Below are 57,671 nucleotides of genomic sequence, written 5' to 3'. Positions count from 1 at the left end.
AAACTGCTCCGCCTCGTCCGGACAAGCGGCTACCCAGAGGGCTTCCAGCGTTAGGCTGGCGTCCCGAACCCACGAATACCGGTAGTCCCAGTTACGTTCTCCCCCAATCTCTTCCGGCAGGGACGTGGTCGGGGCGGCGACCACGGCCCACGTGGGTTGGTAGGTCAATGCCTGCAGAACTCGGCCGCTGTGATGCACCAGATCGCGCCACGGTCCGTCATAGCTCTGATGGACCTTCGACCACAACCGCCACGCGTCGATTGTCGCCGTGAGGGCTGCCTCGAGCTCGGCCGGTGACATGGATTCAGGACACGCCTCCGAGGTGGTGCGATGTTGCAACCCGAGGGACAGCTGCTCGCCCTCTCGCATCCGGAATCGGCCGCTGGCGTCGGAATCGGTAACCCCCAGCGGAATTGGGCAACACAGGAGCAGGACGTCGGCGCCGCCGCGTACCAAGATGCAGCCGTCGGCAGTGACCACCAACGGTGTGACCACCCCGTACTCCGGGCGTGCCGAGAATTCGACGGTCACCTCCACCTCGCCCGCGGTGCACGTTAGCGACCGCACCAGCAGCCGAGGTGCGGTCGCGCCCAACTGGTGCGGGTCATCTACGTACCCGGTGGCGAGCGCATCGCGTAGCACCAGCGTGCCGGTGCCGGTGGTGAACGTCGTCTCGAGCACCATGGTCTGGTCGACGTAACGGCGTTTGACCTCCGCGCCGGGATCGGCGGGGTGCACCGAGAAAAACCCGGCGTCCGCGTCGAGCAGTCTGGCGAACACCGATGGCGAGTCGAACCGCGGCAAGCAGAGCCAGTCGACTGAACCGCCGCGACTGACCAGCGCTGCAGTATGCCGGTCAGATAGCAGGGCGTAGTCGGCGATTGGTGTGGTGCTCACCGGGTGCCTCCTAGGTGCCGCGTAGTTCCCGCTTGCCTACCACACTGTTGGGCGTGTCGTCGCCATTCTCGCGGCGCGGCTTCCGGATTGCGGGTACAGCTCCGTTGTGTCGTCGTGGGGGCCGTGATTCGCGGCCCTTCCGCCACCGCGGGTTTCAGCGCATCGGCCGGCCGAGAACCGTTGTTCGTCATCGCAAACGGGCCGCACCCTGACCTGGCAGCTGCCAGCCACAACTTTGCCGTGCATATCGCGCATGCATACCGAAGAGGAGGGTATCCCGTTTGAGGCAAGTTTGAAGCAATCAGCATGGCGGGTGCCCGCTGATTGCCGAGCCGATTCACCTCAAGCACTGTGACCGAGGAGATCGATATGACTGCGCACCGAAGCACCAATGCGTGGCCCAGCTTGCGCGTTCACGAGTGGACGCCGACCAGGGAAACGCTGCATATGTGGACTCAGATCGTCGGCAAGATCCGGCTCGCTCATGCCCCGATGGTCAACCATTGGTGGCAAGTGACGTTGTACGTCACCCCCCGCGGGCTGACGACGTCCGCAATCCCTTATGGGAACGAGGTCTTCGATATCGAATTCGACTTCATCGACCATCAGTTGGTGATCCGCAGCAGCACCGGCGCTACCCGTACCGTCCAGCTAGAACCGAAATCGGTCGCCGATTTTTACGCCGAAACCATGCAGACGCTAGCCGAATTGGGCTTCCCCACCCGCATCCAGTCACACCCGAATGAGGTCGACCCGGCTCCTGGGTTCGCCGAGGACGTCGAGCACGCCTCGTACGACCCGGACGCAGCGAACCTGTTCTGGCGCCAACTGATTCAGGCCCATCGTGTGTTGAGCCGGTTCCGGTCCCGGTTCGCCGGAAAGGTGAGTCCGGTACATTTCTTCTGGGGTGCAATGGATATCGCATGTACCAGATTTTCCGGCCGTGGCGCACCCCGCCATCCTGGCGGCGCCCCCAACTTGGGCGATTGGGTTATGGCGGAAGGATATTCGCGGGAACTGAGCAGCTGCGGGTTCTGGCCAGGCGGTGGTGACGAGGGCGCCTTCTATGCCTACGCTTACCCCGAACCCGACGGCTTCGCCGGTCACGCTGTCACTCCCGAGCAGGCCTACTACAGCAAAGACCACGGCGAGTATCTACTGCCCTACGAGGTCGTGCGACAGGCTGCCGACCCGGATCAGGTGCTTCTGGGATTCTTGCAGGACACCTACGAAGCAGTGGCCACCAGAGCTGAGTGGGATCGCGCCCTGCTGGAAGAAGATCCGGATCGTTGGAAGAAGCGTGATACACGCTCCTGAGGAATGTCGTTGAACATCGGCGATTTGACGACGGGATGCGTTCTCGACGTGTTTCGCAACGCGGATCAATAGGCGTCGCGGGTTCGGCCTGCCGCCGGGGGATCCGTACAGGTATGGGTAGTGGACGTCGGGGTCGTTGGGGGGCCGCATGTTTGGTGGTGGTGGGGCGGTGCGCCACGCGGCCGGGAGGTGACAGCCGGTGTCGTAGGAGTAGGCCAGCAAATGCCCGTGGTTTACGAGATTGATCAGTGTGCCGTCGTCGCGGATTTGCGAATCATTGGCCGATCCCAACGGCAAGGGTGGGTCACCGGGGGCGGAGTTGTTGGGCCGAAAACCGGCCGCTTTGAACACCGGTGCCAGCTCGGTGAGAATTTGCAGCCATTGCTCTGGGGTGGGTGCAGGTTCGCCGAAGAAGTGGTCGCTTTCCTCTTGCCGGCCGATGGTCCGGACGAAGGGGTCGTTGCAGCCGTTAGTCGGATGACTCAAAGGGGTGCTGGAGAACTTTGTCTGTGGCGAATATTCGGCGATCACCGCCCGGATGGTGGCGTCGAGGTTGGCGAGCTGCTGCTGGACTGTCTCCAGGTCGGGTCGGTCGTTGACGATTTTTTGTATGCGGTCCAACTCGTGGCGGCCGGGATTGGCATAGGGGTCGAAGGTGTTGGGTTTGACGCAGCCGGTGAGCAGCAGCGTGATGCACACCAGCCCGGCTGTCAAGGGACGGTGTGCTCGATTCATGAGGTCCTCAGCGGGATTGGAGGCGGCATTTCGTGGGGGCCGGCGCCAGCCGGGAGCGCGTCCACCCCGACCGCGCGGGGCGTGATGAGGTCGTCGGTTTTCCGGCAAGCAGCCGCTGCCATGTTGTAGCCGCGCAGTTGCCCCCTGCGGTGCGGCGCGGAACGCACCGAACTCGGGAATCACTTGGGACACATCACTATTGATTCGGTAGGTATGCCCTGGCTGCGATCGCTGGTCAAAAGGCGTCGCGGGTTCGGCCGCCGGGGGATCCGTACAGGTATGGGTAGTGGACGTCGGGGTCGTTCGGGGGACGCATGTTGGGCGGTGGCGGCGCGGTGCGCCACGCGGCCGGGAGGTGGCAGCCGGTGTCGTAGGAGTAGGACAGTGGGCTGTTCGCGTCGCCGTTCACCAAATCGATCAACACGCCGTCATCGCGGATCTGCGAGTCATTCGCCGACCCCAAAGGAAGCGGGGGATCGCCCGGGGCGGCGTTGTTAGGCCGAAAACCCGCCGCCTTGAACACTGGCGCTAGCTCAGTGACGATCTGCAGCCACTGCCCCTGAGTTGGCGCCGGACGGCCGACGAAGAGGTCGCTGTCCAGCTGACGGCCAATGGTCCGAGTGAATGGGTCCTTGCAGCCCATGATCGCATGGGAGTATGGCACTGTCGAGAATTGGGTCTGCGGCGAATATGTGGCCATCACCGCCCGGATGGTGGCGTCGAGGTTGGCGAGCTGCTGCTGGACCGTCTCTAGGTCGGGTCGTTCGTTGACGATTTTTTGTAGGCGGTCCAACTCGTGGCGTCCGGGATTGGCATAAGGGTCGAAGGTGTTGGGTTTGATGCAGCTGGTGAGCAGCAAAGTAACGCTCAGCAGTCCACTTACCAAATAACGGCGTGGCCGGTTCATACGTGCTGCCGCGGGATTGGAGGCGGTACTTCATAGGGGCCGGCGCCGCCGGGCAGCCGGTCCACGCCGACGGCACGGGGTGTGATGAGGTCGTCGGGGAGTCCGGCCAGCACCGCTGCCATGTTGTAGCCGCTCATCCGAAGTTCGCCGTTGCTTCCCATGCGGGCATACTCCGAATGACCGTAGGCCCGCTCATGAAGGTTGCCGTCACCGTAGTGACCGCCCAGTGCCAGCCCAGTACTGGTGGACAGTTCAGTCATGCCCGGTACGTCCTGTGGTGCGGCACCGAATGCGCCGAACTCGGGAATCACTTGAGAGACATCATCATTGACACCGATCATGTAGTAGGCATGTCCCGGCTGAACTCCTAGCTGGGAAGCGTTGGTGAGTTCGGTACCCGGCGAACCGTACAGTACGACGTCGCTTACCGGTGCGCCCTGCTGCAGCGCCAGACTGGTCACCAGGGACCCATAGGAATGCCCGAACGCGGTGATGTGTTGATCCGAGGCATTGGTGGCAGCCGCGAGGCCCGTGTAGAAGCGGTTCAACGGCCCCGCGGCATCGCGAGCCGACCAGTCATGCGTCACGTCCTTGAGGCTGTCGGGTGCGTCATATCCGAGCCACGCGATAGATGCCACCGCACCAGGGTTAGCCACGTTAGCGTTGGAGCGAAGTTCGAGCGCCTTGTTGCGCTGTGCTTTAGCTTCCCCGACCATCGCTTCAACGCTCGAACTCACTCGCGTGTTCAATCCGCCCACTGTGACACCGACCCGTTCTGCATTGTCGACGTCGCCGATCCCTACCGCCGCCAACACCTTGCGGGAATTACTGGTGGTGTCCAACAGAATCAGGCTGCTGCCCGCGTTGGCGGTAAGTGCTCGCTGCAGCGCCTGCAGGTCCGCCAACTTCTCGGTATCCGTATGCCACACGCCATTTCCATCCAGCCAACCGCGCTGCAGCCGGTCGAGTTCGCGTTGCAGCACCGGTACATTGAGTTCGTTGCGAACTCTGGTCGGGACGCCGTCGAGGTTGCGAATGGCGTTGGGGAACCACTGTTTGACCCGATCCTGCTGTCCCGGTGTCAGCGAATGCCACCACTTGCTCACCTCCTTCGGATCGCTGCCCGGTGGCGGCATCTGCGGCATCTTGGGTGGCTCATGGCTGAGTTGGGTGTTGACCTGCTCGGGTGACAAGTCCCCGGCGGCGCCCCGAATCGCCGCGGCCAGATCCTCATCGGCGGTCTCGGCGTCAGCCAGCAGACGCTTGATGTTTTCTGTCAGCCTGATCGCGGCATTGAGAATCGACTGCTGATCAGCAGGGGAGTACGACGACAAGTCAGCGGGCGGCAACGCCGCAGGGGTCGCATTGTCAATCGTCAGGTGGTAATCCCGGGCACTATCGCGAATGGCCTGCAGCCGCAACTTGATTGCGGCCACCTCGTCGGCCGATTTCTCCGCGGCCCGTGCGACCGCCTCGCACGCATCGGCATGGTCGTCGAGAAGCAACGTCGTGCGGTGCGTTGCCGCCAGCGCCGCATCGGCGGCATCACCACCGAAGTCCAGCAACCGCACGGTGTCAGTGAGTGCCGCCGATGTGGTGCGGGTGCCGTGTGCACGGTCAATCGCTGCCTGAAACACCGTCCTGATCGCCGCAGGATCCCAGCGCTCAATATCAGCTAACGTCAACGCCATCGAATCGACCGCTGCTGCCAGCCTGCGCACGGACCGCGGCCAGCGCCGCGGCGTTGCTCTGGTCCATCTCAGCGAAGCCGACCGCCGCGAGATGCATGCCGCAGGAATGCTCACCGAATCGATCGGCGTGGGTGGCGCTGACCGTCTCCCAGCTACCCAGCAATCCCGACAGGGCGCCAGCCGAAGAGCCGACCCATCCCGACCGCGCGCCTTCGGCTGCACCGTGGCATGACTGGTGCAAAACCAGCAGTGACTCACCGTGATTGGCCAACTCATATCCCACCCGAGTCAGGACTTCAGGAACGACACGCAACGTCTCCATCATCGACCCTCCCGATCAGCCAGCAAGCAAACCTCCGGGGAGTATGGCACACAGCCGCCAACCGGGCTATTCACCTTTGGCGGCCGTAACGGGCTACTTGCGGGGCTTGCGCGGTTTACGCTTGATGCCCACGCCGCCCCAGAACGAGAAGCCGCGGATCTTCACCTTGGGTGCACCCCGGCTACCCTCGCCCACGACTTCGCGGTCGAAGTTGCCCATCACTCCGCGGCCGTGGATTTCGACGTGGACTTCGGGGGGCAAAAGGATGGTCTGCACACCCATGATCGAGTATGCGCGGATCTCGACCTCGGTTGAGGTGAAGTCGGCGTAGCGCAAATCCAGCACGCCGGTTCCCCAGAGCGCGAAGGTGGTCAGCTTCTTCGGCACATTCCATCGGCCGCGCCGCTCGAACCCACTGAGCAACGCGAGCAACAGGGTGGACGGGGCCGGGTTGCAGTTGCCGCCGCGACGGGGGCTTACCGAGGCGCCGGGCAGGTCGGCTCGAAGCTGGTCCAGCTCTCGGTATGTGGTTGCCGCGTACGCCCTGGTAAGCCGATCTTCGTACTCGTTGAGCTGCAGGCGACCCTGTTCCGCCGCGTACGCCAGCAACTGCGCGATCTGAATGCGATCGGTGTCAGCCGCGAGCGACGAATCGTCACGCGTGTCTTTCGTGTCGCGCTGGGCCGGGTTGCTCATCACCCACGAGCGTACGACGTCCAGGATTTGCTGCAAGCTGGCTGGCTGAACTGCAACCTGCCCCCGGCCAAGTCCGAGTCGCCCAGCCGGCAAATGTGCTGCTCAGCGACTCGCCGGGTCGGATTTGACCCAACTCGGTGGTCGTTTCTGCAGGAATGCCAGCATGCCCTCGCGCGCTTCCTCCGAAACGAACAGCCGCGCCGACTCCTCGGTGAGCCGTTGGGCGTCGCGGTCAAATCTTTCCAGCACCGCGGCGGTCGTCAGGGCCTTCGACGCCGCCAGGCCCTGCGGTGACCCGCGGCCAACCTCGGCGACCAGCTTGGCCACCGCGGCATCCACATCGTCGGCTGCCATGGTGACCAAGCCGATCTCCGCGGCTTCGCTGGCGCCGAACGTCTCGCCCGTCAGGTAGTACCGGGCCGCCGCGCGCGGCGATAGCTTGGGCAGCAACGTCAGCGAAATGATCGCCGGGGCCACGCCGATCCGGGCTTCGGTCAGCGCAAAGGTGCTGCGCGGGCCGGCGACCACCATGTCGCAGGCCCCGACCAGACCGAACCCGCCGGCTCGGACATGCCCGTTGACCGCGCCGATGACCGGCCGTGGGGACTCGACGATGGCGCGCAGCACCGTCGTCATCTCCTGGGCCCGCGCTACCGCCATGTCGTATGCCGATGGTGGCGACCCGCTTCGCCCGGCTGCGCCGCCCTCGCGATCGCGATCACCACGCGGGTCGCCACTGCCGGCCTCGCTCAAGTCCGCGCCCGCGCAGAAGGTGCCGCCGGTGTGGGTGAGCACCACCACCCGTACCGCCGGATCCGCGGCAGCGTCTCGCAATCCCTGATGCAGCTGGCTGACCAGGACGCTCGACAGTGCGTTGCGGTTGTGCGGCGAGTTGAGCGTCAACCGTGCCAGCGGACCGCCGCACTCGTCCGGCCCCGCGTATTCTACGAGAGCGTCCATCAGTAAGACCGGGGCAGGCCCAGCGATGTCTGCGCGACGAAGTTGAGCACCATTTCGCGGCTGATCGGGGCGATCCGGGCCAGCCGGGCCGACGTCATCATCGCGGCCACGCCGTATTCTTTGGTCAGCCCGTTGCCGCCCATGGACTGCACGGCCTGGTCGACCGCCCGGGTCGAGGCTTCGGCCGCAGCGTATTTGGCCATGTTGGCCGCCTCGGCCGCGCCCACGTCGTCGCCGTGGTCGTAGAGCGTGGCGGCCTTCTGCATCATCAGCTTGGCCAGTTCAACCTCAATGTGGCACTGCGCCAACGGATGCGCCAACCCCTGATGCGCGCCGATCGGGGTGGACCACACCTGACGCGTCTTGACGTAGTCGACGGCCTTGCCCAGCGCGAACCGCCCCATGCCGACGGCGCTGGCCGCTCCCATGATGCGCTCGGGGTTCAGACCGGCGAAAAGCTGTGCGATCGCCGCGTCCTGGGCCCCGACCAGTGCGTCGGCGGGCAGTCGGACGTCGTCGAGGAACACCTGGAACTGGCGTTCCGGGCTGATCAGCTCCATCTCGATCGGCGTATAGGTGAAGCCGGGTGCGTCGGTGGGCACCACGAACAACGCCGGACGCAGCTTGCCGGTCTTGGCCTCTTCCGTGCGACCTACCACCAGTACCGCCTGCGCCTGGTCGATGCCGGAGATATAGACCTTCTGGCCCTTGAGAATCCAGTCGCTGCCGTCGCGGTGGGCGGTGGTGGTGATCTTGTGTGAATTGGACCCGGCGTCCGGCTCGGTGATCGCGAACGCCATCGTCAACGACCCGTCGGCGATGCCCGGCAGCCAGCGCTGCTTTTGTTCATCGGTGCCGAACTTGGCGATGATGGTGCCGTTGATGGCCGGCGACACCACCATCAGCAGCAGTGCGGAGCCCGCTGCCGCCATCTCCTCCATCACCAGCGACAGCTCGTACATGCCGGCGCCGCCGCCGCCGTATTCCTCGGGCAGGTTCACCCCGATAAACCCGAGTTTTCCTGCCTCGGACCATAATTCGGTGGTGTGCTGATGCGCGCGAGCCTTTTTCAGGTAGTACTCGTGGCCGTAGTGGGACACCCATTCGGCCACCGCCTTGCGCAGCGCCTGGCGCTCTTCGCTTTCGATGAAGCTGGTGTCGGTCATTGTGAATCTCCTTGTGCTTCGGGTCCTTCCACGCGTGCCAGCACGGCACCGACGTCGACCTGCTGGCCGGTGTGGACGTTGAGCTGGGTGAGTACACCGTCAGTCGGCGCGCTGATGGTGTGTTCCATTTTCATGGCCTCCAGCCAGATCAACGGCTGACCCGCTGAGACGGTATCGCCGACCTCGGCGCCCAGGCGGATGACGTTGCCAGGCATGGGCGCCACCAACGATCCCTGCTCGACGGCCGAACCCGGCTCGGGAAAGCGGGATAGTGCGACCAGATGCACCGGTCCGATGGCGGAATCGACGTAGACGTCCTGGCCGTAGCGCGCCACCGTGAAGCCGCGGTCCACGCCGTTACCGTCGGCCAGCACCACCTGGTCCGGCGTGGCCGATACCAGTTGGACGGATCCGTCGCCGGGCAGCTCCAATCCATTCCTGCTGAACCGGTATTCGATGCGGTGTTGTTCGCCGCCGTCGTCGAGGTACGTCTTGACCTGATAGCCCGACGCCAGGTTGCGCCAGCCACTGGGGATAGAGCCGAACACCCCGGCGGTAGCCCGATTGTGCGCGGCGTCGGCCAGGGCGGCGGCGATCACCGACAACCGGATCGCCGTCGCGTCGGCCAGCGGTGCCGACAGCTTCGCCAGCCCGTGCGTGTCGAAAAACGCGGTATCCGTGGCGCCGTCGAGAAAAGCCGGGTGGCGCAGCACGTTGACCAACAGCTCGCGGTTAGTGCGCAGGCCGTGCAGACGGGTGCGGGCCAGCGCATCGGCGAGCACCAACGCCGACTGCCGGCGCGTCGGAGCATACGAGATGACATTGGCCAGCATCGGGTCGTAGTGGATCGACACCGTCGAGCCGGCAACGATTCCCGAGTCCTGCCGGATCCCGGTCCGGTGCCCCAGCCTGCCGAACTGCGCTCGCACCGACGGCACGTCGATGCGGTGCACCAGACCGGCCTGCGGCTGCCAGCCGTGCGCCGGGTCCTCTGCATAGAGCCGGGCTTCGATCGAATAACCATGGGCCACAGGTGGTTCGGCATCCAGCCGGCCGCCTTCGGCGACCACGAGCTGCAGTTCAACCAGATCCAGGCCGGTGGTCTCCTCGGTGACCGGGTGCTCGACCTGCAGCCGGGTGTTCATTTCCAGGAAATAGAACTCGCCGTCATCATCGGCGAGGAACTCCACCGTCCCCGCACCGGCATAGCCGATGGCGGAGGCCGCCAGTCGAGCGGCGTCAAACAGCTTGGCACGCATACCAGGTATGCGCTCCACCAACGGAGAAGGCGCTTCTTCGATGATCTTCTGGTGGCGGCGCTGAATGGAGCATTCCCGTTCGCCGACGGCCCAGACGGTGCCGTGCATGTCGGCCAGGACCTGTACCTCGACGTGGTGTCCGGTGGGCAGATAACGCTCACAGAACACCGTCGGGTCGCCGAAGGCGGACTGCGCTTCACGCTGGGCGGCCTCGACTTCGGCCGGCAAATCGGACAATTCGCGAACAATCCGCATCCCGCGGCCACCACCGCCCGCGGATGCCTTCACCAGCACCGGCAGCTGGGCTTGGGTGACCGTGTCCGGGTCGAGCTCGTCGAGCACCGGCACTCCGGCGGCCGCCATCAGCTTCTTGGATTCGATCTTGGAACCCATGGCCCGCACCGCGTCCACCGGTGGGCCGACCCAGGTCAGTCCCGCCTCTTGTACGGCATCGGCGAAATCGGCGTTCTCCGACAGGAACCCGTAGCCAGGGTGTACCGCATCCGCGGCCGCGGCCCGGGCGGCCGTGATGATGGCGTCGGCGTTGAGATAGTCGTTGGTCTTGGGCAGCCGCACCCGGGCGTCGGCCTCGGCGACATGCGGTGCTGCGGCATCCGGCTCGGTGTAGACGGCGACGGTGCCCAAGCCCAGCCGGCGGCAGGTGGCGAACACCCGTCGCGCGATCTCGCCGCGATTGGCAACCAGTACTCGAGTGATCGGCATTTGCATCACATCCGGAAGACGCCGAAGTTCGACGTTCCCTTGATCGGGCCATTGGCGATGGCGGACAAACACATTCCCAGCACGGTGCGGGTGTCGCGCGGGTCGATCACCCCGTCGTCGTAGAGCATCCCGGACAACACCAGCGGCAACGACTCGGCTTCGATCTGGCCTTCGACGGCGGCACGCATCGCTGTGTCGGCCGCTTCGTCGACCTGCTGGCCGCGAGCCTCGGCGGCGGCGCGGGCCACGATGGACAGCACCCCCGCCAGCTGCGCGCCGCCCATCACCGCGGACTTGGCGCTGGGCCAGGCGAACAGGAACCTCGGGTCGTAGGCGCGCCCGCACATCCCGTAGTGGCCCGCGCCATATGACGCGCCGATCAACAGCGAGATGTGCGGCACGGTCGAGTTGGACACGGCGTTGATCATCATCGAGCCGTGCTTGATCATGCCGCCCTCTTCGTAGACCTTGCCAACCATGTAGCCGGTGGTGTTGTGCAAGAACAACAGTGGCGTGTCGTAGCGGTTGGCGAGCTCGATGAACTGGGTAGCCTTTTGCGACTCTTCGCTGAAAAGTATGCCGCGCGCGTTGGCCAGGATGCCCAGCGGGTAGCCATGCAGCCGGGCCCACCCGGTCACCAGCGACGAGCCGTACAGCGGCTTGAACTCGTCGAATTCGGAGCCGTCGACAATGCGGGCGATAACCTCCCGCGGGTCGAACGGAATGCGCAGGTCCGCCGGGACGATGCCGATCAGCTCCTCGGCGTCGAACAACGGCTCGGTGACCGGCCCGGGCGCGGGCCCCCGCTTGACCCAGTTCAGCCGGGCCACGATGCGACGTCCAACGCGGATCGCGTCGAGTTCGTCTTGCGCGAAGTAGTCGGCCAAACCCGAGATGCGGGCATGCATTTCGGCGCCACCCAGCGACTCGTCGTCGGACTCCTCGCCGGTGGCCATCTTTACCAGTGGCGGGCCCGCCAGGAACACCTTGGAGCGTTCCTTGATCATCACCACGTGATCGCACATGCCGGGAATGTAGGCGCCGCCCGCGGTGGAGTTGCCGAATACCAGTGCGATAGTCGGGATCCCGGCTGCGGACAGCCGGGTGAGGTCGCGGAACATTGCTCCGCCGGGAATGAAGATCTCCTTCTGAGTCGGCAGGTCCGCCCCGCCGGATTCCACCAGCGAGATCACCGGAAGCCGGTTCTGGAACGCGATCTGGTTGGCCCGCAGGATTTTTCGCAACGTCCACGGGTTGCTGGTGCCGCCTTTGACCGTCGGGTCGTTGGCGACGATCAAGCATTCCACGCCGGACACGGCGCCGATGCCGACGACCGTACTGGCACCGACCGTGAAGGCGCTGCCGTATGCCGCCAGGGGGCTCAGCTCGAGGAACGGCGAATCCGGGTCGACGAGCAATTCGATGCGTTCCCGGGCCGTGAGCTTGCCGCGGGCGTGGTGACGGTCGACGTATTTGGGCCCGCCGCCCGCCAGCGCCTTCGCCAGTTCGGCGGCGATTTCGTCGAGCTTTGCCGCCGTCGCCGTTGCCGCTTCGGCGTACGCGCCGGCATGGGCGTCGAGGCTGGACCGCAAAACGGTCACGATTGATACCCCAGCAGTTTGGCGGCAAGTGCGGTCAGGATTTCGGTGGTTCCGCCGCCGATGCCCAGTATCCTCATGTCCCGATACTGGCGTTCGACTTCGGATTCGGCCATGTAGCCCATCCCGCCGAAGAGCTGGACGGCCTGGTTGGCCACCCATTCGCCGGCCTCGACGGCGGTGTTCTTGGCGAAGCACACCTGCGCAATCAGGTTCGTTTCCCCGGCCAGCTGACGCTCCACCACGTGACGGGAGTAGACCCGGGCGACGTCGATGCGCCGGGCCATCTCGGCCAGGGTGTTCTGCACCGCCTGACGCGAGATCAGCGGACGCCCGAACGTCTCCCGGTCGCGACACCACTGCGCGGTGATGTCCAGACATCGCTGCGCGCTCGAATATGCCTGTGCGGCAAGACCGATACGTTCGGCGACGAACGCCTGGGCGATCTGGGCGAATCCGCTGTGCTCGGCGCCGACCAGATTGGCGGCCGGTACCCGCACGTCGGTGTAGGACAGCTCGGCGGTGTCCGAGGAGCGCCAGCCCATCTTGTCCAGCTTGCGGGTGACCTCGAAACCAGGTGTGCCCTTGTCGACCACCACCAGCGACACCCCCGCTGCCCCGGGTCCGCCGGTGCGCACCGCGGTGACGACGTAGTCGGCGCGCACCCCGGAGGTGATGTAGGTCTTGGCGCCGTTGATCACATAGTGGTCGCCGTCGCGGACGGCGCCGGTGCGCAGGTGCCCGACGTCCGAGCCGCCGCCGGGTTCGGTGATGGCCAGCGCGCCGATTTTCTCACCGGCCAGGGTGGGACGAACGTAGGTGTCGATCAACCGTGCGTCGCCGGAGGCGATCATGTGCGGCACCGCGATGCCACAGGTGAACAGCGACGCGAAAACACCGCCGGGCGAACCGGATTGGTGCATCTCCTCGCAGATGATCACCGAGTCGGCGGCGTCGCCCCCGCCACCGCCGACGGCTTCGGGAAAACCCGCTCCCAGCAGGCCGGCGGCCCCGGCGCGCCGGTGCAAGTCACGCGGCAACTCGCCGACTCGCTCCCATTCGTCGATATGCGGCAGGACTTCTCGTTCGGCAAACGAGCGGACGGTCTTTCGCAGCTGCTCGCGCTCCGGTGTGGTCCAGATATTCACAACAGCGTCTCCGGAATGTTGACGTGGCGGCTGCGCAGCCATTCGCCCAGCCCCTTGGCTTGCGGATCGAAACGCGCCTGGTAGGCCACGCCCTGACCCAGGATCCCCTCGATCACGAAATTCATCGCCCGCAGATTGGGCAGCACATACCGCGTGACGTCGAGTTCTGCCGTCTCGGGCAACAGTTCTTTGAGAAACTCGGCGGTCAACGTGTTGGCCAGCCAGCGCCACTGCTCGTCGGTGCGCACCCACAGTCCGATGTTGGCCGAACCGCCCTTGTCGCCGCTGCGGGCGCCGGCGATCAAACCCAGCGGCGCACGCCGGGTCGGTCCCGCTGGCAACGGCTCGGGAAGCGGCGGGGGAGCCGCCGGTGCCAGCTCCAAAGTCTCGGAAGCGCAGGCGATTTCACTGCGGGTGCCGTCGGGATGGACCGCGACGTGCGGCACCTGGGTGGCGTCGACGTAGCCCGGGGTGTAGACGCCGTACACCTGACCGTCGCCGGGCGGGGCGGTCACGGTGAAGCCCGGATAGCTGGCTAACGCCAATTCGACTGCGGCCGAGGAGAATTGCCGTCCGACCTTAGCGGGATCGGGATCGCGGACCACGCAGCGCAGCAAGGCGCTGGCCGCCTCCTCGGTGTCGGCGTCGGGGTGGTCGGTGCGGGCCAGGGTCCATTCGAATTCGGCGGGTTTGACGGTCAGCGCGGCTTCGAGCTGGTGTCGCACCAGATCGGCCTTGGCCTCGATGTCGAGGCCGGTCAGCACGAAGGTCATGGAGTTGCGGAAGCCGCCAATGCTGTTCAGCGACACCTTGAGCGTGGGCGGCGGCGGTTCGCCAACCACACCGCTGATGCGCACCCGGTCCGGGCCGTCCGCCGAGAGCGCGATGGTGTCCATCCGCGCCGTCACGTCCGGGTTGGCGTAGCGGGCGCCGGTGATCTCGTAGAGCAGCTGCGCGGTGACGGTGTCGGTGCTGACCAGACCGCCGGTGCCGGGGTGTTTGGTGATCACCGAGGAGCCGTCGGCGTGGACCTCGGCCAGCGGGAAGCCGGCGTGCACAAGGCCCGGCACCGCGGGAATCTCGGTGAAGAAGGAGTAGTTGCCGCCGGTGGCCTGCACCCCGCATTCGATGACGTGACCGGCGACCACCGCTCCGGCCAGCTGGTCGTAGTCGGTGCGGCTCCAGCCGAAGTGCGCGGCCGCCGACCCGACGAGCACCGAGGCGTCGGTCACCCGGCCGGTGACGACGACGTCGGCTCCGGCCTTGAGGCAGTCGACGATGCCCCACGCACCCAGGTAGGCGTTGGCCGTCAGCGGTGTGCCGAGGCCGAGCTCGGCTGCCCGCGCCAGCAGGTCATCGCCTTCGACGTGGGCGACCCGGGCCGGCACGCCGAGGTGGTGGGCCAGGGCCCGGATCGCGTCGGCCAAGCCGGCCGGGTTGAGGCCGCCGGCGTTGGCCACAATGCGGACCCCGCGGTCGCAGGCCAGCCCCAGGCAGTCCTCGAGTTGGGTTAGGAATGTCTTGGCGTAGCCGCGCTCGGGGTGCTTCATCTTGTCGCGACCGAGGATCAGCATGGTCAGTTCGGCCAGGTAGTCGCCGGTGACGTAGTCCAGCTCACCGCCGGTGAGCATCTCACGCATGGCCGGGAGGCGGTCGCCGTAGAAGCCCGAGCAGTTGCCGATCCGCACCGTGCCGGACGCGCCACCAACAGCGTCCATGCGCGTCCTCCCTTCATTGGGATTACCGATGGGGCCGAACCCGGCCAACCAACCGGTAGGTCAGCATAGCCGTAAGCCTCGAGCGGTGTGATACCCGCCTCTCTCGCCGACGTCGCGCTCCGTTTTGGCGAGCTGGAGCTCACCGACTACCCTCTTAAGGCACCCATCAAATGGGTAGTGTCGCCGTCCGGCCGACCCGGCAGGTCCACGGTCCTGCGATGCGACACGCACCGACCAACCCGATCGAGGAGTAAGGCCCCACCATGGCGGTACCCAAGCGCAGGACGTCGCGCGCGAATACCCGAAGCCGGCGCTCGCAGTGGAAGGCCACCTCGACCGAACTGGTGGGTGTCACCGTGGCCGGCCAGAAGCACAAAGTGCCCCGCAGGCTGCTCAAGGCGGCGCGGCTGGGCCTCGTCGACCTCGACCGGCGCTAGCTCCCGGCAGGGGCTATTGTGGCGCATGTGACGAGCCCGCCGGCCGAGCCCACCGGTCCGGCGCGCCTCTCAGGCCAGTCTCAGGCGGTCGTACGAAACTAGTGTCCGTGCGAATTCTTGTCGTCGACGACGATCGTGCGGTACGCGAGTCACTGCGCCGGTCGCTTTCCTTCAACGGCTACTCGGTCGAACTGGCCCATGACGGGCTCGAGGCTCTCGACATGATCGCCAGCGATCGGCCCGACGCGCTCGTGCTCGATGTCATGATGCCGCGGCTGGACGGTTTGGAGGTGTGCCGTCAGCTCCGCAGCACCGGCGACGACCTGCCGATCCTGGTGCTGACCGCCCGCGACTCGGTTTCGGAGCGGGTGGCCGGCCTCGACGCCGGCGCCGACGATTACCTGCCGAAGCCGTTCGCTCTCGAAGAATTGCTGGCGCGGATGCGGGCATTGCTGCGCCGCACCAAGCCCGACGACACCGCCGAGTCGGTGGCCCTGCACTTCTCCGACCTCAGCCTGGACCCGGTGACCCGTGAGGTCACCCGCGGGCAGCGCCGCATCAGCCTCACCCGCACCGAATTCGCCTTGCTGGAAATGCTGATCGCCAATCCGCGACGCGTGCTCACCCGCAGCCGCATCCTCGAAGAGGTGTGGGGTTTCGACTTTCCCACGTCCGGCAATGCGCTGGAGGTCTACGTGGGGTATCTGCGCCGCAAAACCGAGGCCGATGGCGAGCCGCGGCTGATCCACACCGTCCGGGGAGTGGGTTACGTGCTACGCGAAACGCCGCCCTGATGCTCGGGTTCCGCCGCCGAGCACGGGTACCGCTGCGAACGACCAGTTCGTTGTCCCTGCGGTGGCGGGTCATGCTGCTGGCGATGTCGATGGTGGCGATGGTCGTCGTTCTCATGTCGTTCGCGGTGTACGCGGTGATTTCGGCCGCCCTCTACAACGACATCGACAATCAGCTGCAGAGCCGCGCGCAATTGCTGATCGCCAGCGGGTCGCTCGCCGCCGACCCGGGCAAGGCCATCGAGGGCACAGCGTATTCGGATGTCAATGCAATGCTGGTGAACCCGGGCCACTCGATCTATACCGCCAACCAGCCCGGTCAGCACCTGCCCGTCGGAGCGCCGGAAAAGGCCGTCATCCGCGGCGAGTTGTTCATGTCGCGGCGCACGGCGGCCGATCAGCGGGTGCTTGCCATCCACTTGCCCAGCGGCAGCTCCCTGCTGATCTCCAAGAGTTTGAAGCCGACCGAGGCGGTCATGACCAAACTTCGCGCGGTACTGCTGATCGTGGGTGGTGTCGGCGTGGCGGTCGCCGCAGTGGCAGGGGGCATGGTCACCCGAGCGGGGCTGCGTCCGGTGGGCCGGCTCACCGAGGCGGCCGAGCGGGTGGCGCGAACCGACGACCTGCGACCCATCCCGGTATTCGGCAGTGACGAATTGGCCAGGCTTACCGAGGCGTTCAACCTGATGCTGCGGGCGCTGGCCGAATCCCGGGAGCGACAGGCCAGGTTGGTCACCGATGCCGGGCACGAGTTGCGCACCCCGTTGACGTCGCTTCGCACCAATGTCGAACTACTGATGGCGTCGATGGAGCCCGGAGCGCCGCGACTGCCGGAGCAGGAGATGGTCGGCCTGCGTGCCGATGTGCTGGCCCAGATCGAGGAATTATCCACTCTGGTAGGCGATTTGGTGGACCTGACGCGCGGCGACGCCGGTGAAGTGGTGCACGAAACGGTCGACATGGCCGACGTCGTCGACCGCAGCCTGGAGCGGGTCAGGCGGCGGCGCAACGACATTCACTTCGATGTCCAGGTGATTCCCTGGCAGATCTACGGTGACGCCGCCGGGTTGTCACGGGCGGCGCTCAACCTCATGGACAACGCGGCCAAGTGGAGTCCACCGGGAGGCCACGTGGGCGTCACGCTGAGACAACTCGACCCGTCACACGCCGAGCTGGTGGTCTCGGACCGCGGGCCCGGCATTCCCCCGCAAGAGCGGCGTCTGGTGTTCGAGCGGTTCTACCGGTCAGCGTCGGCTCGGGCGATGCCGGGTTCGGGCCTGGGCCTGGCGATCGTCAAGCAGGTGGTGCTCAATCACGGTGGATCGCTGCGAGTTGAAGACACCGTTCCGGGTGGTCAGCCGCCGGGAACGTCGATTTCCGTGCTGCTGCCGGGCCGCCCGATGCCGGGTGCGACCTACCCGGCGAACCCGGCGAACTCAGCCGGTACCGGCGCCAGGGCCGAGGCCGGCCGATCTGATGAAGGCGCCGGGGACTCCACGAACTCACGGAGTTCGACGAACGTTATCTCAGTGGATTCTCAGTCCGCGCGCGCAAGGTAGTAGTGCAGTTACTGTTGACAACAAGCCCATGCCCGCAGCGCATGGCCAAGCACAGGGCTCACTAAGCCCCAGTAGAGGAAGAGCAATTTAGCGACATGACGAATCACCCGAGGTATTCGCCACCGCCGCAGCAGCCGGAATATCGTGCCGCGCCGAACCAACCGGTGCCGCCGGCTTATGTGCAAGGGTCTGCGCAAACATACAACCAGCAGTTCGACTGGCGCCACCAGCGATCGCAGCCGCAGTATGGTCGGCCCTATGACCCCTTCGCGGGTACCGGGCCGCGCCCGCTGCCCGGCGGTACCGGGGTGGGCCCGATCCTGGGCGGCACCGGTCAGGGCCCTGTCGGTGGCGGCACTGGTCCCGGCCCGATAACCGGCATCCTTCCGCCGATGTCACCGCCTCCCACGGTGATTCAGCAGCGACGTCCCCGCGCAGGCATGCTGGCGATCGGCGCGCTCACCATCGCCGTAGTGTCGGCCGGTATCGGTGGCGCGGCCGCATCGGTCGTCGAATTGACCCGGTCACCGGCGAGCACCAACGGTGGCGGAGTGGTCGCCAGCGGCGCTCCCAGCATTCCGGCAGCAAACATGCCGGCGGGTTCGGTCGAGCAGGTGGCTGCCAAGGTGGTGCCCAGCGTCGTGATGCTGGAGACCGATCTGGGGCGCGCATCTGAGGAGGGCTCGGGTGTCATCCTGTCCAGCGACGGGCTGATCCTGACCAACAATCACGTCGTCGCGGCCGCCGCGAAACCGCCCGCCGGTGCTCCGCCGCCCAAAACCACGGTGACCTTCTCTGACGGCCGGACGGCGCCGTTCACGGTGGTCGGTGCCGATCCGACCAGTGACATCGCCGTGATCAAGGTCCAAGGTGTCAGCGGACTCACCCCCATATCGCTGGGATCGTCATCGGATCTGCGGGTCGGTCAGCCGGTCCTGGCGATCGGTTCACCGCTGGGTCTGGCCGGCACGGTGACCACGGGAATCGTCAGCGCCCTCAACCGGCCGGTGTCGACCACCGGCGAGGCCGGTAACCAGAACACCGTTTTGGACGCCATCCAGACCGACGCCGCCATCAACCCCGGCAACTCCGGTGGTGCGCTGGTCAACATGAACGGCCAGCTGGTCGGCATCAACTCGGCCATCGCCACGTTGGGCGCGGATTCCGGTGATGCCCAGAGTGGCTCGATCGGCCTGGGTTTTGCGATCCCGGTCGACCAGGCCAAGCGCATTGCCGACGAGCTGATCAGCACCGGCAAGGCGACACATGCCTCGCTGGGCGTGCAGGTGACCACTGACAAGGGCATTCCCGGCGCCAAGGTGGTCGAGGTGGTGCAAGGCGGTGCCGCCGCAACTGCCGGTGTGCCCAAGGGGGTCATCGTCACCAAGGTGGACGAGCGCCCCATCAACAGCGCTGACGCGCTGGTCGCCGCGGTGCGGTCCAAGGCGCCGGGCGACAAGGTGGTGCTCACCTTCCAGGACCCCTCGGGTGGCAGCCGCACCGTGCAGGTAACGCTAGGCAAGGCGGAGCAGTGATGAAGTCGGGTCCTCCGTTGTCAGAGCTCGGATATACGGTTGCTCCCATGGAACAGGGTGCGGAGTTGGTGGTGGGCCGGGCACTTGTCGTCGTCGTCGACGATCGCACTGCCCACGGCGACGAAGACCACAGCGGCCCGTTGGTTACCGAGCTGCTCACCGAGGCCGGGTTCGTTGTCGACGGAGTGGTCGCGGTGTCGGCCGACGAGGTTGAGATCCGCAACGCGCTGAACACCGCGGTGATCGGCGGCGTGGACCTGGTGGTGTCGGTCGGTGGGACCGGTGTCACGCCCCGCGACGTCACGCCGGAGGCCACCCGCGACATCCTGGACCGGGAAATCCTCGGTATCGCCGAAGCCATCCGCGCTTCAGGACTGTCGGCAGGGATCATCGACGCGGGCCTGTCGCGCGGCTTGGCGGGAGTATCGGGAAGCACGCTGGTGGTTAATCTCGCCGGTTCCCGCTACGCCGTCCGAGACGGCATGGCGACGCTGAATCCGTTGGCCGCTCAGATCATCGGGCAGTTGTCGAGTCTCGAAATCTGAGTTTCGGAAGTAACCCGCGGATCAGGTGTCCGCGCGAGGCCCGTGGTTGGGCGGCGGCGACAGGGCCGCGGCCGCCGAACCATGCTTGCCCGACGTGCCGCTGCCGTTGGTTTGGGCCAGCAAGTCCCGGATCTCGGTGAGCAGGACCACCTGTGCGTCGTCCGCCTGCTCGACCTCACCTTTTTTGCGCAGCCTGTTGTACGGCAGCACGATCAGGAAGTACACCACGGCGGCGATCAGCACAAAGTTGATGGCCGCCGACACGAGGATGTTCAAGTCGATGGCCTGCCCGCCGCCGATGTCCAACCGCAGGATGCCGAAGCTGGTCTGCTGGTTGACACCGACCCGGGTTATCAACGGCGTGATGATGCTGTCGGTGAATTTGGTGACCAACGCCGTGAACGCGGTGCCGATGACCACCGCGACGGCCAGGTCGACGATATTGCCCCGCGCGAGAAACTCCTTGAACCCTTTGAGCATGGGTAGCGCCTTTCCCCAGTCGATGTCGTCTGATCCTGTGCTTGCATGCCGGGCCGTTGTCTCGGCACGTCGAAGGCAGACGGTATCTCAGATGCGGGTTATTTGTGGCTGCCGGCTCAATGCAAGGTCAGCGTCACCGTCTGCCCCAGCACCGCGCCCGCGACCGTATTCGCCAGGCGTGCCGGCAGGACGACCAACACCACCCGGTCATCGCGTGGCTGAAGTTCCTGTTTGGCCGACACCAGCACGACGACGGCGTCGGTGGCCACGACCTTGCTGACCGGCGACGCAGCCGCCGGTGAGTCGGTAGCCGGCGCCGCAAGCACGTCCACCACGTCGCCGACCCGGACAAGGTCGATCAGCGCGCTATCGGCCAGATGGAGTGGGACGATGCGGGCGCCGGGACCGGCAGTCGACTCGGCCAGTCGGCTGCCCAGGATCCGCACATCGGTGAGCACCTCGCCGCGTCGCGCCGGGCCTGCCAGCGTCGAACCGACCACTGCCTCCAGGTCGGCCCGTGATCCATCGGGAAGCGTTGCCGCCGAACGCGTTTCGAGCCGGATGTCGTCATAGGTCAGAGCACTGCCCGGGCGCAGGTCCCGAGCGGCGACCACCACCAGCGAACCCTCGGCCTCGGTATTCGACCGCAGCGCTGCTACGCCGGCCAGCACGACGAGTCCAGCGGCGGCGATGCGCCGCGCCAGGACGGTCCGGGTCCAGTCCGGGCGCAGCAGCATCGATAGGCGGCTGAACAGGGATGCGTTCAGCGATGGTTCGGCCACCGACACACCGTATGCGCGAAGCAGCGCCGGCGATGCCGGTCAGGAAGCGACCTGTGGATAACCGGTCAGCTCGTAGCGCCCGCGGTAACCGGGGCGGCGGTGCTGGTGGACTTCTCCGCCGGGCTCGACGACTTGGTCTCGCTCGACGTGGTCTCGGTGGATGACGACCCGTTGGTGGAGCTCTTCGACTTCTTGTCGGTTTCGCGGCTGTCGGTGCGGTAAAAACCGCTGCCCTTGAAGACGACGCCAACCGAGTTGAACAGCTTGCGCAGCCGACCGGAGCACTTCCCGCAGGTGGTCAGCGCTTCGTCGGTGAAGGCTTGCACAACGTCGAAGCGGTCGGCGCACTCGGTGCACGCGTAGCTGTAAGTCGGCACAAGAACCTCCGGAAAATTCGGCTTGGGCTAGCACTCTACCTTCTCAAGTGCTAGAACCACCACGTGACATCAGTCATTCCCGCACGGGAGCGCGATTAATCCGCATGTGGGTGTGACGACATGGGTCATTCGCACGTCGTGTGCTTCCTGCGGCAGTTCGTCGACCAATTCCTCGTCGCGGACCAGCGCAATCAGCCATGTGTGCGGGTTCATCCCAGCCAGGGAGCGGTCGTAGAAACCAAGCCCCTTGCCCAGCCGCACGCCCCGGCGGTCCACGGCCAGCGCCGGCACGAGTACCAGGCCGGCCTCGGTCACCGCCGATTCCGGCAGCCAGGGTTCGGGCGGCTCCAGCAGTCCCCACCGGCCCCGCACCAGCTCGCCGGGGCGGTACTCACCCCACAACAGCGCTAATGGGACGTTGTCCGCGGCGACCCGGGCCACCGGCAACAGCACCCGTGCCGCGCGGTGCCGCAATGCCATGAGCATGTCCATCGACCCGGGCTCGCCGCCCACCGGCACATAGGCGCAGACCGTGATGTGGCCGCTCACCAACGGCTCCAGATGCCGGGTGAACAGCCCAGCCTCGGTGGCCCGGACGTCGTCGGCAACCAGGCGACGCGCGGCCAGCACCCGTCGCCGCAACGCTGCCTTGCCTGCGGTTGTCACGCCCACAACGATGACAGGCCGGGAATTCGCCACGCCGAACCCACCCGGCAAATCCGGTGAGAGTTATCGTGTGAACGATGTCATCAGATGTTCCGGTCCCTTTCACGGCGATCGTCCCCGCAGCCGGCCTGGGCACGCGGTTTCTGCCCGCGACCAAGACGGTGCCCAAGGAGCTGCTGCCGGTCGTCGACACGCCCGGAATCGAGCTGGTGGCCGCCGAGGCGGCTGCCGCCGGTGCCGAGCGCCTGGTGATCGTCACCTCCGAGGGCAAGGACAGTGTGGTCGCCCATTTCGTCGAGGATCTGGTGCTCGAGGGCACCCTCGAGGCCCGCGGCAAGACGGCCATGCTGGCCAAGGTGCGTCGCGCTCCGGAGCTGATCAAGGTGGAGTCCGTGGTGCAGTCGGAGCCGCTGGGACTCGGACACGCCATCGGCTGTGTAGAGCCCGCGCTGGCTGCGGACGAGGACGCCGTCGCGGTGCTGCTGCCCGATGACCTGGTGCTGCCGACCGGGGTGCTGAAGACCATGTCGAAGGTACGGGCCCGGCTAGGCGGCACAGTGTTATGCGCCATCGAGGTGACACCCGAGGAGATCAGCGCCTACGGGGTCTTCGATGTCGAACCGGCCCCGGATGCCGAGATGGCCGACGTGCTGAGGGTCAAGGGGATGGTCGAAAAGCCCAAGGCGCAGGACGCCCCGTCGATGTACGCGGCAGCCGGTCGCTACGTGCTCGACCGGGCGATCTTCGATGCGTTGCGCCGCATCGACCGGGGAGCGGGTGGGGAAGTCCAGCTCACCGACGCCATTGCGCTGCTGATTGCCGAGGGCCATCCGGTGCACGTGGTCGTGCACCGGGGATCCCGACACGACTTGGGAAATCCCGGCGGCTACCTCAAGGCTGCGGTTGACTTTGCATTGGATCGCGACGATTACGGCCCGGAGTTGCGGCGATGGTTGGTGGCGCGATTGGGTCTGACCGAGCAGTAGCCGGGCAGCGTGGGGCGACCCGCCCTCGGGGCGAGCCGGGTGATCGGGCCCAGCTCGCCCACCTGGCTCGACGGAAAGGCGTGCTGTGCGTTCTGTGGAGGAGCAGCAGGCCCGAATATCGGCCGCCGCGGTAGCCCCGAGGCCGATCCGGGTTGCCATCGCCGAGGCGCAGGGTCTGATGTGTGCCGAGGAAGTGGTGACCGAGCGCCCGCTGCCCGGTTTCGACCAGGCCGCGATCGACGGCTACGCGGTGCGCAGCGTCGACGTGATGGGTGTCGGCCAAGACCTTGGCCCGGGGGCCACCGAGTTCTTTGCCGACGACGCGAGCCTCGAGGGCCGCGAGGTGGTGACCCTGCCGGTGATGGGCACCATCGAAGCGGGTGCGCGCACCCCGACGAGGCTGCAGCCGCGCCAGGCGGCCCGGGTGCAGACCGGGGCCCCGCTGCCCGCTTTGGCCGATACCGTGCTGCCGTTGCGCTGGACCGACGGTGGGATGTCGCGGGTGCGGGTGCTGCGCGGCGCGCCGTCGGGCGCCTATGTGCGCCATGCCGGGGACGATGTGCAGCCCGGTGACGTCGCGGTGCGCGCCGGCACCATCATCGGCCCGGCGCAGGTGGGCCTGCTGGCTGCGGTCGGCCGGGAACGGGTGCTGGTGCACCCGCGTCCGCGGCTGTCGGTCATGGCCGTCGGCGGCGAGTTGGTCGACATCTGTCGGACCCCGGGCAACGGGCAGGTGTATGACGTCAACTCCTACGCCTTGGCCGCCGCCGGCCGCGATGCCGGGGCCGAGGTGAACCGGGTCGGCATCGTCAGCAACAACCCCAAGGAACTCGGCGAGATCGTCGAGGGTCAGCTCAACCGCGCGGAGCTGGTGGTGATCGCCGGCGGGGTCGGCGGTGCTGCCGCCGAAGCGGTGCGCGCGGTGCTGTCCGAACTCGGCGAGATGGAAGTCGTCCGGGTCGCGATGCATCCCGGATCTGTCCAGGGGTTCGGGCAGTTGGGGCGCGATCGGGTTCCGACGTTTCTGCTGCCGGCCAATCCGGTCAGCGCGCTGGTGGTTTTTGAGGTGATGGTCCGGCCGCTGATCAGGCTGTCGCTGGGCAAGCGGCAGCCGATGCGCCGGATCGTGCAGGCCCGCACCTTGTCGCCGATTACCTCGGTGGCCGGGCGCAAGGGTTACCTGCGCGGTCAGCTGATGCGCGATCAGGATAGCGGCGAGTACCTGGTGCAAGCGCTTGGCGGGGCCGCGGGCGGATCGTCGCACCTGCTCGCCACCTTGGCCGAGGCCAACTGTCTGGTTGTGGTTCCCACCGGAGCGGAGCAGATTCGCACCGGCGAGATCGTCGACGTCGCCTTCCTGGCCCAGCACGGCTAGGCGCAACCGCGGCACTTTCTTGTGAACCTGTTGCGCTCGAGTTACCGCCATCCCGGGTGGCCGATGAACGTCGGGCCGCTGCGGGTCCGGGCGGGAGTGATCCGATTGCGACCGGTCCGGATGCGCGACGGCGCGCAGTGGAGCCGGATCCGGATGGCCGATCGTGCCCACCTGGAGCCGTGGGAGCCGAGCGCGGAAGGTGACTGGACGATCCGGCATTCGGTCGCCGCATGGCCGGCGGTGTGTTCGGGTCTGCGTTCGGAGGCTCGCAAAGGCCGCATGCTGCCCTACGTCATCGAGCTCGACGGGAAGTTCTGCGGTCAATTGACCATTGGCAACGTCACTCACGGGGCGCTTCGATCGGCCTGGATCGGCTACTGGGTGCCGAGCACCCATACCGGTGGTGGGGTGGCCACCGGTGCCTTGGCGCTGGGCCTCGACCACAGCTTCGGCCGGGTGGGACTGCATCGGGTGGAGGCCACCGTGCGTCCGGAGAATGCCGCCAGCCGTGCCGTTTTGGCGAAGGTCGGTTTTCGCGAGGAAGGGCTGCTGCGCCGCTACCTCCAGGTCGACTCGGCATGGCGCGACCACCTGCTGGTGGCGATCACCATGGAAGAGGTCGACGGGTCGGTGGTGTCGAGGCTGATCCGCGCCGGCCTGGCGAGTTTGCCCTGAGCCGGAGCCGCGAAGTGCGGTTCAGCAAGGCTCGGGCGAGCCGCCGTTGATCGGGAAAATTGTGGCTGACGCGACACGTGTGACTCGTGGTGCTTGTGAGAGGCAAATTACAGGTGTGTAATTGCCTCAGGCGCATGGCCCGGCCGCGTTGGCCAACGATAGGGCCGCGCGGAGATCGGAACCGAAGAGAGCAGGTACCATGCCAAGCATCCCGCAGTCGCTCTTGTGGATATCGCTCGTGGTGCTCTGGCTGTTCGTGCTGGTGCCCATGCTCATCAGCAAACGCGACGCGGTGCGGCGCACCAGCGACGTCGCCTTGGCGACCCGGGTGCTCAATGGTGGTGCCAGCGCGCGACTGCTCAAGCGCACGGGTCCCGCCGCCGGTCATCGCAGTGATCCCCACTGGAAACCCGAGGAAGAGTGGGGCGCCGAGCCCATTGGCCAGGCCGAAGACGACGAGGAGCAGGACACCGCTCCGGTCCACGATGTGGCGAAGGACGCCGACGTTGCCGACGACGCCAGCCGGGGGGCGGTCGTCATGAAGGTCGGCGCCGCGCGCGCGGCTCGCGAAACCGAGGACGACCGGCCGGACTACCTGGACGTCGAGGTGGTCGAGGAGAACGCGGGAGCGCTTCCGGTCGGGGCCAGCGCCCGAATGGCCGAGCCCACGCCGCTGGCGGTCGATGGCCGATCCGATGCGGATGAACCCGCCGTCGAGGACGACGCCGCTGACGACTCAGAACTCGACACCGCAGAACTGTTCGCGGTGCGGGCCGGCGGCCGGGAGCATGCCGACCGTGCCGGCCGTGCGGACGACGAATACGAATACGTCGAGGACTCATCCGGTCTGGAACCTGCGGAGGATCCCGAGGACGACCACGACGTGCCGGCCAGTTTCACCCCCGGCGCCTCACGGCGGCGCCGGTTCGACACCAAGACCGCCGCCGCGGTGAGCGCGCGCAAGTACGCGTTTCGCAAGCGCATGCTGATGGCGATGGCGTTGGTCCTGGTGGGCTCGGCGGTTGCGGCCTTCGAGGTGACGCCGCTGGCATGGTGGTTGTGCGGTAGCGCCATCACAGTCACCGTTCTCTACCTGGCCTATTTGCGCCGGCAAACCCGCATCGAGGAGAAGGTCCGTCGTCGCCGGATGCATCGGATGGCGCGGGCGCGGGTCGGCGTGGAGAACGCTCATGACCGCGACTACGACGTGGTGCCGTCCCGGTTGCGGCGTCCCGGCGCGGTGGTCCTGGAAATCGACGACGAGGACCCGATCTTCGAGCACCTGGACAGCGCGGTCCCGATGCGACACTACGGGTGGTCGCGCGATCTACCGCGCGCCGTCGGTCAGTAGCCCCGGCAGGTTCGGTAATCGGCTGCCGCGGCTGGTAGCCTGCTAGCGATCAGGGGCTATGGCGCAGTTGGTAGCGCGACTCGTTCGCATCGAGTAGGTCAGGGGTTCGAATCCCCTTAGCTCCACAGGGTTTGAGCTTCACCCCTCCACCGGCACGAACACGAAGTTGTTGACGTACACGCCGTGGACCGCCCACGAGTCGTCCGGGCCGCCGATGTTTGCCGGGTTTTGATGCTGCGTGGGGTCGAACTCTTCGACCGGCCGCCGAGTGTCGCCGAGTTCGAAGTAGCCCGCATAGCCGAAGCCCGTCAGCAACGCGGTGATGTCAGCGACGGCGTTGGGGCGATGGCGTTCCTCGGCTTCCACCAGAATCACCGGCCGGTTGCGCCGGAGCGTTTCCGCGGCGCCGCGCAACACAGCCAGTTCGTGGCCCTCGACGTCGATCTTGATCAGGCCGACGCCGTCCAACCGCAGATCGTCGAGGCGCTTGACCGGCACGTCGATGCACTGGATGCCGCTGCCATCCACGTCGCCCAGGACATTGTGGGTGTCGATCGTGCTCCGGCCCGGTTCGGAGTCGACGACACGCATGGCCGCCACGCCGGACTTGTCCGAGAGCGCCACCGCCTCCACCCGCACCGCGGCGTCGACCGCAGCGAACATGGCCGCCAGATCGCGGGCCTGGGCCGGCCGGGGTTCGAACGCTATGACCGACCGCGACGCCGGAAGCATCGCGATCGTGACGTCGCCGACGTCGGCTCCGATATCCAGCGAAATGCGGTTCGGATCGCATAACGACGCCGCCAGCCGCGCGTCCGTGCCGGATTCGTCGAGACGCTGGAGCAATCGGTATTTCCGCCGCCAGAACAAGCGTGGCGCGACAGCTTTCACCGCCGGGGCCAGCCGGCGTTTGACCGAGCGCGCTAGGGGCATGTGGCGTATCTCCAGCAGCATTTCCTCGCGATCACCGGCTGTGCGTCCATGGCCATTCGCTACCGGCTACCTCGTTGCTGGGCGTGAAGATAACGCTGCGGCGTGGATCCTACGCTATGCCCGACTCCCTACCTGTCCTGCCAGGCAGGCGAGCCGCGGCGCGGCATACCGGGAGTCAGCAAAATTCGCGATTGTTCGGCCCTACGCAGCGATCTTGACGATGCGTTGCACGGTAATGCTGCATAATGTGCTCGCGGTCGGCGCCGCGGGTGCGCAGTAGACAGTATCGGCCCTATTCGTGTGACGTCGGGTCAAGGTCGGGTCAAGAAAGGGCAGTGGATGGATTTCCGCACCTTCGTTCAGACCCTCCTCATGCGATGGAAACTCGTCGCGGCCGCGCTGCTGGCCTGTCTGGCCGGTGCGGCAGCAGTCACGATCTTCCAGAACAAGGCGTACCAATCGTCGGCCACCGTTTTCATCTCGATTGCTGGCGCGACCGACGTCACCGAGGTCTACTGGGGCGGGCAGGCTGCACAAGACCGGTTGTCGTCGTACGCCGAGATTGCCGGCGGGCGTGCCGTAGCAGAGCGCGCCGTCAGTCGTCTGCAACTCCCGATCAGCGGCGACACCCTGGTGAGCAATACCCAGGTGAAATACACCCCGAAGTCGATGCTGTTCACGATCACCGTCACCGATACCGATCCCAAGCGTGCCGCGCTGCTCGCCGGAGCGATGGCCGATTCGTTTGCCACGCTGGTCCCGACACTCGACCTCAACGCGCGTCCGCAGGGCCGGGACGCACCCCAGCCGCCGAAGCCGATGCCGACGGCCACCGCGATCGTCGTCAAGCAGCCCGAGATACCCAGCCGTCCGATCAGGCCGATGCCGCTGCGCAACTTGGCGATGGGACTCACCGCCGGGGTGCTGCTTGGCATCGCGGTGGCACTGACCCGGGAGGCCAGCGATCGCACCGTCCGCAGCCGCGGGAAGTTGGAACAACTTTCCGGCCTGCCGACATTGGCCGAATTGCCCGGAAAGCACGGCACCACACCGCGGTTCGGCTCCGACGTCACGGTCGACGACGCGGTGCGCGGTTTGCGCACCCGACTGCTCAGGGCCATCGGACCCGAGGCCCGTCGCGTGCTGGTGGCAGCGCCGTTCGGCGGTGAAGGAACCACGACGACGGCGCTGAACTTGTCGCTGGCGCTTGCCGAATTCGGCGAAGACGTGCTGTTGGTCGAGGGCGATACCCGCCGACCCGTGATCGCCGGTTTGCTGCGAGTCGAATCGGGGGAGGGACTGGCCAACGCGCTGGCCAACCCCGCTATTGCCGCCGAAACCGTGAAGCGGACGCCGATTTCGAAGCTGTTCATTCTCGCGTCCCGATTCGTCCGCCGCGAGACTTCGCCCTGCAGTGCCTATCTACCGGAAGTGATCGACACCGTGCTGGCGGACCTGTCGTCGCGTTTCGACCGAATGGTGGTCGACGGGCCGCCGGTGCTGGCGACAGCCGACACCGGTCTGCTGGCCGGCGCCGTTCAAGCCACGGTGTTAGTGGTGCGGGCGGGGCGCACCACCGTCGAGGAACTCAACGACGCGCTGACCGCGCTGCGCGCTGCCGGCGCGCAGCTCGCCGGCACCGTGCTGACCGACGCCCGAGTGCCCCGGCACACCAGAGCCGCGGCTCGGATCTATCGGGCAAAGGTCAGCGGGTCGCCGTGATTTTCTACCTGCGGGATCGCCATCGCTTGGTGACGACCGGAGCAGTGTTCGCCACTTTTCTGTTCGGATGCTTTCTGGTGGGTGTGTTCGCGGTACGCCAGACCGGTCAGGGACTGATGCTGATCGCAGCGATATTCAGCCTGGTCGTGTACTGGGCAAAGCCCGAAGCGATGGTCTGGGTCGCGCTTTTCTGGGCGTTCGCGGCACTGCCGGCCGACTTGCACGTCGGCAAGGTCGTCGGCCCGGCGGTGATTTACGCCTACCAGGCAGCGCTGGTGCTGGCGATCTGTTACCTGATCCCGGTCGTGAAACCGCGATTCTCCGACTTCGTCCTGCCGGGGATGTTCGCGTTGATGGTGGTGTTTTCGACCGTTGCCGGACTGGCCGCCGGACATGCCTCCTGGGTGGTGATCCGTGAATCGACGACGCTGCTCGAAATGGTCGCCGGATTCATCCTTGCGTTGCTGATCGTGAAGGGCAATTACGTCAAAGGGTCGATCCATGCGATGGTCCTGATTCTGTGGTTCTCGGCTGCCATGGCAATCGTGGGTTCGTTTCATGCCATCCGGCTCGCCGGCCGGGCCGAAACCCTGCAGGGCACCGGTGCCGGCGAGGCCCTGCGGATCATCCTGTCGGCCCAGACACCGGCCACCGCCGTGCTGACCGCACTGATCGCCGCCGCGATCGTCGGGGGAGCCAGGCCCGCAATGTATCTGGCGCTGGGCCCACCCGCGTCGATCATCACGCTGCTGTCATTCAGCCGAAACCCATTGATCTCGTTCGCGGTGGCCGCCGTCGTCGCCCTACTTGCCGGGTTCAGCTGGTCAACCCTGCGCCGATCGGTCACCCTTACCGCGATCGGTGCGGTCGTCGTTGCGGCGACGCTGGCATGGTCGCTGTTCTTGCTGCAGGGTTCGTCGACCGGCGCGTGGGTCGCCGAGCAGTTCAGCGCATTCAATCGCCGGGTGCTCGGCGGGGTTTCGACGGGTGCGTTGGCAGTGGACCCATCGACGCTGGACAGGCTGCGCGAAGTCGACAACCTCGACCGCGCGATCGCGCAGGCGCCGCTGTTCGGCCACGGTCTGGGCTATGCCTACCAGCTGCCGTACGGGAACGACCCGGACGAGTTCACCATGAAGTTCTATCCGACCTACTCCCATCTCTTCTACCTGTGGTGGCTTGCCAAGGCCGGGGCGGTGGGCATGGCGGCATTTGCCGTGTTCGCGCTGACGCCGCTGTTTCGGGCGCTGCGCCGGGCATCGGCGCCGGCGAAGATCAGTGCGGCGGTCAGCGCCGGCCTCCTCGCGATGTCCGCCGTATGGCCGTTGCCGGAGATGCCGACCGACGCCGTTTCACTGGGTCTGGCCCTGGGAGCGACGATGGGGTTCGCCGGCGCGCGGTCCACGGGCGCGGAAGCGGACGGGACGGCCGCCAACCGGGCGCCGGTGCTCACCGGTGGGCTCGGGTGAATTGGGCCGGGGAGACTTCGGTGCCGGGGCCGCTGCGGGTGCTGGTGGTGGGTCCGGCGCCGATCGCCGCGGACAGCCGGGGCGGCATGGCCGCGGTGATCGCGCTCATGGCGGCACATCCCGACGAGCGGATCCATGTCACGGTGGTGCCGACGTTCGTCGACGAACCGCGATGGCGGCGGCTGCGGGTCGGGGTCCACGGGATGGTGCGCGCCACCTGGCTGGTGCTGCGCGGGCACACCGATGTTCTGCATGTTCATCTGGCGCACGGTGGCAGCGTGATCCGCAAGGCATTCCCGCTGTGGGCGGCGCGGCTGACCGGCATACCTACGGTGGTGCACGCCCACAGCTACGACTTCGGCGGCTGGTTCGATCAACTGCCGCCGCTGGTCCGGGCAGCGGTGCGGCGGATGCTGGCCGCCGATTGCTGGCTGGTGCTGGGCGAGCGTCACGCCGCGGAGTACGCCAGCCGGCTCCGATTGGCCGGTAGCCGAATCGGCGTGTTACACAACGCAGTCCGGATTCCGGACACACCGGTGACCCAGAGCGGTGCCGAGCCGGTCCATGCGGTGTCGTTGGGTCGGCTGGGGGCACGCAAGGGCAGCTACGACGTGATCGCCGCCGTCGCCTCGCTCGACGCTACTGTTCGCCGTCGGCTGCGGGTGACGCTGGCCGGGGACGGCGACGTCGACGAGGTGCGCGCGGCGGTCAGCAACGCCGGGCTAGATGCGACGATCCGCGTGGCGGGCTGGCTGGACCCCGCGGCACGCGACGAATTACTCGGCAGCGCACACGTTTTCGTATTACCCAGCTACAGCGAAGGTCTGCCGGTGGCGCTGCTGGAAGCAATGGCATACGGGCTGGCGCCGGTGACCACGATAGTCGGCAGCATCGCAGAGGTGGTCAGTGATCGCGTCGACGGCCTGATCGTCCGCCCCGGCCGCCCCGGTGAGATCGCGGAAGCGCTGAGCGCACTGGTGACCGACGAACAGCTGCGGGCGCACCTGGGCAGCGCCGCACGCGAGCGGGCTAGCGACTTCGGACTCGACCGCTGGTATCAGCGGCTGACACAGCTGTGGACCCGCCTGGCGAGCACGTCGGCAGCGCATTCGCGGTAGGTGGATTCGTGTCGACGGTATCGGCGAACCGGCTAGATTCAGTTGCCACACCATCGCACAGACGGGAAGTGCCGCGTTGACGCAAAGCGAAGAGTTCGCCGAGCAGTTCTTCGAATTGCAGACGGAGTCCAACAAAGAGTATTGGCACCGGCTGGGATTCGCGGCCCCGGACTGGACCGGCAAACGCGTGCTCGATGTCGGCTGTGGCCTCGGAGCGCTGTCCATCGAAATGGCTCAAGCGGGGGCCAGTGTGCTGGGCGTCGATCTGGACGAGAACCTCATCGCATTCGCCAACCGCAAGGTGGCGCAGGAATTTCCGCAGTTGCTCGACCGGGTGACTTTTCGAGCGGCCGATGCGATGTCCCTGCCGGTAGCCGAACCATTCGATGTGATCGTCTCCAAGGACGCCTTCGAGCATGCCCCGGACGTCGCGTCGTTGCTCAAGGCGCTCGACAAGCAATTGGCCCGGCCACAGGGAATTCTCTACGCAGGCTTCAGCCCGCTGTATTACAGCCCCTACGGCGACCATGGTCGCACCGGGCTGAAAGTGCCGTGGGCGCATGCAATTTTGCCCGAGCGTGTGGTGTATGCGGCCGCCGCCCGGCACAACGGACATCCGGTGGGCTCGCTCTTGGACATCGGCCTCAACGGCAATACCCCCGACCAGTTCCGGGCCGCGTTCGCCGCCAGTGGGCTGCGGATCATTCACCTCGCCTACAACTGCGGCGACAAACGGTTACTGCCGGTACTCGAGAAGGCCCGCAAGCGGTTCCGGCGGCTGGACCGATTTACCACGGTCAGCATTTATGCCGTCTTCGGTGTCCGATCGTCGTAGGCCGATTCCGGGCCGGAATTGCCCAGTCTCGCTTTATGTCTGAATACATTGCGCTCTTGCGGACGGCCGCCGCGACAGATTACTCTCGCTACGCGGCACTTGCCGGCTGCAGGTGTTCTAATGCCGCGATGCTAGATTCACCGACGGGCGACCTCAAAGAGTCGGGGCGAATGTCAACCTGGTTGCGGGATGCCGCTACGGGCGTCAATTCCAGACGATCGCTGTCCGGGCGCGCTCGGGCGCGACGGTGGCGGCACCTCATCGAGACCTTCCCGTCGCTTCGGGAAATGCGAGTGCTGGACCTCGGCGGAACACCCGAGTCGTGGCTATTGGCGCCGGTGCTGCCGAAATCGGTCACGGTGGTAAACCTGCTGCCCCAGGAACCGCCGGTCGAGGGCCAGGTCAAGGGTATTGTCGCGATCCACGCGGATGCGTGTGACCTGCCCGCGGCGATCGTGAGCGACCACTTCGATCTGGTGTACTCCAATTCGCTGCTCGAACACGTGGGCGGTCACGTGCGGCGCCAACGATTGGCTGACAACGTCCGCTCGCTGGGCGACCGACATTGGGTGCAGACGCCGTATCGGTATTTTCCGATCGAACCGCACTGGCTTTTTCCCGGCATGCAATGGTTGCCCTACGAGGCGCGCGTGCAGATATCGATGCACTGGAACCGCGGCCACATTCGAACGCACACTCGTGCGCAGGCGCAGGAACAGGTCGATGAGATTGATTTGATTGGTATTTCGCAGATGCGTCGATACTTCCCGTCGTCGACCATCTGGTACGAACGGTTTGCCGGATTGATCAAGTCGTTGGTCGCCATCCAAACCGGACCGGCGTAGGTTTTCCGGTCGCCGGGGGACGAAGCTTGGTCATCCGTCGATCTGGCCGGGCTGCGACTTGCGGATGATGTAGGTGAGATTGTTGTGCCGCCACGCTAGAGCACCAAAAGATAAGGCCGACAAGGCTTTCGCGTATGCCCGAATCACCCTGACCCGTGCACCGGTGCCGCGCACATAGTAGGTGTGGCCCCGCTCTTCCATGATCGAGCAGCCGTTTCTGCTGCAGAAGTCGCGTATCCCGTCACGGGAAATGAGGGACGAATAGTAGGTGGGAAACGGCGAGTGGCCCGGCTTTCCGGCGCCCGGGTAACGAACGAAGTACCGGTAATAAGCGACATGAACCCCGAAGGGCATGCGCCTTGCGGTCCAGCCGTACACCGAGTCCCGGTCTGGGACCCGCAGCACCAGCAGCCCATCCGGCTTGAGCCCGTTGACCATGTTCACCAGCGCGCGCTCGGCGTCAGGTATGTGCTCGAGCACGAACGAGTTGTAGATGACGTCGTAGCGGCCGGCCGGAATGGTCGCCGGCGCCGTCAGATCGCCGATGATCGCCTCGTGCAGGTCTCCCATCTTGTCGATCCGGCTTTGGAGCGCATCAGCATCGAGATCGATACCGGTCAGCCGATAGTCGACGCCGTCGAGATCGAGGGGCCAGTCGAGCCCGCAACCGGCTTCGAGGATCTCCAGTGGGCCGCCAAGACCTTTGATGATCGACGAAACGAATGTCACTTCCTCGTTGTAGGTGTCGACGGTCTGCAATTCCGTCCGAGTACTCACTTGGTCCTCCGCACGTTTCGTTGACGTCCGGCTTCGCGTCCGTCACCCGGACCGTAGCGGCGGGTGGCACTCGTTGGCCGCGCCACTTCAGTTCGGACCGTCGGCGGAAGCGACCGGATTTGCCCATGCCCGCAACCGATTTGTCAGCCGGGCCGCACTGTATTGCGCCCACCAGATCGCTCGCTTGTAACCAACGGTCCTCCGGCAAAGCCGCAGATAGCGGGGCGAACTTCCCGCCTCCACCGCGTGCCTGTCCTCCAACAACCGCACACAGCGCAACGCGAGGTCGAACGACCCATAGCAGTAATGCGCGATCATCGCCAGATGCTTCAGCTGCTCGTCGGTCATCCCGTCCGGGCGGACGAAGTCGCGCACATAGACGATATCGGTCTCCAAGATCTGATTCAGCGGCCGGAAGGGGTCGCCGACCGCGAAGTCGCCGATCACCCACTTCTTCACGCCGCCGGGGATGCAGTGCGGAATAAACCCCTGGCGGCGCAGCTCCAAATCGACCTCTCCGAATGGGGGCTGGTGTTGATACAGGGTAATAAATGACACCTCGGTCTGAATTGCCACCGCGTCGGCGAGCTTGCCGCGCCCATTGTGAAAAACGGCCAGCTCGCCTCCCTGGATGTCGATCTTCAGTAAATCGAGATGCTCGATTTCGCGGATGTCGTCGAGGCGGCGGGTGTGCAGTGGGACGCGCTCGATGACCCGGCCGAACCGATCGAAGAGACTGAACAGCCCCTGCGTCCGCGGGTCGGGTTCGAGCAGGCTGGTCATCGCCCCCGGTGCCGGACAGACCTTCAGGGTCTGGGAGCTACCGTCGCCCAGCGCAAACGGCAGGTAGCGCTCGTTCGGTCCGCATCTGGTTTGCAACTCGAGCAACGCCTCCCGACCCGGCTCGAACCCGGTCACAAAACACAGGCCGGCGTTGAGCATCGACGCATACGGCCAGTCGCCGCAGTTGCGGCTGGCTCCGACGTCCACTATGTGGGTGAGCCGCGACGGGGAGATGATGTCCGGTAGCGCGCTGCTCAATCGATCACCGCCGGTTGCTGTGGTGCCCGGGTAAGACAGCAGATTCCACGCCGTGACGGAGCCGTTGCGCTTGAAATCGACGAGCGGCGGCACCCTTGACACCGTCGGAAGAGTCCACTGCTTCGGCCCCGTCGACGCATCACCACGGGCCATCCGCACAGTCAACCGAGGCGGCCCAGCGCGGGCGGCTAAAGCCGTCCGCGTCGACGTCCGCGTCGAAGGCAAGCACCGACACACAATATCGGGCGCCCTTTCGGGAAGCCGGCCATTGCAGCAAATGCAAGTGACATTGGACCATCCCCGTCGCGGTTTCGACCGGCACCCACCAAACACCGTGCCGCCTGCGGAACAATCCGGAAATGCGTTACAGCCAGACCTAGCGAGCGGTCGTTAGAGTTCAATGGGTGAAGGCACGACTCAACGGCCTCGCGTCGCATGCGACCCGCGCGACCCTCAAGAACTTCGCGGCCGGATTGTTGTGTGCCGCCGGTGTTCCGACGCTTGCCCGGCGGCGACACCGCAACCTGCTCGCCATCGTGATGTTCCACGGTGTGGAAAGCGAACCGCTGTCGCCGGCATGCTGGCATGTGCTCGGCTCAGCGCTGTACCGACGTCAACTTGAGTACATCGGCAAGCACTTCAACGTCCTTCCGCTCCACGAGGCTCTCGATCGACTTGCGGCGGGGACGTTGCCGCCGCGCGCCATGGCGATAACGTTCGACGACGGCACCCGCAACCTCGCCACCCACGCGATCCCGGTGCTGCGCGATCTGAAGCTACCCGCGGCGGTATTCCTGGCGACGGGCATGATTGGCAGCGACGAAGCCCTCTGGCCCGACCGGCTTTGGCTGGCGATCGCTCGCACCAAAGCAAGCCAGATCGATCTGGCCGTGCTGGGACTGGGCACTCGTTCACTCGACGGTGTCGTCAACCGCGGCGCGGTCTACGCGGCCGCGGTTGAACGGATGAAAGACATGGCCGACCCGCAACGGATCGCCGTGCTGGACGATATGCTCCGGGTGCTGGGCTACCGCGATGGCGGCGACGGCGGTCCGTTCCGGATGCTCTCTTGGGACGAAGCCCGTGAGATGGCGAGCGACGGCCTGGTGACGCTGCATCCGCATACGGTGACCCACCCGATCCTCGCCCGCTGCAGCGATGACAAGGTCGAGCGGGAGATCGGACAGTCCTGTGCGGCGATCGAGCGCGAGACTGGATGCGCGCCAACAATTTTCGCGTACCCTAATGGCCGGCTGCGGGATTTCGATGCTCGCGCTAAGGACGTCCTGCGCGGTCGTGGTGTGCGCTGGGCGTTGACGACCACGGCGGGATTCGCTCACCGTCGCTGCGATCCACTGGAATTGCCGCGGTTGGCGGTCGGCAGCGATTCATCGTTCGACTACTTCCGGCTGATGGTCTCCGGCGGGCTGCCGCGTCGCTATGGCGGTAGCCGCGGGACGGCCGGCGCAGGCTAAAACCCTAGCGGCGCCGGGATGCGGCGGCGGCCAGCCACACGTCGTGCAATGCGTCCCGCCAGCGCGAGACGTCGAACTTGCTGGCACGCGCATAGGCGGCGGTGGCCAGCCGATCGCGCAATTCGGCATCGACTAAGAGGTCTTGCAGCGCCGCCGCCAGCTGTGCTGGGTTGCCGGGCTTGACGAGCACGCCATTCACCCCGTCGGTCACCACTTCTGGTATCGCGCCCACTGGGGTGGTCACCGGTACCACCCCGTTGGCCATCGCCTCCAGCAACGCCATCGGAAGACCCTCGCTGTAGCTGGGCAACACGAAGATCGCCGAGTCGGCCAACAACCGGTCCCGATCCGCAGGACCGACCCACCCGGCGACGTCGATAGTGTCGTCGAGTGCATTGGCGCGAACGAACTGACGTAGCTGCTCCACCTCGCCATCACCGGCCAGTGTCACCCGCAGGTTGGCCCGAATGTCGTTGGGCAGCAAGCCGATTGCCTGAACGAGGTCGTAGCTTCCCTTGTTGGCGCCCAGTCTGCCCAGAGACACCACCGACAATGGTCGGCGGGTGCGCGGCGCCGGCGCGTCGCGAGGCATGACCACGGGGTTGTAGAGGAGTCGGGCTTTGGACACCTCGAATCCGAGTCTCGCGGAGGACGCCACCATATGAGATTCACCGAGCAGCACCACGTAGTCGGCGCGCAGTGCCGCGCGTACGGCGCGGCGCAGCGGCGCCGGCAGCCCATCGAACCAGGTGAAGAAGTGAGAACTGTGACAATGGATAATCGTCGGGATGCCCCGCATTCGCGCTACGAATAGCGGTACGGATTTGCGGACCACGCTGCCGCGCAATGAAAAGTGCACGTGCAGTACGTCGACCACGCCGGCCAACAGCAGCGCCGAAGCCTTGAGCATGCCCGAGATCCCCGTCCATAGCCAAGCGGGCAGGGAGTCATCGACGTAGGTGGCCACCGAGCGGACGTGGAACCGCGGGTCGTTGTCCTCGATCAGCAACTGAGTTACCGCCGCCATGCCGCCGCGGCTGTTGGGTCCGGTTGGCGCGGTCCCGACGGTAAGTACCCGGATCGGATAGCGGACCGGCCCTGATGGTGTCGATCGGTTGCCACCTGGATGGTTCTCGCGGAGCCGTAGTCTAGGCAACGACGAGGCCTCCTAGTTCTGGCTGCGTCCCCGGGCGGCCACCTCATCTCGGCTGCTACCGCGACACCTTGATCAGCCGGAACTCTAGCAAGCATCACGGAGGACTTTCAGCCAACCGACCCAAGCCACAAGAACTTCGTGGGAACGGGCATACAAGCGGGCGAGGCGCCACCGTCGACCGCTACCCCGGACCTCGGGGCGGGGAGCGCTGGCCAGTCGGCGCAGCCTCGGCTGCGCCCGATAGCCCCGAAATGTGTGAAATGCGACAGCGAAAGTATGTCCGGCGCCGTGCCCGTCAATCGTGCGGTTTGGGTGAAACATCGGTTGCCCGCCCCGACGGCGAGTGATCGCGCGTCTCGGTTTCGTCGAAAAACCGGCTAATCTTGCTCAGCCGTTCATCATTCGGCTTGGCCACTGACCTTACCCTGGCTAGCTCGGCTTTCCTTACGGATGGCTCAGCGGCTACCCAGTGAGCGGCGCCCGCGATTCATCTCTATTTGCTTTCGACGCGGCGTCAACACTGCATACTGTTCCGGTGATGGGTCGGAAATATATGGGCAGAGTCATTGCACTGGCCGCTGTCATCGGATTGTTGACCGTCAGCGCCCCCGCATCCTGGGCCGAGCCCACCGAACCGGGCACCACGACCGAGCCCGGCGAACCGGCCCGAACGACGGCCTCGTTGACCCTGGCGTTGTCCGATATCGGTTCCAGTTCCACCATGGCTTTCTACGGCTTGGACGGCACGATCGCGCTGAGCGTGCCGGTCCCGCGCGGGCTGACACCGGCGGCTTTGAACGCGATCGTGGAACCGCCGATCAACCTGCGGTCCGGGATCATCACCGTCACGCAGGACGAGCGTCAAATCGCGAAGGTGAGCCTGCCCATCACCGACCAAGCGCCGATCGTCATCCCGCTGGCCGGAGCGCAAGTGGTCAACGATTCGGCGACGGTGTTGCTGCGTGCACATCTGGTGCCGCAAGAGGGATTCTGCGTCTATCCATGGAGCCCGTTGCGGCTGATCAACGGAACCGTCGGCTATACCGGGGTTGAACAGCCGCCCACCACGGTGGCCCATTTCCTGCCGCCGGTGCTGCGGAAACTGACCATATTTGTGCCCGAATCGCCGTCGGCAGCCGAGTCCGACACGGCAATTCGAGTGGCCACCTCCGCCGCCGCGCACTACGGCAAACAGAACCCGGAGATCGTCGTGGTGCCGTTGAAAGAGGGGCAGGCCGGGCCGCCGACGCCGCCGTCACCACAGGAACGCCAGGTCGTCGTCAAAGAGGGACCCGACAACGGGCTTTCCCTTCAAGGCGCCACCGGCGTGCCGTGGCTGTTGATCTCCGGACCACTCGGGCCGAGCAACGCATCCGACACGGCTTTGCTGTTCAGCAACCTGTCCGGGTTGGCGCTGGCTGCCAAGGCCGTCGCCACATCGCTGCAGAGCGGCATCCAACTGCCCGGCGACACCACCACGCTGCGGGATCTGGGTCAGCCCGTGGTCAACTCCACGGGGCTGCAACCACGGGTGGTGATCGGCTTGGACCAGACCCGGTTTGGCAGATCCATCCACTCGGTGCGCGTCCATCTGCGGGGGTCCTACTCTCCGACGCCGACCACGATGAGCGGTCAGATAGAAGTAACAGTCGGCCCGGAAGTCATTGACCACTGGCCCACCGACGGCCACGGCACCATTGACCGCTGGATCGATGTCCCGGATCGGCTCCTGCAGCGGTGGACCGGTCTTACTGTGACGCTGGATATTTCGGGCAACGTTGGCCGTTGTGGAGACTTCTACGTCGCCGGCGCCGGAGACCAGCTGCTGTCGTTGACCATCAACGGCGACACCACCGTGCAGAGTAGCCCCGCCAAACCGCCGGTCCCCGATGGGCTGTCATCGGTGCCGCAAGCGCTCATGCCCACGGTCCAGGTGGGCATCGAGCCCCACTCGTTCAGCGACACCGCGCGCGCCGTCGACATCATGGTCGGCCTGCAGCGAACCAGCTCGATACCCATCGACACCGCCGTGACGAGCCCGCGACAAGCGATCGATTCGTCAAATCCGGCGATCGTGATCGCCGCTGACGGGTGGAACCACCCCGACATCGTGCTTCCGGTGTCCGCGGGGCCCACCGGGCCAATCACCATCAATGCCTTCGGATCCGACGGCAAGCCCACCAAGCTCACACTGGACCCGACACTGCGGTTCGCGTCTCTTCAGACGGTCTTCAACCGCGGCCGGTCGCTGCTGATCGCCACCTCCAACGGCGCGTCCGCGCAGCTCGACGACCTCCTCAGATGGCTCGACGCCGACAGCACCCGGTGGCCGGGCGTCAAAGGTGTCGCGCTGGTGGCCGTACCCGGGCAAGACCCGGTGACCGTCGACCGCCTGGGCATGCCCGGCCCGGTTCCGGCATCGCAGAGTCACTCCGACTGGGGATGGCTGTGGTGGTTCGGCGGGGCGTGGGCTGCGCTGGCCGTCATCGGCGCAGCGGTGATCGTGCTGCGCGGCCGCCGCGGAAGGCTGCGGGGCTGACAGTCAACCGGGAATGTCGGTGGAACCCAGGGGAAACAAGTTAATCTCACGCTACAAGAAAACCTACGGCATTCCGGCCGAGGTGAACATCACCGAGCAGATGATATTAGCTCATTGGGATCTGGAAAAACAATTGACGTCAGAACTGCGTCAATCGGCTCCAGCAGACCGGTGGGATACCTTCGATCACTGCTACACCCGCCTCTACGCGGAATTGGAGTGGCTCAACCAGTTTTCCGAGAAAGCCGACCCGCAAAATCCCCACGAAAAATTCGGGAGATGGGTCGACCTGATCGGGCAGCCACCGAAATCGATCTATGAAATCGGTTCCGGCCAGGGCGGCCTGATTTCATTTCTGGCGGCTGGTGGTTATGACTGCCGAGGAACGGAGATCACTCGCGAACGGGGACAGAAATTGATGCCCGAGTCACGCGCGAATCCTTCCTGGGCGATATCCGACGGCGTGCATCTCGATGAGTTCGAACCTCCCGAGTCCTACGATATCGTGGTGTCCGACCAGCTCATCGAGCATATCCACCCCGACGATCTGGATAGTCATCTACGAAGCGTCCGCAACATATTGAAAAGCGGTGGTAAATATATCTTCAATACTCCCCATCGATATACCGGGCCGCACGACGTCTCGCGCGTATTCAAATGCGGCGAGGCGGCGGGGATGCACCTGAAAGAATACACGTGCCGCGAACTCGTCGACGCCGCCCGGCGGGCCGGTTACCGCTCCATACATTATGGATTTGTACCCCGGCGATTCCTGCTGATCCTCACGGCGTTCGGCGTGAGAAGATTTGGTGGACCGGACGCGGCGGGGATTTCATTTCTACGGGCCGAATTCGTCGCGGAAAGATTTCTGCGTGTCTTACGCGCTCCCGCCGTGCGCCGCGGGTGCGGAAAAATGCTTTCCAAGTTCGGCGTTTTCTCCGAAACCCTCTCCATCGTCGCCGAGAAATGAAATTCGCGCGGTTCCCTGGTCAAGGCCGGCGGTGCGCCACCGCCGTGATGACGTCCAGCAAGCGATCCGCGGTATGGTCCACGGCGAATCGCCGCGTGTAGTGGCGTGCCGCCGCGGCTCCCTGTCGCGCCGCGACGGCCGGGTCGGCCAGCGCGTCGAAGGCGGCCGCCAGACCGGCCACGTCGTCGATACCGATGGGTGGGCGGCCCGGTGGCTGGTATTCGGGCAGCGCACCGGCGGTGGACACGATCGGCATGACGCCCAGCTGCATCGAGAGCACCTGCACACCGCTTTGTGAAGCGCGCCGATAGTGGGCGACCGAGCCCTTCGCGGCGGCCAGCGTCGTCACCACGTCGCGGTAGCGATAGCTGCCGGGAAGCCAGCGGGTGTGTTTGGGCAGCGGGCCGGCGTCCAGTGGCCCGCCGATGAGCACCAGGTTGTCACCTCGCCAGCCGCTGCCGACGTGCCGCTGCCAGGCTTGCAGCACCACCTCGACGTTCTTGTAGGGGTGCAGCCGGCCGATCATGACGAAGTCATGGCGTCCTTCCGGGCCGACTAGCGGCGGCACCAGGGCCGGGGCCAGGTCGCTGGTCAGCGGCACGACATGCACCCGGGTGCCGGCGACGTCGCGGCGGGTGGCGACGGCCGCGGCGACGTAGTCGCTGTAGGTCACGGTGGCCACCGAGCGGGCGCCCCAGCGGTCAAAGAGGGCGTGTTCGTAGGCCGGCCGGTGTTCGACGGGGTCGTGCGGACTGTCGTCGTGCACCAGCTGAATACGCGGAGCCCGGCCGGCCAGCGCGATCCAGCGGGGATCGCGAACCAGCTCGGCGATCACGACGTGCGGCCGGTAGTCACGGACGCGGCGCCACGCCGCGAGGCTCGCGGGCCAGGTTGCCGCGGTGCGAAACCGTGGATCGAGCACCAACTCGTAGTCACGGGCCGCGCCCGACTCCGGATGCTGGTCGGAGGTCACCAGCAGGACCTCGGTGCCGCGGCGGATCAGCGCCTCCGCCTGCACCCGTGCCAGCGACCGCATCCACGGTGAAAGCCACAGCACCCGAGGCGGATTCATAGCACTGTGGCGATCGCATCGAGGTAGGCATCGGCCATTGCCGCAACCGTGTAGTGCTGTTGCATCCGGTGGAAGCCGCGCCGTCCCACCGATGGCAGCGCGGCGGGGTCTGCCAGGATCTCGGCCAGCTGTTCTCGCCATCCCGACACCGACACGGGTTCGACGACGAACCCCGCCCTTCCGAAGTCCAGCATTTCCGGCACCGCGCACACCGCCGACGCCGCAACCGGCACCGCCCGTGCCATCGCCTCGAGGATCACCAGCGGGAACGCCTCGGAACGGCTTGGGACGCATAGCAGATCGGCGTCGGCCAATGCCTGCCCGGGGCCCGCCGACCAGCCGCGCCACTGAACCCGGTCGCGCAACCTGGTCGGAGTGCGCGCCTGCAACCGCTCCCGGTCGGGGCCGTCACCGAAAATCGAGAGCCGCCATCGCATCTCGGTGAGGCCGCCGAGCGCCTCGATCAACAGCTGCGGGTTTTTGTGCTCGACGATCCGCGAGAGCATCACCAGGTGCGGCGGCTCACCGACGCCCCGGATCGGGGGGGCCGGGTCGCCGGCCGTGGCGACGCCGTTGGGTGCGACGAAGCGGCGTCCGCCAAGTCGATGGTGTACGGCCAGCATCTCCCAATGACGTTGTGCCAGAACGATAAATCCGTCGGCACGGCGCATCGCCGCGGTCAGTGGCCGGGAGTAGATGGGCCGGCCGTCATCCGGCGGAATGTGCGCGGCGACCAACCAGCGCCGGCCCTTGGCAGCTGCGCGCCACAGGGTGGCAAATCCCGTCTCGGTATTGGTGTCGCCGCTGATGAGCACCGCCGGGCCCGCCGGAATATCGACGATCGGCGCCCACCAGGGCTGGCGGACCACCCGCACGCTGGGCGGAATTTCGTTGATCAGCGGGCCGAACCGTTGTACGCAGACAATGGTGACGTGATAGCCCCGGCGGTCTAATTCCGTTGCTAGCAGCGCCTTTTGACGCTCTGCACCGCCGTACACCAGGCGGTTGGTGACGATCACGATCGCCGGCGGGTCGGTTCGGCGGCCGGCCCGGGCGCTGCTGCCGGGGGGGCGCTTCGATCGATGCAGTCGCTCCACCAGCTTGGTGGCGGCCAGGTAGACGTCCGCGTGGTGAACGCTGTGTTGATGTTCGAGAAGCAGCGCGGCGTTGGTGCGCGCCAGGTCTCGGTTGCGGCGGTGTTCGGCAGCCGCGACGGCACCCTCGAGGGTCGAGCCGGCGCCGGTCACCGGATTAACCCGGTCGGCGCCCACTTCGTCGGCCAGCAGAACGCGCCAGCCCGCCGCGCGGGCCCGGTTCTGCCAGTCGGCCGCCTCGCCGTAGCGAAAGAACTCCTCGTCGAAACCGCCGATGGTGTTCCATGCCGCGCGGCTGATCGCCAGACAGGTAGTTCCCAAACAGCCTTCGATGCTTTTAGATTCGGGTGGCTGGCGGGAGTAGCGGGGTGACACCGGCGTGCTGCGCAGCGAGTCGGAGTAGCCGGCAGCGGCAACCAGCGCCCGGATCAGGGTCTCGCGGCGGGCCGCGATATCCCACGGTCGCCCACCGGGTGCGGTGTCGTCATACACCATCGGCGACACTGCCGCCACCCGAGGCCGGCGAAGCAATTCTCTGGTGCGGGTCAACGGTCCCCGTATCCGGGCATCGGCATTGAGCAATAGCAGATCGGCGTCGCTCGGGGTGTGGGTCACCAGCGCGTTGAAGGCAGCGGCGAAGCCGCGGTTCCCCGGACCCGGCACCCAGTGGACCGTCGGGTGGCCGGCGGCCAGTTCCTCGCGGCCGGGGCACCCCTGGCAGCGGCTGTCATAGACGTAGACCGGTAGCTCGGGCAGCTGCTCGGCGACACTGTGCAGGCACATCTCGAGGCCGTCGTGGCTCTTGCCGGACACGATCAGCACCGCAAGTGACCGCTCCGACGGCAGCGTGGGCGAGTCGCCGACTGGGCGTTGCAGATATGCCCGGTCGATTTCGCGGGTCATGCCCACACCGCTTCCCGCGCCAGGCCCGCGGGCCGGCGGAGCCCGTCGCGCAACCGTCCGTGAGGATAACCGCGGCGACACCAGAGTAGCAGCGCGGCAACGACATTCGCTTCTGCTACCGGCACCGTCAGTCCTCGGTGAGCGCCGTGCCCGGGTGGCGGTCGTTGACGATCCGGGCCGGATACCCAGCGACGTCGACGTCGTCCGGCACCGATTTGGTGACCACCGCGCCCGGTCGGATGGCGACGCGGTTGCCGACGTCGGCGCCCAGCACCATCGCCATCGGCGAAATGAACACGTCGTCGCCGATGGTCGGGAACTGGCCCGGCCGCCCCTCTCCTATCGTCACTCCGTGATGAATCCGGCAATTCGCGCCGACCCGAGCTTTGTAGTGCACGACTATCAGGCCGGCGTGAGCGATCGACAGACCCGGGCCAAAGACGTTGCGCGGGATGTCGAATCCGAGTCGTTCGCCCAAGAACTTGGTTCGTAACCTTAGATATGCGGCCACCACGTGTGCTGTCGGGGTCCGTGCGGTATTGGTCCAATACTCCGATTTTCGCAGCAGGCGCTGAAAATGGGCTGAACGCTTCAAGATTCGGTGACGGAGCCGCCAACGCTGCAAGCCGTGTGCTTTCAGGTCCGCTGCCAGGTATGCCCGCAAGTCCTCGCGAGTCCTGATCACGGCCACACCGTACTACATGCATCAATCAGGTGGCCCGCCTTTAGTTGTGGTATTGCCGGGCCCGGAGGCAGCGCATCGGTAGCGCCGACGGGATGCACCAGATTCGCGCGGTCCGTTCTCACGGTCACGCCGCCAGCTGATCGCGGCGCAGCAAGGCTAAAGTCTGCCAGGTGACCGGGCCGAACGCCGCGCTGGTGGCCAGGTACGCGGCAGCGGCAGCACCCAGTACCAGGGCCACGTGCTGACCCGAAAGCAGCAGCGTCACACCGACACTCGCCGCGGTCGGTACCAGCAACCGCAGCAAGAACGTCACCGGCGTGTGGTAACCGCACTGACGGTGTAGGCACCAGCTGGCAATCATCATGTTGGCCAGCTCCGTGCACACCAGCGCGATGCCGGCTCCCACCGCGCCCAGCCGCCCGCCCAGGGCGAGGTTGAGCACGACGTTGAACGCGAGGGTGGCGACCGACAGCCAGAACCAGAACCGCTGGCGGTGACTGGCGAACAGCCCCTCGCCCAGAGTGGTGGTGACGAAGCGCAATGCCACCGCGACGAAGAGCAGCGCCAGCGTCGGTGTGCCGCGGCCAACGAATGCCTGGTTGCCGAACAACCTGATCAGCGGTGCGGCGAGCAACGCGCCGACAACCGCGACCGGGACCGCCAGGAAATACATCAGCTCGACACTGCGGCGCATGAAGCCGGCAAATGCCGCGACATCGCGCGCAAACATTTCGGTGGCCGTCGAGAGCGTGGACTTGAGGAAGAACACCGACACCACCAGGGTGTTGAGCGCGATCGAGGACGCCAAGCCGTAAACGCCCACCTCGGAATGGTTGTTCACCAAGGACAGGATCACCCCGTCGGCGCGCCAGTACAGCACGGTGATCATTGTCACGCCCATCGGAAAGAGGCTCTCCCGCAACAGATCCGCGGCCTCGCGCAACGCGAAGCTGGGACGCAACGAGACATGACGCGCGGCAGCGCTGCTCTGGATCAGCACCTGCAGGGTCGTCGGAATGAGCTGTACTACCGCGAACCAGATGACGTCGGCTCGTTCCGCCACCAGAAACGCGATCACGGCCAGCGTGGCCAACCGCCCGACGACGTCGGAGACCGCCACCGCGAAGAACCGCACGGTGGTCTGAAACACCGGCTCGAGCCGTGTCGTCATTGTCACGATGAGCAGTTGCGTCGACAACACCACGAGCATCACCCGCACTTGGTGGTCGCGATACAGCAGCAAGCCGGTTCCCGCCGCCAACGCCGCGAGCGGAACGCAATACAGCAGGGATATCCCGTTGTAGATCCGGACCAGGCGCTCCAGATCGTCGTGGCCGGAGGTCACCCGACGCACGATCACCCGCCCGACGCCGAGATCGACCAGGCTTGCCCACATTCCGATGAATGCGACCGCGATGGTGAGCTGGCCGTAGCGGTCCGGGCCCAGATAACGAGCGGTCATTGCCACCGAGACCACCGAGGCCAGCATCCCGAGCATCCGGCAGATCAGCTGGATCGAGAACGCGTGAGCCAACCGCGCGACCGGCACCGATGGTGCTACCGCACCGGGTGCCGTCGGCTCAGTCATGGCTCACGGCCACCTAGTATGCTCCGTGCCCCGTCACGACGGCTTTCACCGTCTTGGCGATGATCATGAGATCACCTGCCATTGACCAATTGTCGATGTACGACAGATCCAGCCGCACCGACTCTTCCCAGGTGAGTTCTGAGCGTCCGCTGACCTGCCATATTCCGGTGACGCCCGGCTTCACCAGGAGTCGACGCTTCACATCACCGTTGTAGCTGTCGACTTCGCGGCTCAACGGAGGCCGCGGCCCGACCACGCTCATGTCCTGCTTGATGACATTGACGAATTGGGGGAGCTCATCGATGCTGAATCTGCGGAGCAATCTGCCGACAGGTGTGACCCGGGGATCTTGACGCATCTTGAACAATATTCCACCGGCGCCCTGATTCATCGACAAGAGGCGGTCGATTTGGGTGTCGGCGTCGACCTCCATTGTTCGGAGTTTAAGCATCATGAAGGGCTCGCCATTAATACCTATACGTTCGGATCGGTAGCAGACCGGTCCTTTGCTGGTCAGCTTGATCGCGATAGCAGCCGCAATGAGAAGTGGCGATACCAGGATCAGCGCCGCCAGCGCGAAACAGAAGTCGAATGTCCGCTTTTGAAAGCGCTGGGCACCGGTGTATAGCGGCTTTTCGACATGCAGCAGCGGGAATCCGGCGACCGGCCGGACGGTCAATCGTGCTTCCGCGATGTCCATCACCCCCGGCGACAACACCAAATCGACGTCCATCGTCTCCAACTGCCACATCAAGTTCCTGATCGCGTGCTCGCCGAAATGCTCGGTCTGGGTCACCACCACAGTGTCCGCGCCGCAGGCCTCAACCGCTGCCACCGCATAGGATTCGTCTCCGAGAATCGGTACTTTGCGGCCTTCGACCGTCAGGATTTCGCCGCGGGGCGCGCCATATCCGGGAATGCAGACCCCGACGACGACGTAGCCGTCGAGTGGGTTACGGTCCAGTTCATGTGCCAGGCGTGAAAGTCCTTGGCGGTCTCCGATAGCCAGCGACATCGTCTGATATTCGCCCCGGGCTCGCTTCCGGCGGACATACCTGCGCCAGCTGTTGCGGCTCGTCAGCAATCCCAGGGTGCCGACGGGAAGCGCCACCGCCAGATAGCCCCGGGCCAAGTCAATCTTGGCGAGAAGCGTCACCATTGCGATGATCCCGAATGTCCAAAATGACGCGCTGCTGATTCGCCGGTACTCGTCGATCCCCACCCCGATCACGTGCGGTGATCGTGTGTGGAATATCGCCAGCGACGAAAGCCAGAGTGCTGCGAAGAGAAAGGAGAACAGCGTCATCACCGGGCCCGGGTAACCCGACTTGTTCGGCGAATCGCCGAAGCGGACGTATTGAGCGAGCATGACCGAGGCGAAGACGATCACCGAGTCGGTGATCAGCAGCCGCTGTGAGTATCGGTGCTGCCATCGCCCGATTGCATTGCGATCGGGCGTGCGCACCGGAGCCAGAGTTACCGGCGAATTGTCGGTTCGGCGGTGAGGTGACGGGATCACGCTGGCTCGCTTTCCCTTACACGGTTGCCGGCTCGGGCCGCGCGGCATCGCGGACGGCGCCGCTGAAATCGGGGTGATCACGTGGCGGCGTGGCCACGCAGTATGGGCTGGGATAGCAGATCAGCTGCGCGCGTGCGGCACGGAGCAAGGCGATAGGGCCCTGCAGCAAATAACGGCGGGCCAGCCGCCGCGGCTCGCTGATCAAGCGGTGCAACCATTCCAGGCCGAGTTTTTGCATCCATCTCGGAGCTCGTTTGGTCTTGCCGGCCAGGAAGTCGATGGCACCGCCACAGGGCAGCAAAACCCGGGCACCCGTCGCGCAGCCGTACCGGTCAACCCACCGTTCTTGACGCGGCTTGCCGAGGCTGACGATCAGGATGTCGGTGCCCGCGGCGCGAATCATCGCCGTCAACCGCTCAGAAAGCGCCTCGATGTCATCGGCGTCCGGCGCCCACATTCCCGAAATAGCAAGCGCTGGATGATGTTTGCGCAAGATCGGGGCAAGCAGGCGGTGGGTTTCGGCGCTACCGCCAAAAAAGCCGACCCGCTGGCCTGTCGTTTCGGCCAGCGCCAACACGCCGGGAAGCAGGTCGGCCCCGGTGATCCGGGGCCACGGCTTGCCGGTGAGCAGCTTGCCCCGCCAGGCGATCGGCATGCCGTCGGCCAGTAACAGCCAGTCCAGCGGACCCGCGGGCGCCGACATGACCTTGCGAAAGTGGTACAGGTGGTCGAGGTTCACCGAGCCCACGGCCAGGCTCGCTGTCGGTGAGGATTGCAGTCGCGACGCGATGATCGACAGCACGTCGTCGAACTCCCGGCGCTCGACTATGGTGCCGCCGATGATCATCCGCACACCGGTTTCGGGCACCGTGTCCACGCTCATGAGCCGCTGCCTTGCTCGCTGCTTTGGCGATTCGCAGAACCTAGCCATAGACCGGCCATGTCAACGGCCTACGTGTATCCGGCGGCCGGTGGACGGGTCATTACCGTGGGGACAATCCCGTATCGGGGACCGACAGATCGGCCCGGACCGGTCAAACCGGATCGCGGCGCCGCGCCCAACAGGCTTGGCGCCGCGGTGGCGGCATCAAGGCCGTTCGGCAACGCGGCGGCGGCGCCCATGTTCGCCGTCGGAATCACGCTGGTCCAACCCGCCGGCACCGACAACGGGCCCAGTGACGCCGCGTTGCCCATGCCGCCCACCACGCCTGGACCCACGGACGAGATCAGACCGACCCCTGAGCTGATTGCCCCTGCGGCCCCTTCTGCTGCCGCTTGCGCAGCAGCAGCTGCCCCACTCGCCAAACCCTGTGCTGTTTGGGCCATTCCGAGGATGGACGACATCGAATAGAGCGGGGTTGCCGCGGCCATGAAGTAACTGGGAAGTGCATAAACCGGGACGGTCGCGAGGGTGGGCATCAGCGACGACGATGATTCCGCAAGCCCGAATAGGGGTGATGCCAGCCCGTCCAGCATGGCCGGAACCGAGGACACCAGGCCGGCCAGCGATAGTTGGTCTGCTGCCGAGGCAGCCGCGGCGTGGGCGACTGCGTTGCTCTGCCCGGCCAGACCAACCGGGTTGATCACCTCCGGCGGCGAGATCAACAGGGTCAATCCACAAGCGGTCGCCGAGTTTGCGGCATATTCATACATCGCCGCGGCATCCTGCGCCCACATCTCGCCGTACTGGGCTTCGGTGGCCGCGATCGCCGTCGAATTCTGACCGAAGAAGTTGGTGGCGACCAGTGCCGCCAGCAGAGCCCGATTGGCCGCGACCACCGGAGGCGGCACCGTCATCGCGAAAGCGGCCTCATAGCCCTCGACGGCAAGCACGGCCTGACTGGCAGTCTCCGCCGCCCGTGCGGCCACCCCGGCCGTCCACGCCACATAGGGCCCGAGCGCCGACGCCATGGACAGTGATGCGGGGCCCAGCCAGCGTCCGCTGGTCAATCCCGCGATCACCGACCGGTAATGACCTGCGGTCGCGTGCAGTTCGGCGGCCAAGCTGTCCCACATCGCCGCGGCCGCCGCCAGCGATCCCGGGCCGGGGCCGGCATACATCCTCGCGGAGTTGATCTCCGGCGGTAAGGCACCGAAATCCATCACGTCAAACCCTGGCCGTGGCTAGGCTCCCCAGCTGCGGCGAAGCACGACCACCTCGCGGCGGAGTCGGCTGCCGCGGGCGGCACTTCAGCCGCAGACGCCGCAGAAGTCGGCTTTCCGCCCGTCATCGCGGAGCCTCGGTGGCGAAACACATTCACTTCTCCCCTAACGCGTGCAGGCTGACGGATATGGGAGCCGAGCCACGGTGCTCTTTCCGACCGTCAGTATCCGAACTCGTTACCTACCCTCATAGATGTGAAGATTTCAGCGGGTCAATAAACTGACAGTCGTATGATAGCGGTTCTAACATCCTATTCGTATCGTTTTGAACCGCTGAGCCAATGCCGCAGTCCGTTTTCCGGCTCGGGGTCCAATTTCGCGGCAGGTACCCCGCCGCGAGCGGCGTCCTCAGGAAGCGGCGTCCTCAGAATGCGGGGTCCTCAGAAAGCAGCGTCCTCAGAAAAAGGGATTGCTGTTCGAGTACCGCTTCGCCTCTTCGGGGCGCGGGCCGTAACGCCGGATGTACTCCTCGTGCAGCTTGGCGTCTTTCTCCCGCTTGATCGCATCAACCAGGTTCGGGTCCAACCCATGCTGGGCCAGGCGGTGCCGCCGCCACACCTTGTTCAGCGCGAGCGAGATCAACAACGACCACACGTAGATCGGTAGCGTCATCTCGAGATGCACGTACAGCGACGCGGGCAATAGCCAGAACGGTGCCAATACCAGCAGCGGCGGTATCGCCATCAGGAGCATGAACCGGCGGACCGCTCCCTTGGCGGCCAGATCTCGTGCGACCCAACTTCGCATCGAGTGGGGCAGGCATCGAAGGCCGTACGAGTACGCGAGGTATTGCAGGAAATTGGGTCGTCCAGCCGCAGAAGTCATAGCCGCTCCCCGTGGTTCGGTCGTCCCCAGGTATACCCGTGCAGACCCGTTGGCGTGCGGTCCAGCCGTCGCACCGCCGGGGACGTGCTTGCCAACGATGATCCGCTGGAGAAGGGGGCGGGGCAATCGCGAGCGGCTCAACCCGGGTGACCGCAGCGGCCCGACGCAGCCGGACCTCGGGCGCTGCCCTATCGGCGTGCGAATCCGGTAACCGCAAGGCACTTTCGTCCCGCGCGCACGCCGTGCGGGCGACCGGTCACGGATGCGCGGCGAGATACGTTTCGTTACTCAGACCAGCGGTCAGTTCCTCGACGTCGAACGGCCGGCGCAGCCGGGCGCGGAGCTGGTGTGTATCGAGAAGTAGCCGGACTTCGGCGGTTTGCTCGGCGAACAGCCGCCCGATGAACGGATAGATGCGGCGCATGATTGCGCGCTCGGCGGGCGTGCAGCGCGACGCGCAATAGCCGACATGGCCGATCTCATCGGTAAGTATTTCGCTGTAGAGCAGTTCGATTCGCCCGGCGACGTCGAGTTCGTCGTCGAACAGTTCGATGCCGACGTGGCGCAGTTCGTCGAACACGATGCAGCCCGCCATCTCCGCGGCGCCGACGAACACGAAGCTGAACCTTTCCGGCAGGAACACTCCCAGCTTGACGAGCTGTCGCATCACGAACGGCGGAGCGGCCACCTGGAATGGCAGGTCGAAGATGTCCAACGCGTATGCCAGCAATCGGGTGTGGTAGTGCTCTTCGAGCTCTACATACACCCGCTCGGGCGCCACATCTTCAGCGCTGTTGCGCCCGTAGGTTTCGCCAAGTCCCACGCCGAAGCGTTCGGCCTGATTGAGCTTCGCCGTCGCCAACAGGAACAGCATTTTTGGGTCCAGACCCGGTTCGGGTCGCCGCCGGCGCAGGTTACGAAGAAACGTCGATCGGTCTGCCGGGCGGGCCGACCGCACCGGGTGAGCCTCGAGGTCTTTGATGAACTTTTCCCGATTGGTCAGGCGCCGGTTGAGCAGGTCGGCTTCGCCGTCGCGCCGCGCCAGGAACTCCCTGTAGCCATCGATACCGGTTGCCGTCATCGTGTCTCCATCCCTTTGACAATCGTGGTTACGTACCGGCTCAACACGGCATCCGGTGTCGGAGAATGGTGTGCACCGGTGGCAAGGAGGGCGTAGAGCCCGGTCAAGAAGAACACCGCGAGATCGCGCACGTCCGCATCCGGCGTGACCTGCCCTGCGTCCTGTGCCCGGCGGATCGCGCCAATCAAGAACTCCGCGAGCGGGTGCCGGCTCAACTCGTCTTCGCCCGGGCGCGTCGACGAGAAGTGCAAACCCAGCATGTCCCGGAAAACTACTGTCCCCAAACGATGTTCAGCATCTAGCACCTGGCGCACCAACCGGGAAAGCACCGATATCAGATCGCCGTCCTCAGCCCGGGCGCCGACGAGTTCGGCGACGATCCGGGTCTCCTCGTTTCGCTCCAATTCGACCAGCACTTGTTCCTTGGTGGGGAAGTGGAAGTAAAACGTCCCCCTTACCACCCCTGCCGCCGCGGCGATGGAGCTGACGTCGGCGCCGGATATTCCGTTCCGCGCGATCTCCGCCAACGCGGCGTCGAACAGGCGTGCCCGTGTTTCGAGCCGTCGAGCCTCCCGGATGCCGGCCGGTGATTCCGCTGCGGTGCTGTCCTGTGGTGACCGCACCGGCACACCGTACGTCCATTCACTGGCAGCCGTCAATGACAGTCGTCAGCGAATGCTCGTAGTCGTCACCGTCGCCACGGGCCATAGCCTGGGCGCGAGGCTATGACGACCCGAGCGACAACAATCCGGGTGCCACGGCCCCGGTCACATGGGTCCGTCCGCGCGACGAAACGGTGAGCACGATGCGCCGCGGCTGCGCCATAGCGGCCGCGAATGCCGTCACGTGCTGCAACTCGGCGAGAAAGAGCGCCGTCTGGCCCGGCGGTATGTCGTACGGCACCGGGGTGCCCAATGCCCGGGTCGGCTGCAGTGACGCGCCGTCGGGATCGCAGCGGACCGCCCAGCCCGCCACGGGTAACGGAGTCCGCCCCGTGTTGACCACCCTGACGCCGATGACATACCGGCCGTCGGGAAGTTGCTCCGCGGCGTTTTCCAGCGACGCCCGAGCCTGGCCGCCGGCGTCGTTGGTCACCAGCCCGTCGGGCGTCAACAGACCCACGACCGGTGAAAGTTTGGCTGCCGGGCCCGTTCGCAGCCGCAATAGCTGCCAGGTCAGCAGGGCCACCGAGAGCACGGTGCCAACCAGGCCGAGCACGAATCCGGCGACGCTCACCGTGGCACGCTGCAGCGGTCGATCATGAGCGTGAAGGCTACTCTGACGCCAGCCAGGTTGCCGCGGTGCCTTCGATAACGGTAATGCGTTGCGGCGGAGGGGATCCGGTAACAAGTCTGATGAAGTTCCAAATTTCGACTGAACATTTGCTAAGACCGCGTTTCGCGAGCGGCGCCGCCTACTGCCGCGGCCCTACAGTCGGGGCATGAGCACCAAGTACTACCTGCAGAAAGTGCCCGTCGAATCGGTGGAACCGGGCTTTTCGCTGGCCGTTGAGCACGACGGCGGCTACCGCTTGTTCCAGGTCGACTGCACGCAATCGTCGCGGCGCAGCGGCCAACCGGTGATGATCAGGCTCGCCTCGGAGCCAGTTGACGGCGGCGATCCGTGGATCGTGGAATACGAAGCGGGTACACCGGTGGTACGGCTCCTCGGCGTCTGCGAGGCCGCCTCGTAGCTCAGCGTCAGCACGGACCGCTGGGAATCCCGCGCGCGGGCGTCGTCTCCTGCGTGGGCATTACCTGAGGGAAGGGCACCCGATAGGGAGGAGTGACCTTCGCGAAAGTTGCCACGGTGTCTGGAACGCACTGCACCTGCGGCGGAATGGCTTGCAGCGCTGGGTGGTCCAAGTTGGGTGGCGCTGGGTTGGGCGGGACCGCGAAGTTGAACGTCGACGTCATATCGCCGGTCACACTTCGTCGCCAGGCACTCAGGTTGGGGACCGGCACACCGAACCGTTTCTCGAGCAACCGCAGCTGCGAGGTGTGGTCGAAGGTGTCATGCACCATCAGCGGGCCGCGGCTGTAGGGAGAGATGACGAAGCAGGGCACGCGATAGCCCAGACCTATCGGCCCGCGGATGCCGCCCGAACCCGTGACCGCGTCGATATCGGGCACCGTGACGTACTCGCCGGGAGTTCCCGGGGGGGCCGTAGGCGGTGTCACGTGGTCAAAGAAGCCACCGTTCTCGTCGAAGCTGACGATCAACGCGGTCTTTTCCCATACCTGTGGGTTGGACAGCAAGATGCGGAGGATATTCACGATCGCGGTGCCACCAACGGCCGGCGTTACCGGTAGGCCGGGATGCTCGGAGACCTGAAACCCGGGCAGCACCCACGACACCTGGGGCAGCCTGTTGGCTGCGACGTCGGCGACGAAGTCCAAGGGATAGGTCGGGGCGATGCCGTTGCGGGCAATGTTGGAGCGCGGATCCTGAGCCTGCTTGAAGTCGACGAGCATCCCGTTGTAACCGATGACCGTGTTGTTGAGCGCTCCCAGAAGCTTGTTTTGGTACACCTTCCAACTGATGCCGGCATCACTGAGGTTGTCCGGCATGGTGCGCCAACTGAATTGGGCTTGCGGTTGGATATTGGGGTCTATCAGCAGCGGACCGCCCGCAACGCCGTCGGGGTCGATCCAGGCGCTTATCCAGTACAGCCGGTTGGGCGAAGTCCCGCCCAGCAGTGAACAGTAATAGCCGTCGCAGATGGTGAAGGTGTCAGCCAGCAGGTAATGGATCGGTTGATCCTGGCGGGTGTAATAACCCATCGACACCGGGACGTTGCCCTGCAGCGTTTGTTGTGCAGCCTGCGCGGGCAACCAATTGTCGTTGGCGCCGTTGTTCCACGACTGGTGGATGGTAATCCATTGGTGGGCGGGGTCGTTCACGCACGCGCCATTGAGGACTGGGCCCCTGGTGGTGTCGAAACGGTACGGGATGGTCACGCCGGCAGGGTCAATCGATTGGGTCTGTGGGTTCCAGCCCTTTTGCTGAAATGACGGCGAGGGAGTGTTGAATCCATTGACGCCGGACAGCGTGCCGAAGAAGTGATCGAATGAGCGGTTCTCCTGCAGCATCAACACGAAGTGCTCGATGTCGGTCAAATGGCCGGAGCAGGGGCCGGCCCCGTAGGCCTTTTCGATCACCGGGCCGGCCAACGACATCAACGCCCCGGCGCTGCCTGCGGTGGCGATTCTAGCCATGAACTCTCGTCGCGACATCCCATCGACTGGGTGCTTACTCACCACCGTGTCCTCCCGCATACATTGCGGTTCAGGGTAGATTTGCGGCGACGATTCACCACGACGCGAATCCGGTGTGTCGTGCGACGTTTTTTGGCGTTGTTCGCCAAAAGCGGTGCGTGGTTTTCGAAACGGCCGAGCCTTCCTGGAATTCCGGGCACACACTGGCCCCGGCTTTCGGGGTTGTCGCGCCGTTGGATTGACCGACGATGTTGCGCCGCAGGGCTTTCCATTCGACTCGTCAAACGCCAGAAGGCATTTTCCGCTGATTTCGCTGATTGCGCGCCGATCAAATCACCCGAGAATCCGCGGATCGGTGCTCACCGGGGCTTGGTGGCCGCGACGAACTGCAGTGCCCGCTGTGTCTGCTGCTCGATGTCGACCAGACCGGCCGAGGAGAACAGCTCGACGAAGCTGTGTCGGTCGAACATGGTGAGCCCGATCAGGTTGGCTGTTGCGGTCAGCGCCTTACGGACCGGCGCCGCTTGTCCGGAATAGCTGGTGAGGATCGCGATACGCCCGCCGGGCCGCAATACCCGCAGCATTTCACCGGTGACCAGGAACGGTTCGGGCATCAGGTACAGCGCTCCGAAACAGCAGACCGCATCGAAGGTTTCGTCGTCGAACGGCAACACGCGGGCGTCGCCGCGGACGTAACAGGTCTGCGGCCCGTCGTTGTCCACCACGGCACGAGTCAGCATCGGTTCGGAAATGTCGAACCCCACCGCGAGAGCCCCGGGCGGCAGACAGCGGGCCAGCGGTGCGGTGAAATTCCCCGGGCCGCAGGCTACATCGAGCAACCGGTGAACAGTCGAAAGGCGCAACGCCGCGGCGGCACGGCGCTGCTCGGCCCGGGCGGTGATACCGCTGGCGAGGTAGAAGGACGTCGGCCGCCACAACCGCTCGTACACGGTCGCCACGAACCGGCTGTTCATCGCCCGCTGCGCAAACGTCGGAACCGGCGAACTCGTCGATTCGCCCAACACGTCGAGGAAGCCGTGCCGCAGCACGGCGGCCGTATTGAGCAGACCACGGGTCGACTCGCGCGGATCCTGGCTGGTGTTCATCGCAGGTCTGGTCCAAGAGGCCGGGGTTGAATTGTCTGGTGTCAGGCTAATCTGCGCCGTGCGGTGTTGCTGCAGCGGTAGCCGACGCCATAGCCTGGGGCGGATCGGACCGCGAGCCGGGCTTGGCGCCGTGGCGGATTGGACGGGATGGCCGAATTGACCGGCGCTAGGACAGCAGAGCTCGCCGGAATGGACATCTTCGCGGGATGTCCGGCCGGCGACCTGCTGCCACTGGCCGCCCGCCTGGCTCCGCTGCGTGCCCCGACCGGCCAGGTCCTGATGCGGCAGGGTGAACAGGCGGTGTCGTTCCTGCTCATCTCGTCGGGTAGTGCCGAGGTCATCCATGTCGGCGACGACGGCGCGGTGATCGTCGAGCAGGCGCTGCCGGGCATGATCGTCGGGGAAATCGCCTTGTTGCGTGACATCCCGCGGACAGCGACGGTCACCACCGTCGAGCCGCTGACCGGTTGGATCGGTGGCAGCGACGCGCTGGACCGGATGGTCAACATCCCCGGGATCATGGAGCGGCTGGTGCGCACGGTCCGCCAGCGCCTGGCCGCGTTCATCACCCCGGTCCCGGTACGGATTCGCGACGGAACCCAACTGCTGCTGCGCCCGGTGCTGCCCGGCGACAGCGAACGCACCGTACACGGGCACATCCACTTCTCCAGCGAGACGATCTATCGGCGGTTCATGTCGGCCCGCGTTCCCGACGAGGCGATGATGCACTACCTGTCCGAGGTGGACTACGTCGACCACTTCGTGTGGGTGATGATCGACGGCGTCGACCCCGTGGCCGACGCGCGTTTCATCCGTGACGAACATGATCCGACGGTCGCCG

Annotated in this window: 52 protein-coding genes, 1 tRNA gene and 1 pseudogene (2 of these 54 running past the window's edge); 21 read left to right on the top strand and 33 right to left on the bottom strand. The window is 65.7% G+C overall.

Features of this window, described 5'->3' with window-relative positions; genetic code table 11:
* Positions 1-897 carry the 5' end (the start) of a glycoside hydrolase family 15 protein gene (locus B4U45_RS08740; protein WP_075549194.1) on the bottom strand. The gene continues 945 nt to the left of window position 1, outside the view, so only the first 897 of its 1,842 coding nucleotides appear in the window; its start codon is at positions 895-897; the stop codon falls past the left edge of the window.
* 369 nt (positions 898-1,266) lie between these two features.
* On the opposite strand from B4U45_RS08740, the gene B4U45_RS08735 reads away from it, so the two are divergent.
* Positions 1,267-2,214 carry a DUF5996 family protein gene (locus B4U45_RS08735; protein ID WP_075549271.1) on the top strand — a complete coding sequence of 316 codons (948 nt, stop codon included), beginning with the start codon at positions 1,267-1,269 and terminating at the stop codon, positions 2,212-2,214.
* Positions 2,215-2,301: 87 nt separating this feature from the next.
* On the opposite strand, the pseudogene B4U45_RS08730 reads toward B4U45_RS08735, so the two are convergent.
* The 11 genes and pseudogenes from B4U45_RS08730 to B4U45_RS08680 all read right to left on the bottom strand — a co-directional run.
* Positions 2,302-2,949: pseudogene (locus B4U45_RS08730) on the bottom strand (LppA family lipoprotein); the annotation flags it as partial.
* A 235-nt stretch (positions 2,950-3,184) separates the two neighbouring features.
* A complete protein-coding gene (locus tag B4U45_RS08725) occupies positions 3,185-3,856 on the bottom strand; it encodes an LppA family lipoprotein (protein WP_075549196.1) in 672 nt (223 codons plus the stop codon).
* Positions 3,853-5,547 (bottom strand): alpha/beta hydrolase, encoded by a 1,695-nt coding sequence (locus B4U45_RS08720; protein WP_082275619.1) that lies wholly within the window; start codon positions 5,545-5,547, stop codon positions 3,853-3,855. Before B4U45_RS08720 ends, B4U45_RS08725 begins: the two co-directional genes overlap by 4 nt.
* Positions 5,528-5,869, bottom strand: a complete 342-nt coding sequence (locus B4U45_RS08715) for a hypothetical protein (protein WP_183155047.1) — start codon at positions 5,867-5,869, stop codon at positions 5,528-5,530. Before B4U45_RS08715 ends, B4U45_RS08720 begins: the two co-directional genes overlap by 20 nt.
* 93 nt (positions 5,870-5,962) lie before the next feature.
* Positions 5,963-6,565 (bottom strand): DUF1707 SHOCT-like domain-containing protein, encoded by a 603-nt coding sequence (locus B4U45_RS08710; protein WP_075549197.1) that lies wholly within the window; start codon positions 6,563-6,565, stop codon positions 5,963-5,965.
* A gap of 102 nt (positions 6,566-6,667) precedes the next feature.
* Positions 6,668-7,525 (bottom strand): enoyl-CoA hydratase family protein, encoded by an 858-nt coding sequence (locus tag B4U45_RS08705; RefSeq protein ID WP_083153977.1) that lies wholly within the window; start codon positions 7,523-7,525, stop codon positions 6,668-6,670.
* Positions 7,525-8,691, bottom strand: coding sequence for an acyl-CoA dehydrogenase family protein (locus tag B4U45_RS08700; protein WP_075549199.1), 1,167 nt, complete (start codon positions 8,689-8,691; stop codon positions 7,525-7,527). The genes B4U45_RS08705 and B4U45_RS08700 overlap by 1 nt, the downstream gene beginning before the upstream one ends.
* Complete coding sequence (locus B4U45_RS08695; RefSeq protein WP_219859378.1) at positions 8,688-10,673, bottom strand: acetyl/propionyl/methylcrotonyl-CoA carboxylase subunit alpha; 1,986 nt, start codon at positions 10,671-10,673, stop codon at positions 8,688-8,690. Before B4U45_RS08695 ends, B4U45_RS08700 begins: the two co-directional genes overlap by 4 nt.
* Before the next feature lie 5 nt (positions 10,674-10,678).
* Entirely contained in the window at positions 10,679-12,274 is a 1,596-nt protein-coding gene (locus B4U45_RS08690; RefSeq protein WP_075549200.1) for an acyl-CoA carboxylase subunit beta, read from the bottom strand.
* Entirely contained in the window at positions 12,271-13,419 is a 1,149-nt protein-coding gene (locus B4U45_RS08685; protein ID WP_075549201.1) for an acyl-CoA dehydrogenase family protein, read from the bottom strand. Before B4U45_RS08685 ends, B4U45_RS08690 begins: the two co-directional genes overlap by 4 nt.
* Positions 13,416-15,107, bottom strand: a complete 1,692-nt coding sequence (locus tag B4U45_RS08680) for an acyclic terpene utilization AtuA family protein (RefSeq protein ID WP_089025067.1) — start codon at positions 15,105-15,107, stop codon at positions 13,416-13,418. The genes B4U45_RS08685 and B4U45_RS08680 overlap by 4 nt, the downstream gene beginning before the upstream one ends.
* A gap of 293 nt (positions 15,108-15,400) precedes the next feature.
* Here B4U45_RS08680 and rpmF point away from each other — a divergent pair, with 293 nt between their 5' ends.
* From rpmF to B4U45_RS08655, 5 genes are all read left to right on the top strand, one after another.
* Entirely contained in the window at positions 15,401-15,574 is a 174-nt protein-coding gene (gene rpmF / locus B4U45_RS08675; protein WP_036409829.1) for a 50S ribosomal protein L32, read from the top strand.
* A 107-nt stretch (positions 15,575-15,681) separates the two neighbouring features.
* Entirely contained in the window at positions 15,682-16,368 is a 687-nt protein-coding gene (mprA, locus tag B4U45_RS08670; protein WP_075549274.1) for a two-component system response regulator MprA, read from the top strand.
* Positions 16,368-17,924 carry a HAMP domain-containing sensor histidine kinase gene (locus tag B4U45_RS08665; RefSeq protein WP_075549203.1) on the top strand — a complete coding sequence of 519 codons (1,557 nt, stop codon included), beginning with the start codon at positions 16,368-16,370 and terminating at the stop codon, positions 17,922-17,924. The genes mprA and B4U45_RS08665 overlap by 1 nt, the downstream gene beginning before the upstream one ends.
* Positions 17,925-18,019: 95 nt before the next feature.
* The gene (locus tag B4U45_RS08660; RefSeq protein ID WP_083153980.1) at positions 18,020-19,459 is read left to right on the top strand and encodes a S1C family serine protease; all 1,440 of its coding nucleotides are present in this window, start codon (positions 18,020-18,022) and stop codon (positions 19,457-19,459) included.
* The gene (locus B4U45_RS08655; protein WP_075549205.1) at positions 19,459-20,004 is read left to right on the top strand and encodes a MogA/MoaB family molybdenum cofactor biosynthesis protein; all 546 of its coding nucleotides are present in this window, start codon (positions 19,459-19,461) and stop codon (positions 20,002-20,004) included. Before B4U45_RS08660 ends, B4U45_RS08655 begins: the two co-directional genes overlap by 1 nt.
* A 21-nt stretch (positions 20,005-20,025) precedes the next feature.
* Here B4U45_RS08655 and mscL read toward each other — a convergent pair whose 3' ends face one another.
* The 4 genes from mscL to B4U45_RS08635 form a co-directional block, all read right to left on the bottom strand.
* Positions 20,026-20,484, bottom strand: a complete 459-nt coding sequence (gene mscL / locus B4U45_RS08650) for a large-conductance mechanosensitive channel protein MscL (protein ID WP_075549206.1) — start codon at positions 20,482-20,484, stop codon at positions 20,026-20,028.
* Between the two features lie 116 nt (positions 20,485-20,600).
* Positions 20,601-21,266 carry an SAF domain-containing protein gene (locus tag B4U45_RS08645; RefSeq protein WP_075549275.1) on the bottom strand — a complete coding sequence of 222 codons (666 nt, stop codon included), beginning with the start codon at positions 21,264-21,266 and terminating at the stop codon, positions 20,601-20,603.
* Positions 21,267-21,331: 65 nt separating this feature from the next.
* Positions 21,332-21,643, bottom strand: coding sequence for an FmdB family zinc ribbon protein (locus B4U45_RS08640; protein WP_075549207.1), 312 nt, complete (start codon positions 21,641-21,643; stop codon positions 21,332-21,334).
* 69 nt (positions 21,644-21,712) lie between these two features.
* Positions 21,713-22,309, bottom strand: coding sequence for a 5-formyltetrahydrofolate cyclo-ligase (locus B4U45_RS08635; RefSeq protein WP_075549276.1), 597 nt, complete (start codon positions 22,307-22,309; stop codon positions 21,713-21,715).
* 77 nt (positions 22,310-22,386) lie between these two features.
* Between B4U45_RS08635 and B4U45_RS08630 the strand changes: the two genes are divergently transcribed.
* The 5 genes from B4U45_RS08630 (at position 22,387) to B4U45_RS08610 (ending at position 26,821) form a co-directional block, all read left to right on the top strand.
* Positions 22,387-23,295: a UTP--glucose-1-phosphate uridylyltransferase gene (locus B4U45_RS08630; RefSeq protein ID WP_063471203.1), complete on the top strand. Its 909-nt coding sequence runs from the start codon at positions 22,387-22,389 to the stop codon at positions 23,293-23,295.
* An 85-nt stretch (positions 23,296-23,380) separates the two neighbouring features.
* Positions 23,381-24,670, top strand: a complete 1,290-nt coding sequence (gene glp / locus B4U45_RS08625) for a molybdotransferase-like divisome protein Glp (RefSeq protein ID WP_075549208.1) — start codon at positions 23,381-23,383, stop codon at positions 24,668-24,670.
* 21 nt (positions 24,671-24,691) lie between these two features.
* A complete protein-coding gene (locus B4U45_RS08620; RefSeq protein ID WP_082275620.1) occupies positions 24,692-25,345 on the top strand; it encodes a GNAT family N-acetyltransferase in 654 nt (217 codons plus the stop codon).
* A 199-nt stretch (positions 25,346-25,544) separates the two neighbouring features.
* Positions 25,545-26,696, top strand: a complete 1,152-nt coding sequence (gene sepX / locus B4U45_RS08615; RefSeq protein ID WP_075549210.1) for a divisome protein SepX/GlpR — start codon at positions 25,545-25,547, stop codon at positions 26,694-26,696.
* Positions 26,697-26,748: 52 nt separating this feature from the next.
* Positions 26,749-26,821, top strand: a tRNA-Ala gene (locus tag B4U45_RS08610).
* A gap of 13 nt (positions 26,822-26,834) precedes the next feature.
* On the opposite strand, the gene B4U45_RS08605 is transcribed toward B4U45_RS08610, so the two are convergent.
* Positions 26,835-27,629 carry an FkbM family methyltransferase gene (locus tag B4U45_RS08605; RefSeq protein WP_075549277.1) on the bottom strand — a complete coding sequence of 265 codons (795 nt, stop codon included), beginning with the start codon at positions 27,627-27,629 and terminating at the stop codon, positions 26,835-26,837.
* 339 nt (positions 27,630-27,968) lie between these two features.
* On the opposite strand from B4U45_RS08605, the gene B4U45_RS08600 reads away from it, so the two are divergent.
* The 5 genes from B4U45_RS08600 (at position 27,969) to B4U45_RS08580 (ending at position 33,618) form a co-directional block, all read left to right on the top strand.
* A complete protein-coding gene (locus tag B4U45_RS08600; protein WP_075549211.1) occupies positions 27,969-29,351 on the top strand; it encodes a tyrosine-protein kinase domain-containing protein in 1,383 nt (460 codons plus the stop codon).
* Positions 29,348-30,820, top strand: a complete 1,473-nt coding sequence (locus B4U45_RS08595) for an O-antigen ligase family protein (protein ID WP_075549212.1) — start codon at positions 29,348-29,350, stop codon at positions 30,818-30,820. Before B4U45_RS08600 ends, B4U45_RS08595 begins: the two co-directional genes overlap by 4 nt.
* A 20-nt stretch (positions 30,821-30,840) precedes the next feature.
* Positions 30,841-31,938: a glycosyltransferase family 4 protein gene (locus tag B4U45_RS08590; RefSeq protein ID WP_232336916.1), complete on the top strand. Its 1,098-nt coding sequence runs from the start codon at positions 30,841-30,843 to the stop codon at positions 31,936-31,938.
* Positions 31,939-32,014: 76 nt separating this feature from the next.
* Positions 32,015-32,773: a class I SAM-dependent methyltransferase gene (locus B4U45_RS08585; protein ID WP_232336917.1), complete on the top strand. Its 759-nt coding sequence runs from the start codon at positions 32,015-32,017 to the stop codon at positions 32,771-32,773.
* Positions 32,774-33,111: 338 nt separating this feature from the next.
* A complete protein-coding gene (locus B4U45_RS08580) occupies positions 33,112-33,618 on the top strand; it encodes a class I SAM-dependent methyltransferase (RefSeq protein ID WP_240316685.1) in 507 nt (168 codons plus the stop codon).
* Between the two features lie 30 nt (positions 33,619-33,648).
* On the opposite strand, the gene B4U45_RS08575 is transcribed toward B4U45_RS08580, so the two are convergent.
* Entirely contained in the window at positions 33,649-34,395 is a 747-nt protein-coding gene (locus tag B4U45_RS08575; protein ID WP_183155045.1) for a class I SAM-dependent methyltransferase, read from the bottom strand.
* Positions 34,396-34,482: 87 nt separating this feature from the next.
* Positions 34,483-35,538: an FkbM family methyltransferase gene (locus tag B4U45_RS08570; RefSeq protein ID WP_240316496.1), complete on the bottom strand. Its 1,056-nt coding sequence runs from the start codon at positions 35,536-35,538 to the stop codon at positions 34,483-34,485.
* Between the two features lie 302 nt (positions 35,539-35,840).
* Between B4U45_RS08570 and B4U45_RS08565 the strand changes: the two genes are divergently transcribed.
* On the top strand, positions 35,841-36,911 hold the full coding sequence (locus B4U45_RS08565) for a polysaccharide deacetylase family protein (protein WP_075549216.1): 1,071 nt from the start codon (positions 35,841-35,843) through the stop codon (positions 36,909-36,911).
* A gap of 4 nt (positions 36,912-36,915) precedes the next feature.
* On the opposite strand, the gene B4U45_RS08560 is transcribed toward B4U45_RS08565, so the two are convergent.
* On the bottom strand, positions 36,916-37,938 hold the full coding sequence (locus B4U45_RS08560; protein WP_082275621.1) for a glycosyltransferase family 4 protein: 1,023 nt from the start codon (positions 37,936-37,938) through the stop codon (positions 36,916-36,918).
* A 667-nt stretch (positions 37,939-38,605) separates the two neighbouring features.
* Here B4U45_RS08560 and B4U45_RS08555 point away from each other — a divergent pair.
* Both B4U45_RS08555 and B4U45_RS08550 read left to right on the top strand, forming a co-directional pair.
* Positions 38,606-40,606, top strand: coding sequence for a hypothetical protein (locus B4U45_RS08555; RefSeq protein WP_075549217.1), 2,001 nt, complete (start codon positions 38,606-38,608; stop codon positions 40,604-40,606).
* Between the two features lie 13 nt (positions 40,607-40,619).
* Complete coding sequence (locus B4U45_RS08550; RefSeq protein WP_232336919.1) at positions 40,620-41,576, top strand: class I SAM-dependent methyltransferase; 957 nt, start codon at positions 40,620-40,622, stop codon at positions 41,574-41,576.
* Between the two features lie 19 nt (positions 41,577-41,595).
* Here the strand turns inward: B4U45_RS08550 and B4U45_RS08545 are convergent, their stop codons facing one another.
* The 11 genes from B4U45_RS08545 to B4U45_RS08495 all read right to left on the bottom strand — a co-directional run bounded on the left by B4U45_RS08545 (position 41,596) and on the right by B4U45_RS08495 (position 53,742).
* Positions 41,596-42,648, bottom strand: a complete 1,053-nt coding sequence (locus B4U45_RS08545; RefSeq protein WP_075549218.1) for a glycosyltransferase — start codon at positions 42,646-42,648, stop codon at positions 41,596-41,598.
* On the bottom strand, positions 42,645-44,645 hold the full coding sequence (locus B4U45_RS08540; protein WP_219859377.1) for a glycosyltransferase: 2,001 nt from the start codon (positions 44,643-44,645) through the stop codon (positions 42,645-42,647). The genes B4U45_RS08545 and B4U45_RS08540 overlap by 4 nt, the downstream gene beginning before the upstream one ends.
* Before the next feature lie 127 nt (positions 44,646-44,772).
* Positions 44,773-45,330, bottom strand: coding sequence for a serine acetyltransferase (locus B4U45_RS08535; protein ID WP_075549282.1), 558 nt, complete (start codon positions 45,328-45,330; stop codon positions 44,773-44,775).
* 124 nt (positions 45,331-45,454) lie between these two features.
* Positions 45,455-46,918, bottom strand: coding sequence for a flippase (locus B4U45_RS08530; RefSeq protein ID WP_075549220.1), 1,464 nt, complete (start codon positions 46,916-46,918; stop codon positions 45,455-45,457).
* A gap of 13 nt (positions 46,919-46,931) precedes the next feature.
* Positions 46,932-48,485 carry a sugar transferase gene (locus tag B4U45_RS08525; protein WP_082275622.1) on the bottom strand — a complete coding sequence of 518 codons (1,554 nt, stop codon included), beginning with the start codon at positions 48,483-48,485 and terminating at the stop codon, positions 46,932-46,934.
* Positions 48,454-49,320 (bottom strand): WecB/TagA/CpsF family glycosyltransferase, encoded by an 867-nt coding sequence (locus tag B4U45_RS08520; protein ID WP_232336920.1) that lies wholly within the window; start codon positions 49,318-49,320, stop codon positions 48,454-48,456. Before B4U45_RS08520 ends, B4U45_RS08525 begins: the two co-directional genes overlap by 32 nt.
* A 68-nt stretch (positions 49,321-49,388) precedes the next feature.
* A complete protein-coding gene (locus B4U45_RS08515; RefSeq protein ID WP_083153985.1) occupies positions 49,389-50,543 on the bottom strand; it encodes a PPE family protein in 1,155 nt (384 codons plus the stop codon).
* A gap of 453 nt (positions 50,544-50,996) precedes the next feature.
* Complete coding sequence (locus tag B4U45_RS08510) at positions 50,997-51,425, bottom strand: DUF5313 domain-containing protein (protein WP_075549222.1); 429 nt, start codon at positions 51,423-51,425, stop codon at positions 50,997-50,999.
* A 256-nt stretch (positions 51,426-51,681) separates the two neighbouring features.
* Positions 51,682-52,506 (bottom strand): hypothetical protein, encoded by an 825-nt coding sequence (locus tag B4U45_RS08505; RefSeq protein ID WP_075549223.1) that lies wholly within the window; start codon positions 52,504-52,506, stop codon positions 51,682-51,684.
* Positions 52,503-53,129 carry a TetR/AcrR family transcriptional regulator gene (locus B4U45_RS08500; RefSeq protein ID WP_075549285.1) on the bottom strand — a complete coding sequence of 209 codons (627 nt, stop codon included), beginning with the start codon at positions 53,127-53,129 and terminating at the stop codon, positions 52,503-52,505. Before B4U45_RS08500 ends, B4U45_RS08505 begins: the two co-directional genes overlap by 4 nt.
* A gap of 100 nt (positions 53,130-53,229) precedes the next feature.
* Positions 53,230-53,742 (bottom strand): hypothetical protein, encoded by a 513-nt coding sequence (locus tag B4U45_RS08495; RefSeq protein ID WP_075549224.1) that lies wholly within the window; start codon positions 53,740-53,742, stop codon positions 53,230-53,232.
* A 205-nt stretch (positions 53,743-53,947) separates the two neighbouring features.
* On the opposite strand from B4U45_RS08495, the gene B4U45_RS08490 reads away from it, so the two are divergent.
* The gene (locus B4U45_RS08490) at positions 53,948-54,199 is read left to right on the top strand and encodes a hypothetical protein (RefSeq protein ID WP_075549225.1); all 252 of its coding nucleotides are present in this window, start codon (positions 53,948-53,950) and stop codon (positions 54,197-54,199) included.
* 7 nt (positions 54,200-54,206) lie between these two features.
* Here B4U45_RS08490 and B4U45_RS08485 read toward each other — a convergent pair whose 3' ends face one another.
* Together B4U45_RS08485 and B4U45_RS08480 are read right to left on the bottom strand one after the other, a co-directional pair.
* Positions 54,207-55,784, bottom strand: a complete 1,578-nt coding sequence (locus tag B4U45_RS08485; protein ID WP_241780327.1) for a phospholipase C — start codon at positions 55,782-55,784, stop codon at positions 54,207-54,209.
* A gap of 299 nt (positions 55,785-56,083) precedes the next feature.
* Positions 56,084-56,830 carry a class I SAM-dependent methyltransferase gene (locus B4U45_RS08480; protein ID WP_075549227.1) on the bottom strand — a complete coding sequence of 249 codons (747 nt, stop codon included), beginning with the start codon at positions 56,828-56,830 and terminating at the stop codon, positions 56,084-56,086.
* A 138-nt stretch (positions 56,831-56,968) separates the two neighbouring features.
* Here B4U45_RS08480 and B4U45_RS08475 point away from each other — a divergent pair, with 138 nt between their 5' ends.
* Positions 56,969-57,671 carry the 5' portion of a GNAT family N-acetyltransferase gene (locus B4U45_RS08475; protein ID WP_089025064.1) on the top strand. 299 nt of this gene lie beyond the right edge of the window, so 703 of the gene's 1,002 nt are visible here — the first part of the coding sequence; the start codon lies at positions 56,969-56,971; the stop codon falls past the right edge of the window.

Origin of the sequence: Mycobacterium persicum, from assembly GCF_002086915.1 — a bacterium.
Lineage (GTDB): Bacteria > Actinomycetota > Actinomycetes > Mycobacteriales > Mycobacteriaceae > Mycobacterium > Mycobacterium persicum.
This window is presented reverse-complemented; position numbering and strand designations above follow the sequence as displayed.

Excerpts from the sequence above, each read along its gene's own strand:
- B4U45_RS08735 (WP_075549271.1), top strand. The coding sequence starts at position 1,267 with ATGACTGCGCACCGAAGCACCAATGCGTGGCCCAGCTTGCGCGTTCAC.
- B4U45_RS08725 (WP_075549196.1), bottom strand. The coding sequence starts at position 3,856 with ATGAACCGGCCACGCCGTTATTTGGTAAGTGGACTGCTGAGCGTTACT.
- B4U45_RS08720 (WP_082275619.1), bottom strand. The coding sequence starts at position 5,547 with ATGGCGTTGACGTTAGCTGATATTGAGCGCTGGGATCCTGCGGCGATC.
- B4U45_RS08715 (WP_183155047.1), bottom strand. The coding sequence starts at position 5,869 with ATGGAGACGTTGCGTGTCGTTCCTGAAGTCCTGACTCGGGTGGGATAT.
- B4U45_RS08710 (WP_075549197.1), bottom strand. The coding sequence starts at position 6,565 with ATGAGCAACCCGGCCCAGCGCGACACGAAAGACACGCGTGACGATTCG.
- B4U45_RS08705 (WP_083153977.1), bottom strand. The coding sequence starts at position 7,525 with ATGGACGCTCTCGTAGAATACGCGGGGCCGGACGAGTGCGGCGGTCCG.
- B4U45_RS08700 (WP_075549199.1), bottom strand. The coding sequence starts at position 8,691 with ATGACCGACACCAGCTTCATCGAAAGCGAAGAGCGCCAGGCGCTGCGC.
- B4U45_RS08695 (WP_219859378.1), bottom strand. The coding sequence starts at position 10,673 with ATGCCGATCACTCGAGTACTGGTTGCCAATCGCGGCGAGATCGCGCGA.
- rpmF (WP_036409829.1), top strand. The coding sequence starts at position 15,401 with ATGGCGGTACCCAAGCGCAGGACGTCGCGCGCGAATACCCGAAGCCGG.
- B4U45_RS08665 (WP_075549203.1), top strand. The coding sequence starts at position 16,368 with ATGCTCGGGTTCCGCCGCCGAGCACGGGTACCGCTGCGAACGACCAGT.
- B4U45_RS08660 (WP_083153980.1), top strand. The coding sequence starts at position 18,020 with ATGACGAATCACCCGAGGTATTCGCCACCGCCGCAGCAGCCGGAATAT.
- B4U45_RS08655 (WP_075549205.1), top strand. The coding sequence starts at position 19,459 with ATGAAGTCGGGTCCTCCGTTGTCAGAGCTCGGATATACGGTTGCTCCC.
- mscL (WP_075549206.1), bottom strand. The coding sequence starts at position 20,484 with ATGCTCAAAGGGTTCAAGGAGTTTCTCGCGCGGGGCAATATCGTCGAC.
- B4U45_RS08630 (WP_063471203.1), top strand. The coding sequence starts at position 22,387 with ATGTCATCAGATGTTCCGGTCCCTTTCACGGCGATCGTCCCCGCAGCC.
- sepX (WP_075549210.1), top strand. The coding sequence starts at position 25,545 with ATGCCAAGCATCCCGCAGTCGCTCTTGTGGATATCGCTCGTGGTGCTC.
- B4U45_RS08605 (WP_075549277.1), bottom strand. The coding sequence starts at position 27,629 with ATGCCCCTAGCGCGCTCGGTCAAACGCCGGCTGGCCCCGGCGGTGAAA.
- B4U45_RS08600 (WP_075549211.1), top strand. The coding sequence starts at position 27,969 with ATGGATTTCCGCACCTTCGTTCAGACCCTCCTCATGCGATGGAAACTC.
- B4U45_RS08560 (WP_082275621.1), bottom strand. The coding sequence starts at position 37,938 with ATGGCGGCGGTAACTCAGTTGCTGATCGAGGACAACGACCCGCGGTTC.
- B4U45_RS08555 (WP_075549217.1), top strand. The coding sequence starts at position 38,606 with ATGGGTCGGAAATATATGGGCAGAGTCATTGCACTGGCCGCTGTCATC.
- B4U45_RS08550 (WP_232336919.1), top strand. The coding sequence starts at position 40,620 with ATGTCGGTGGAACCCAGGGGAAACAAGTTAATCTCACGCTACAAGAAA.
- B4U45_RS08545 (WP_075549218.1), bottom strand. The coding sequence starts at position 42,648 with ATGAATCCGCCTCGGGTGCTGTGGCTTTCACCGTGGATGCGGTCGCTG.
- B4U45_RS08540 (WP_219859377.1), bottom strand. The coding sequence starts at position 44,645 with ATGACCCGCGAAATCGACCGGGCATATCTGCAACGCCCAGTCGGCGAC.
- B4U45_RS08530 (WP_075549220.1), bottom strand. The coding sequence starts at position 46,918 with ATGACTGAGCCGACGGCACCCGGTGCGGTAGCACCATCGGTGCCGGTC.
- B4U45_RS08525 (WP_082275622.1), bottom strand. The coding sequence starts at position 48,485 with ATGCCGCGCGGCCCGAGCCGGCAACCGTGTAAGGGAAAGCGAGCCAGC.
- B4U45_RS08520 (WP_232336920.1), bottom strand. The coding sequence starts at position 49,320 with ATGAGCGTGGACACGGTGCCCGAAACCGGTGTGCGGATGATCATCGGC.
- B4U45_RS08510 (WP_075549222.1), bottom strand. The coding sequence starts at position 51,425 with ATGACTTCTGCGGCTGGACGACCCAATTTCCTGCAATACCTCGCGTAC.
- B4U45_RS08505 (WP_075549223.1), bottom strand. The coding sequence starts at position 52,506 with ATGACGGCAACCGGTATCGATGGCTACAGGGAGTTCCTGGCGCGGCGC.
- B4U45_RS08490 (WP_075549225.1), top strand. The coding sequence starts at position 53,948 with ATGAGCACCAAGTACTACCTGCAGAAAGTGCCCGTCGAATCGGTGGAA.
- B4U45_RS08485 (WP_241780327.1), bottom strand. The coding sequence starts at position 55,784 with ATGCGGGAGGACACGGTGGTGAGTAAGCACCCAGTCGATGGGATGTCG.
- B4U45_RS08480 (WP_075549227.1), bottom strand. The coding sequence starts at position 56,830 with ATGAACACCAGCCAGGATCCGCGCGAGTCGACCCGTGGTCTGCTCAAT.